General features: G+C 69.3%; 53 protein-coding genes and 3 pseudogenes (1 of these 56 only partly in view). 26 read left to right on the top strand and 30 right to left on the bottom strand.

Going from position 1 to position 56,571, the window contains the following annotated elements; genetic code table 11:
• The 3 genes from FCI23_RS34350 to FCI23_RS34335 form a co-directional block, all read left to right on the top strand.
• Positions 1 to 509, top strand: partial view of a terminase, large subunit gene (locus tag FCI23_RS34350; protein ID WP_136728076.1) — the 3' end only. Its footprint begins 685 nt before the window's first position; only the last 509 of its 1,194 coding nucleotides appear in the window; the start codon falls outside the window, past its left edge; the stop codon is at positions 507 to 509.
• A 226-nt stretch (positions 510 to 735) separates the two neighbouring features.
• Positions 736 to 1,551 carry an alpha/beta fold hydrolase gene (locus FCI23_RS34345; RefSeq protein ID WP_136728099.1) on the top strand — a complete coding sequence of 272 codons (816 nt, stop codon included), beginning with the start codon at positions 736 to 738 and terminating at the stop codon, positions 1,549 to 1,551.
• Between the two features lie 314 nt (positions 1,552 to 1,865).
• Positions 1,866 to 2,141, top strand: coding sequence for an integrase (locus FCI23_RS34335; protein ID WP_136728073.1), 276 nt, complete (start codon positions 1,866 to 1,868; stop codon positions 2,139 to 2,141).
• A 785-nt stretch (positions 2,142 to 2,926) separates the two neighbouring features.
• Here FCI23_RS34335 and FCI23_RS34325 read toward each other — a convergent pair.
• Complete coding sequence (locus tag FCI23_RS34325) at positions 2,927 to 5,239, bottom strand: FdhF/YdeP family oxidoreductase (protein ID WP_136728071.1); 2,313 nt, start codon at positions 5,237 to 5,239, stop codon at positions 2,927 to 2,929.
• 38 nt (positions 5,240 to 5,277) lie between these two features.
• Positions 5,278 to 5,796, bottom strand: coding sequence for an SRPBCC family protein (locus tag FCI23_RS34320; RefSeq protein WP_136728069.1), 519 nt, complete (start codon positions 5,794 to 5,796; stop codon positions 5,278 to 5,280).
• A gap of 688 nt (positions 5,797 to 6,484) precedes the next feature.
• Between FCI23_RS34320 and FCI23_RS34315 the strand changes: the two genes are divergently transcribed.
• The 10 genes and pseudogenes from FCI23_RS34315 (at position 6,485) to FCI23_RS34275 (ending at position 16,146) form a co-directional block, all read left to right on the top strand.
• Positions 6,485 to 7,213, top strand: coding sequence for a hypothetical protein (locus FCI23_RS34315; RefSeq protein ID WP_136728067.1), 729 nt, complete (start codon positions 6,485 to 6,487; stop codon positions 7,211 to 7,213).
• Between the two features lie 10 nt (positions 7,214 to 7,223).
• A complete protein-coding gene (locus FCI23_RS56945) occupies positions 7,224 to 7,442 on the top strand; it encodes a hypothetical protein (protein WP_169317062.1) in 219 nt (72 codons plus the stop codon).
• A 1,082-nt stretch (positions 7,443 to 8,524) separates the two neighbouring features.
• Positions 8,525 to 8,690: pseudogene (locus tag FCI23_RS60475) on the top strand (IS3-like element ISRhosp5 family transposase); the annotation flags it as partial.
• Between the two features lie 158 nt (positions 8,691 to 8,848).
• On the top strand, positions 8,849 to 12,046 hold the full coding sequence (locus FCI23_RS34305; RefSeq protein WP_136728098.1) for a discoidin domain-containing protein: 3,198 nt from the start codon (positions 8,849 to 8,851) through the stop codon (positions 12,044 to 12,046).
• A gap of 243 nt (positions 12,047 to 12,289) precedes the next feature.
• Positions 12,290 to 12,559 carry a hypothetical protein gene (locus tag FCI23_RS34300; protein ID WP_136728064.1) on the top strand — a complete coding sequence of 90 codons (270 nt, stop codon included), beginning with the start codon at positions 12,290 to 12,292 and terminating at the stop codon, positions 12,557 to 12,559.
• A gap of 139 nt (positions 12,560 to 12,698) precedes the next feature.
• Positions 12,699 to 13,280, top strand: a complete 582-nt coding sequence (locus FCI23_RS34295) for a class I SAM-dependent methyltransferase (RefSeq protein ID WP_136728062.1) — start codon at positions 12,699 to 12,701, stop codon at positions 13,278 to 13,280.
• 190 nt (positions 13,281 to 13,470) lie between these two features.
• Positions 13,471 to 13,818, top strand: coding sequence for a DUF1330 domain-containing protein (locus FCI23_RS34290; RefSeq protein WP_136728060.1), 348 nt, complete (start codon positions 13,471 to 13,473; stop codon positions 13,816 to 13,818).
• Between the two features lie 177 nt (positions 13,819 to 13,995).
• On the top strand, positions 13,996 to 14,910 hold the full coding sequence (locus tag FCI23_RS34285; protein ID WP_136728058.1) for a hypothetical protein: 915 nt from the start codon (positions 13,996 to 13,998) through the stop codon (positions 14,908 to 14,910).
• A 414-nt stretch (positions 14,911 to 15,324) separates the two neighbouring features.
• Positions 15,325 to 15,852, top strand: a complete 528-nt coding sequence (locus FCI23_RS34280) for a hypothetical protein (protein ID WP_136728056.1) — start codon at positions 15,325 to 15,327, stop codon at positions 15,850 to 15,852.
• Positions 15,853 to 15,876: 24 nt separating this feature from the next.
• Positions 15,877 to 16,146: a hypothetical protein gene (locus tag FCI23_RS34275; RefSeq protein ID WP_136728054.1), complete on the top strand. Its 270-nt coding sequence runs from the start codon at positions 15,877 to 15,879 to the stop codon at positions 16,144 to 16,146.
• Between the two features lie 105 nt (positions 16,147 to 16,251).
• Here FCI23_RS34275 and FCI23_RS34270 read toward each other — a convergent pair whose 3' ends face one another.
• Positions 16,252 to 16,572 (bottom strand): GatB/YqeY domain-containing protein, encoded by a 321-nt coding sequence (locus tag FCI23_RS34270; RefSeq protein ID WP_136728097.1) that lies wholly within the window; start codon positions 16,570 to 16,572, stop codon positions 16,252 to 16,254.
• A 168-nt stretch (positions 16,573 to 16,740) separates the two neighbouring features.
• Between FCI23_RS34270 and FCI23_RS34265 the strand changes: the two genes are divergently transcribed.
• On the top strand, positions 16,741 to 16,947 hold the full coding sequence (locus tag FCI23_RS34265; protein ID WP_136728053.1) for an Imm32 family immunity protein: 207 nt from the start codon (positions 16,741 to 16,743) through the stop codon (positions 16,945 to 16,947).
• A gap of 458 nt (positions 16,948 to 17,405) precedes the next feature.
• Here FCI23_RS34265 and FCI23_RS34260 read toward each other — a convergent pair whose 3' ends face one another.
• From FCI23_RS34260 to FCI23_RS34235, 6 genes and pseudogenes are all read right to left on the bottom strand, one after another.
• Positions 17,406 to 19,190, bottom strand: coding sequence for an AAA family ATPase (locus FCI23_RS34260; protein ID WP_136728052.1), 1,785 nt, complete (start codon positions 19,188 to 19,190; stop codon positions 17,406 to 17,408).
• Complete coding sequence (locus FCI23_RS34255; RefSeq protein WP_169317060.1) at positions 19,187 to 20,020, bottom strand: nucleic acid/nucleotide deaminase domain-containing protein; 834 nt, start codon at positions 20,018 to 20,020, stop codon at positions 19,187 to 19,189. The genes FCI23_RS34260 and FCI23_RS34255 overlap by 4 nt, the downstream gene beginning before the upstream one ends.
• Before the next feature lie 61 nt (positions 20,021 to 20,081).
• Positions 20,082 to 20,666, bottom strand: a complete 585-nt coding sequence (locus FCI23_RS34250) for an SUKH-4 family immunity protein (protein WP_136728049.1) — start codon at positions 20,664 to 20,666, stop codon at positions 20,082 to 20,084.
• A 37-nt stretch (positions 20,667 to 20,703) separates the two neighbouring features.
• Positions 20,704 to 21,588, bottom strand: a complete 885-nt coding sequence (locus tag FCI23_RS34245) for a nucleic acid/nucleotide deaminase domain-containing protein (RefSeq protein WP_136728048.1) — start codon at positions 21,586 to 21,588, stop codon at positions 20,704 to 20,706.
• Positions 21,585 to 22,316 (bottom strand): WXG100-like domain-containing protein, encoded by a 732-nt coding sequence (locus FCI23_RS34240; RefSeq protein ID WP_136728046.1) that lies wholly within the window; start codon positions 22,314 to 22,316, stop codon positions 21,585 to 21,587. The genes FCI23_RS34245 and FCI23_RS34240 overlap by 4 nt, the downstream gene beginning before the upstream one ends.
• Positions 22,317 to 22,722: 406 nt before the next feature.
• A pseudogene (locus FCI23_RS34235) lies at positions 22,723 to 23,289 on the bottom strand (IS5 family transposase); the annotation flags it as partial.
• A 157-nt stretch (positions 23,290 to 23,446) separates the two neighbouring features.
• Here FCI23_RS34235 and tgmB point away from each other — a divergent pair.
• Positions 23,447 to 24,418: an ATP-grasp ribosomal peptide maturase gene (gene tgmB, locus FCI23_RS34230; protein ID WP_246144332.1), complete on the top strand. Its 972-nt coding sequence runs from the start codon at positions 23,447 to 23,449 to the stop codon at positions 24,416 to 24,418.
• On the opposite strand, the gene FCI23_RS34225 is transcribed toward tgmB, so the two are convergent.
• The gene (locus FCI23_RS34225) at positions 24,394 to 25,881 is read right to left on the bottom strand and encodes a hypothetical protein (protein WP_246144331.1); all 1,488 of its coding nucleotides are present in this window, start codon (positions 25,879 to 25,881) and stop codon (positions 24,394 to 24,396) included. The genes tgmB and FCI23_RS34225 overlap by 25 nt on opposite strands.
• Positions 25,878 to 26,636: a TnsA-like heteromeric transposase endonuclease subunit gene (locus tag FCI23_RS34220; protein ID WP_246144330.1), complete on the bottom strand. Its 759-nt coding sequence runs from the start codon at positions 26,634 to 26,636 to the stop codon at positions 25,878 to 25,880. Before FCI23_RS34220 ends, FCI23_RS34225 begins: the two co-directional genes overlap by 4 nt.
• A 211-nt stretch (positions 26,637 to 26,847) precedes the next feature.
• Between FCI23_RS34220 and FCI23_RS34215 the strand changes: the two genes are divergently transcribed.
• Entirely contained in the window at positions 26,848 to 27,297 is a 450-nt protein-coding gene (locus FCI23_RS34215; RefSeq protein ID WP_136728044.1) for a hypothetical protein, read from the top strand.
• Between the two features lie 342 nt (positions 27,298 to 27,639).
• Here FCI23_RS34215 and FCI23_RS34210 read toward each other — a convergent pair whose 3' ends face one another.
• Positions 27,640 to 27,963 carry a putative quinol monooxygenase gene (locus FCI23_RS34210; RefSeq protein ID WP_136728042.1) on the bottom strand — a complete coding sequence of 108 codons (324 nt, stop codon included), beginning with the start codon at positions 27,961 to 27,963 and terminating at the stop codon, positions 27,640 to 27,642.
• A gap of 942 nt (positions 27,964 to 28,905) precedes the next feature.
• On the opposite strand from FCI23_RS34210, the gene FCI23_RS34205 reads away from it, so the two are divergent.
• Entirely contained in the window at positions 28,906 to 29,562 is a 657-nt protein-coding gene (locus tag FCI23_RS34205) for a hypothetical protein (RefSeq protein ID WP_136728040.1), read from the top strand.
• A gap of 227 nt (positions 29,563 to 29,789) precedes the next feature.
• Here the strand turns inward: FCI23_RS34205 and FCI23_RS34200 are convergent, their stop codons facing one another.
• Positions 29,790 to 30,188, bottom strand: a complete 399-nt coding sequence (locus FCI23_RS34200; protein ID WP_211265562.1) for a hypothetical protein — start codon at positions 30,186 to 30,188, stop codon at positions 29,790 to 29,792.
• A 208-nt stretch (positions 30,189 to 30,396) separates the two neighbouring features.
• Between FCI23_RS34200 and FCI23_RS34195 the strand changes: the two genes are divergently transcribed.
• The 3 genes from FCI23_RS34195 to FCI23_RS34185 all read left to right on the top strand — a co-directional run bounded on the left by FCI23_RS34195 (position 30,397) and on the right by FCI23_RS34185 (position 34,591).
• Complete coding sequence (locus tag FCI23_RS34195) at positions 30,397 to 33,390, top strand: hypothetical protein (protein WP_136728038.1); 2,994 nt, start codon at positions 30,397 to 30,399, stop codon at positions 33,388 to 33,390.
• The gene (locus tag FCI23_RS34190) at positions 33,387 to 33,596 is read left to right on the top strand and encodes a hypothetical protein (protein ID WP_136728036.1); all 210 of its coding nucleotides are present in this window, start codon (positions 33,387 to 33,389) and stop codon (positions 33,594 to 33,596) included. The genes FCI23_RS34195 and FCI23_RS34190 overlap by 4 nt, the downstream gene beginning before the upstream one ends.
• A 653-nt stretch (positions 33,597 to 34,249) precedes the next feature.
• Complete coding sequence (locus tag FCI23_RS34185) at positions 34,250 to 34,591, top strand: VOC family protein (RefSeq protein ID WP_136728035.1); 342 nt, start codon at positions 34,250 to 34,252, stop codon at positions 34,589 to 34,591.
• Positions 34,592 to 34,981: 390 nt separating this feature from the next.
• Here FCI23_RS34185 and FCI23_RS34180 read toward each other — a convergent pair whose 3' ends face one another.
• The 4 genes from FCI23_RS34180 to FCI23_RS63215 form a co-directional block, all read right to left on the bottom strand.
• A complete protein-coding gene (locus tag FCI23_RS34180) occupies positions 34,982 to 35,626 on the bottom strand; it encodes a dihydrofolate reductase family protein (RefSeq protein WP_136728033.1) in 645 nt (214 codons plus the stop codon).
• Between the two features lie 254 nt (positions 35,627 to 35,880).
• A complete protein-coding gene (locus FCI23_RS56940; RefSeq protein WP_169317059.1) occupies positions 35,881 to 36,021 on the bottom strand; it encodes a hypothetical protein in 141 nt (46 codons plus the stop codon).
• 123 nt (positions 36,022 to 36,144) lie between these two features.
• Complete coding sequence (locus FCI23_RS34175; RefSeq protein ID WP_136728032.1) at positions 36,145 to 37,170, bottom strand: transposase; 1,026 nt, start codon at positions 37,168 to 37,170, stop codon at positions 36,145 to 36,147.
• Between the two features lie 289 nt (positions 37,171 to 37,459).
• Positions 37,460 to 37,690 (bottom strand): hypothetical protein, encoded by a 231-nt coding sequence (locus tag FCI23_RS63215; RefSeq protein ID WP_322973925.1) that lies wholly within the window; start codon positions 37,688 to 37,690, stop codon positions 37,460 to 37,462.
• Positions 37,691 to 37,963: 273 nt separating this feature from the next.
• On the opposite strand from FCI23_RS63215, the gene FCI23_RS34165 reads away from it, so the two are divergent.
• The 3 genes from FCI23_RS34165 (at position 37,964) to FCI23_RS34155 (ending at position 42,425) form a co-directional block, all read left to right on the top strand.
• The gene (locus FCI23_RS34165; protein ID WP_211265561.1) at positions 37,964 to 39,751 is read left to right on the top strand and encodes an FAD-binding and (Fe-S)-binding domain-containing protein; all 1,788 of its coding nucleotides are present in this window, start codon (positions 37,964 to 37,966) and stop codon (positions 39,749 to 39,751) included.
• Positions 39,752 to 39,766: 15 nt separating this feature from the next.
• The gene (locus FCI23_RS34160; protein WP_136728030.1) at positions 39,767 to 41,560 is read left to right on the top strand and encodes an L-lactate permease; all 1,794 of its coding nucleotides are present in this window, start codon (positions 39,767 to 39,769) and stop codon (positions 41,558 to 41,560) included.
• Between the two features lie 271 nt (positions 41,561 to 41,831).
• Positions 41,832 to 42,425: a GNAT family N-acetyltransferase gene (locus FCI23_RS34155; RefSeq protein ID WP_136728028.1), complete on the top strand. Its 594-nt coding sequence runs from the start codon at positions 41,832 to 41,834 to the stop codon at positions 42,423 to 42,425.
• A gap of 160 nt (positions 42,426 to 42,585) precedes the next feature.
• Here the strand turns inward: FCI23_RS34155 and FCI23_RS34150 are convergent, their stop codons facing one another.
• The 4 genes and pseudogenes from FCI23_RS34150 to FCI23_RS64035 form a co-directional block, all read right to left on the bottom strand.
• Positions 42,586 to 43,380 (bottom strand): SDR family NAD(P)-dependent oxidoreductase, encoded by a 795-nt coding sequence (locus FCI23_RS34150; RefSeq protein WP_136728026.1) that lies wholly within the window; start codon positions 43,378 to 43,380, stop codon positions 42,586 to 42,588.
• 41 nt (positions 43,381 to 43,421) lie between these two features.
• Positions 43,422 to 44,477, bottom strand: coding sequence for a ketopantoate reductase family protein (locus tag FCI23_RS34145; RefSeq protein ID WP_136728024.1), 1,056 nt, complete (start codon positions 44,475 to 44,477; stop codon positions 43,422 to 43,424).
• Positions 44,474 to 45,784, bottom strand: a complete 1,311-nt coding sequence (locus FCI23_RS34140) for an amidohydrolase (protein WP_136728022.1) — start codon at positions 45,782 to 45,784, stop codon at positions 44,474 to 44,476. The genes FCI23_RS34145 and FCI23_RS34140 overlap by 4 nt, the downstream gene beginning before the upstream one ends.
• Before the next feature lie 53 nt (positions 45,785 to 45,837).
• Positions 45,838 to 45,999, bottom strand: a pseudogene (locus FCI23_RS64035) (membrane dipeptidase); the annotation flags it as partial.
• Here FCI23_RS64035 and FCI23_RS34130 point away from each other — a divergent pair.
• On the top strand, positions 45,944 to 47,026 hold the full coding sequence (locus tag FCI23_RS34130; RefSeq protein WP_136728021.1) for an Lrp/AsnC family transcriptional regulator: 1,083 nt from the start codon (positions 45,944 to 45,946) through the stop codon (positions 47,024 to 47,026). The pseudogene FCI23_RS64035 and the gene FCI23_RS34130 sit on opposite strands and share 56 nt — an antisense overlap.
• Positions 47,027 to 47,436: 410 nt before the next feature.
• Here FCI23_RS34130 and FCI23_RS34125 read toward each other — a convergent pair whose 3' ends face one another.
• The 4 genes from FCI23_RS34125 to FCI23_RS34115 form a co-directional block, all read right to left on the bottom strand.
• Positions 47,437 to 48,642, bottom strand: a complete 1,206-nt coding sequence (locus FCI23_RS34125; protein WP_169317057.1) for a serine/threonine-protein kinase — start codon at positions 48,640 to 48,642, stop codon at positions 47,437 to 47,439.
• Positions 48,643 to 49,086: 444 nt separating this feature from the next.
• Positions 49,087 to 49,323, bottom strand: a complete 237-nt coding sequence (locus FCI23_RS58480) for a hypothetical protein (protein WP_211265560.1) — start codon at positions 49,321 to 49,323, stop codon at positions 49,087 to 49,089.
• Positions 49,295 to 49,459: a hypothetical protein gene (locus FCI23_RS58475; protein WP_211265559.1), complete on the bottom strand. Its 165-nt coding sequence runs from the start codon at positions 49,457 to 49,459 to the stop codon at positions 49,295 to 49,297. Before FCI23_RS58475 ends, FCI23_RS58480 begins: the two co-directional genes overlap by 29 nt.
• Before the next feature lie 135 nt (positions 49,460 to 49,594).
• Positions 49,595 to 49,894 carry a hypothetical protein gene (locus FCI23_RS34115; RefSeq protein WP_136728019.1) on the bottom strand — a complete coding sequence of 100 codons (300 nt, stop codon included), beginning with the start codon at positions 49,892 to 49,894 and terminating at the stop codon, positions 49,595 to 49,597.
• 218 nt (positions 49,895 to 50,112) lie between these two features.
• Here FCI23_RS34115 and FCI23_RS34110 point away from each other — a divergent pair, with 218 nt between their 5' ends.
• Positions 50,113 to 50,535, top strand: a complete 423-nt coding sequence (locus FCI23_RS34110) for a hypothetical protein (RefSeq protein ID WP_136728017.1) — start codon at positions 50,113 to 50,115, stop codon at positions 50,533 to 50,535.
• Positions 50,525 to 50,878: a transcriptional regulator gene (locus FCI23_RS34105; protein ID WP_136728016.1), complete on the top strand. Its 354-nt coding sequence runs from the start codon at positions 50,525 to 50,527 to the stop codon at positions 50,876 to 50,878. The genes FCI23_RS34110 and FCI23_RS34105 overlap by 11 nt, the downstream gene beginning before the upstream one ends.
• Positions 50,879 to 51,720: 842 nt before the next feature.
• On the opposite strand, the gene FCI23_RS34100 is transcribed toward FCI23_RS34105, so the two are convergent.
• From FCI23_RS34100 to FCI23_RS34085, 5 genes are all read right to left on the bottom strand, one after another.
• The gene (locus FCI23_RS34100; RefSeq protein ID WP_136728014.1) at positions 51,721 to 52,662 is read right to left on the bottom strand and encodes a transposase; all 942 of its coding nucleotides are present in this window, start codon (positions 52,660 to 52,662) and stop codon (positions 51,721 to 51,723) included.
• Positions 52,663 to 52,816: 154 nt separating this feature from the next.
• Positions 52,817 to 53,500, bottom strand: a complete 684-nt coding sequence (locus FCI23_RS60470; protein WP_246144328.1) for a MarR family transcriptional regulator — start codon at positions 53,498 to 53,500, stop codon at positions 52,817 to 52,819.
• A gap of 7 nt (positions 53,501 to 53,507) precedes the next feature.
• The gene (locus tag FCI23_RS60465) at positions 53,508 to 54,359 is read right to left on the bottom strand and encodes a helix-turn-helix domain-containing protein (RefSeq protein WP_246144326.1); all 852 of its coding nucleotides are present in this window, start codon (positions 54,357 to 54,359) and stop codon (positions 53,508 to 53,510) included.
• 661 nt (positions 54,360 to 55,020) lie between these two features.
• Positions 55,021 to 55,215 (bottom strand): hypothetical protein, encoded by a 195-nt coding sequence (locus FCI23_RS34090; protein ID WP_136728013.1) that lies wholly within the window; start codon positions 55,213 to 55,215, stop codon positions 55,021 to 55,023.
• A gap of 167 nt (positions 55,216 to 55,382) precedes the next feature.
• On the bottom strand, positions 55,383 to 56,402 hold the full coding sequence (locus FCI23_RS34085; RefSeq protein WP_136728011.1) for an SDR family oxidoreductase: 1,020 nt from the start codon (positions 56,400 to 56,402) through the stop codon (positions 55,383 to 55,385).
• Between the last annotated feature and the right edge of the window lie 169 nt (positions 56,403 to 56,571).

The raw sequence follows: 56,571 nt of genomic DNA, 5'->3' as shown, positions 1-56,571 counted from the left end.
CAGTGGGCGACGAAACCGGCATCATCGGCGCTGCTCGCGGCTTCGACGGCCACCTGTACGTCCTCGAGGACCGTTCGGCTTCCATGGGCGCCAACGACTGGGGCCTCACGGCGTGCCGTCTCGCCCTCGCCCTCAAGGCCGACGCGATCGTGGTGGAGTCCAACTACGGCGGCGACATGGCCCGCCAGGTCCTCTCCCAAGCGTGGGAGCAGCTGCGCCGGGATGGCACGACCGCCGGACAGCTCATGCCCCGAGTCCTCGAAGTCACCGCCAAGGTCGGCAAACGCCTGCGGGCCGAACCCATCGCCCAGCTGTACGAGCAGGGCCTGATCCACCACGTCGGCACCCATGTGCGCCTCGAAGAGCAGATGGCCACCTGGGTCGTCGGCATGGACTCCCCCGACCGCATGGACGCCGCCGTCCACGGACTCACCGAACTCGCCGACCCCGAACAGCTCGCCGCGGTCGCCGGACACATCCACGACGACCGCCTCGGCGGCCGCCGATAACCCCCGGAAACGGCCCCATAAAGGCCAACGCCCCCAGCCGTATCCGGCTGCTGCCCACTGGACCGCCATCGACCTGCCTGACCCCGCCCCCGGCAGCCGCCAGCTGCTGGTCCGCCGCAACCGCACCACCGGCGAACTCGCCTACTACCGCGGCTACTCACCCCGGCCGGGATCTGACAATTACTCAACGGGAGCCACCGCTGATCACGACGTTAGGGTGTCCGGCATGAGCCACATAGCGTTGAACGATGCCACGATGCACTACGACGATCAGGGGCCGTCGGACGGGCTGCCGGTCGTCCTGGTTCATGGTCATCCGTTCAACCGCACTCTGTGGGGGCCGGTGGCCAAGGTGCTGGCGGCGGCCGGATACCGCGTGATCGCCCCGGATCTGCGCGGCTACGGCGACAGCAGCGTCACCCCCGGCAAGGTCTTCCTCTCTGACTTCGCGGACGATATCGCCGTCCTCCTCGACCACCTGGGCGTGGAGCGTGCGGTCTTCGGCGGGGTGTCCATGGGGGGCCAGATCACCATGGAGTTCCAGCGCCGCTACCCGCAGCGGGTGCGGGCGCTGGTGCTGTCCGACACGTCTGCGCCCGCCGAGACCGAGGAGGGCAAGGAGTTCCGCAACCGCCTGGCCGATCGGTTGCTGGCCGAGGGCATGGACGGGTACGCGGGCGAGGTGATCGACAAGATGCTCGCCGCGTACAACGTCACCGCCCTGCCGGACGTGGCGGCACACGTCCTGGGCATGATGCGCGCCACCGACCCGCGGGGCGCCGCTGCCGCCCTGCGGGGGCGGGCCGAACGCCCCGACTACCGCGATACCCTCGCCGCGGTCGAGACACCGGTGTTGATCGTGGTCGGCGTGGACGACGTCTACACCCCGGTCAGCAACGCCGAGGACATCCACCGCCTTATCCCGCACGCCACGCTGACCGTCATCGAACGGGCCGGCCACCTGCCGGGTGTCGAGCAGCCCGAGCAGTTCAACGCGGCGCTACTGGACTTCCTCAGCACGCAGGTAGCCAGCCGTGCGTGAATCGCACCCGCTCCTCACCTTCTTCATAGACGCTGCCGACAGCCGCTTCCCGCCGGTCGACGGCCTGGTGACGGTGCTGCCGCCCCTGGACCAGCCCAACCCTGGGGTGCTGTCATGTTCATTCGCCCTCCCAAGTGCGAGTGCAGGTGGAACCCTCGCCTACCCGGAGGGCCCCATCTGTAATCGAGCACCTGAGAGATCGGGCCACCGCGTAAGAGGAGCCCGATCAGCTCGTCCCGTGTGAAAACCCGGATTCGGGCCGGTGTCGCAGTTTCGCTGCGGGACGGGTGTGGGCCGGGGCAGGATCGAGCTCCATGTGGTGGCCATGGATCTACCTGCTGACGCGCAGGTCGCTCGCGTCGGCGTGCCTCAGGTTCCTGGGCAGAGCGGTGAAGGACGTCGAACTTCCGGTCCTGCGGCACCCACTCCCGGTGCTCCAACGCCAAGTCGGCCAGCCCAAGCTGGAACCGGCCGACCGAGTTCTCCTGGCGGCCCTGTCGCGTGTGCTGCACAGACAGAGCCGGAGTAGCTTCCTCGTCACCCCGGCGACATTGCTGCGCTGGCAGCGAGAGCTGCCCAAGGCCGCCTAGCTAGCCCGTGCCACCGATCTACCAGCCCGAACTCGCCGCCCGCGCCGTCCTGTACGCGGCCGACCACCCCCACCGCCGCGAGTACTGGGTCGCCGGCAGCACGATGGGGACCCTGATCGCCAACGCCATCGCCCCAGGCCTCCGGACCGCTACCCAGCCCGGACCGGCTTCTCCTCCCAGCAAGCGGACCGCCCCTTCCCCGAAGAGCATCCCGCCAACCTGTGGCAGCCCGCCGACGGGAAGGACGGACACGACTACACCGTCCACGGCAGCTTCGACGACCGCTCCACCCACCGCAGCCCGCAACTGTGGGCATCCCAGCCACGCGGATCGGCCGGGCCCCATCCGCAGGACCCCTCACACGCCCTCCACGGCGGCGGCACCTCGGCACCCGGCCCCGGAGAACAATCGATCCCGCAAACGCCCGGCGTCACCCCGCCCGTTCACGGCCCGACGCCCGCCGCAAGAATGTGGGAAACCAGGCCCCGCCCTTCCGGGCGCGAGCGGAGGCTCCGCCCCAAGTGGCTCACCGGAATCACTCAATCGGCTGCACACGGCCGGCCGTGCCCTCTGCTGCCCGAAAGCTGACCAGGGCGGGCAGCACCCACAGCCCGCGGTCGGTCCCGATGCCGCACGACCTGCTCCGCTGCGGCCTGCCCGCACTGGTCGCCCGCCGCTCCGCCCCGGACCCGGCCCCCGAACTGTCGCTCACCACCAACGGCATCGGCCTGGCCGCAGCGCGTGGCCATGACGACGGTCGTTGTGGCGGCGGGGTGCAGGGCCTGTCATGGCGTTGCGGCCTCAGAGCGAGCGCCCGTGCGCTCAAGTCGGACCACGATCCCCTTGGACGTGGGCTGGTTGCTGATGTCGGCCACGCTGTCCAGCGGCACCAGGACATTTGTCTCCGGGTAGTACGCGGCGGCGCAGCCAGATGCGCTCGGGTACGGGACTACCTGGAAGTCCTCGGCGCGGCGCTCCACGTCCTCGTCCCATACGCCCACCAGGTCAACGTGGTCGCCCTCGGCGAAGCCGAGTTCGGTCAGGTCCGCGGGGTTGACCAGGACGACGCGTCGGCTTCCATGGATGCCCCGGTAGCGGTCGTTCGTTGTGTAGGGGATGGTGTTCCACTGGTCATGGGAACGCAGAGTCTGCAGAAGCAAGTGCCCCGCGGGGGCGTGCAGCATCTCCCACTTGTTACAGGTGAACAGGGCTTTGCCGACAGGGGTGGGGAAGACTCCCTCGTTCACCGGGTTCGGCAGCTGGATACCACCTGGGCGGACGACCCGGCGGTTGAAGTCGTGGAATCCCGGTATGATGCGGGCTATCCGAGCCCGGATCGCGCCGTAGTCGGCCTCGAATTGCTCCCACGGGATGCCCGCTCTTCCGTCCAAAGTCCGGCGGGCCAGCCGGCTCAGGATGGCGACTTCACTGAGCAACAGCCTGGAGGCCGGTTCGAGACGGCCCCGGGAGGTGTGGACCTCGCTCATCGAGTCCTCCACGGTGACGAACTGCTCGCCCCCTGCCTGGATGTCCCGCTCGGTCCGCCCCAAAGTGGGCAGGATGAGTGCGGTGTCCCCGCAGACGGTGTGGGAGCGGTTGAGCTTGGTCGAGATGTGCGCCGTGAGCCGGCACTTTCGCATGGCCTCTTCGGTGAGGGTGCTGTCCGGGGCGGCGCGGACGAAGTTGCCCGCGACACCCAGAAAGACCTTGATACGGCCCTCTCGCATAGCCCTGATCGAGTTCACGGAGTCCAGTCCGTGCGCTCGGGGCGGGTCGAAACCGAATTCGCGTTGCAGGGCGTCCAGGAAGGACTCCGGCATCTGCTCCCAGATGCCCATCGTGCGGTCTCCCTGAACATTGCTGTGGCCGCGTACGGGGCAGGCTCCGGCTCCAGCCCTGCCGAGGTTTCCGCGCAGCAGCAGGAAATTCACGATTTCCCTGATCGTGGGAACTCCATGCTTGTGCTGCGTCAGTCCCATGGCCCAGCAGACGATGATCCGCTCGCTTCTGAGGACCTCGTCCCGGACCTTCTCGATCTTCTCGCGGGCCAGTCCGGTCCCGGCGATGATGTTTTCCCAGGGGATTCCACGGACGTGCTGGGCGAACTGCTCGAACCCGCTGGTGCTGGATCGGATGAACTCGTGGTCGAGCACCGTACCCGGCCGGGCCTCCTCGGCCTCCAGCAGCAACCGGTTCAGGCCCTGGAACAATGCGAGATCACCGCCGACACGAATCTGGAGGAATTGGTCAGCGATCTGGATCCCATTGCCGATCACGCCGCGCGGCTTTTGGGGGTTCTTGAACCGCCGCAGGCCGGCTTCGGGCAGTGGGTTTACCGCGATGATGCGGGCGCCGTTGAGCTTGGCCTCTTCCAGTGCGGAGAGCTGCCGCGGGTGGTTGGATCCGGGGTTCTGTCCCACTACGAAGATCAGGTCGGCATGGTGGATGTCCTCCAGGCTCACCGTGCCCTTGCCCGTCCCCAGCGTCTGGTGCAGCGCGAATCCGCTGGATTCGTGGCAAAGGTTGCTGCAGTCAGGCAGATTGTTGGTGCCGAACGCTCTGGCGAAGAGCTGGAGAACGAAGGCGGCCTCGTTGCCGACCCGGCCCGAAGTGTAGAACGTTGCTTCGTCGGCGGAGTCCAGGGACTTCAACTCCTCGGAGAGCAGCCCCAGGGCATCGTGCCAGCTGATCGGCTCGTAGTAGTCCGAACCGGGCCGTTTCACCATCGGCGCAGTGAGCCGGCCCTGCTGGTTCAGCCAGAGGTCGGACCGCTGCCCCAGCTCGGAGACCGAGTGGTGTCGGAAGAAGTCAGCGGTGATCCGCCGCGAGGTGGCCTCGTCATTGATGTGCTTGGCGCCATTCTCACAGTATTCATTGATGTGCCTGTGGCCCGGGGCGGGATCCGCCCAGGCGCAGCCCGGGCAGTCGATACCATCGACCTGGTTCATGGTCAGCAGGGTCAGACCCGTCCGGCGTGCCGAGGTCTGGCTCAGGGAATACGTGACAGCGTGCGTCACCGCTGGCACCCCCGTCGCCCAGTCCTTGGGCGGCGTCACGGACAGCCGGTCGTCCGGTTCTTCGCGCGGTGGCTTCTGCATCAGTCGTGCCTCTCGTCAAGCGGGATCCGGCAGATGGCTCAGCCATGGGGCCAGGTGGGGACCTGACTTCTCGGCGGTACTGGTTCGGCGGGGTGCACATGGCCGCCGCGGATTGATCCCCGCCAGGCCCCGACCTCTTCTCCGAGGCCCTCAATGAACTCTTTGAAGTGCGCGAGTTCGGCCCGTACCGTGCGGCGCGGGACGCTCAGGGCGTCGACGACCAGTTCCCCCACACCCTGCGGTTCATATCGCATCCGCACAGCGACCGCGGTGCGGCCGGAGTCCAGTGGCCGGAATGTCACCTCCCCCCGATGGCACGGCCGCCGATCCAGGCTGCGCCAGGCCACGCAGGCATCGGGGCGCTGCTCCACGATTTCCACTTCGAACTCGTAGCTCAGCGGACCCCACCCGATCACCCAGCGGGTCATAGCGGGTCTGATCTGGTCGACCCTCTTCACCGACGCCATGAACCGAGGGAAGCTCTTGAACTGCGTCCACTGGTTGTAGGCGGTGCGCAACGGGACCGCGACCTGAACCGTCTCCTCTATGGTCCTCATAGCTCCCTCGCCTGAAATGCTGACCCACTTCAAGTGTCAGCGCTTGCCAAGCCCGCCGCGAGTGGATCTCCGTTCCAGCCCAGGCGGCCGATGGCCCTGGAAGCGGGAGGTGAGCAGGCTCCGGGTACCGGGGGCGCCCAGAAGAACATAAGTGCGCCTGGGTCCTACATGCGGAGGTATAGGCGGGTGAAGGCGCGGACAAACAGCACGGGACATCTCTGCCGGAGCCGACTGCCGCTGTTTGCTCCTGCTACCCGCGCGGTCGACCGATATGCCGAATGGGCCAAATGGGCGTCGGGACGGGTGAAATGGGGTTCTGGATCCTTACCTTGTTGGCGGGTTGTCCCGGCGAGGTTCGGTCAGGCGGGCGGTCGGGGCGGGGCGGTGAAGCGGCCTGCGGGGGTGCGGTGCAGCCAGCCCCGGTCCGCCATTGTGTGATCGCTGACAAGCCTGGGCGTTCTGGTCGTAAGGCCGCTACCGTGAGCGGGCCCGGTGGCGATGACGATGGAGGTTGACGTTGGTGGGGCGCATGGCGGACGAGACGTTTCGTATCGAACAAAGCTCGTAGAGATCTGCAACAACATGAGGGTGGAGAGCGCAGTACCGCTGCGCGCGGGACGCTGCGGCGCGCGACCCGCCGTATCCTGGTCGCTGCGGGCGCGGGGCCTTGCATGTCTGGAGGGCACCCGTGAGGCTGCGCGAACTGGTCATCGACGCTTGGTCGTGGATCAACTACAAACCGGCCATGGCCGACCTGCACGGCCCCGCCCACCGTGCCTTCCCCGAGATCTGCTCCTCGTGGGTGCCCGAGCCGGACCGGCGGCGCCTGGCCGCGTACAAGATGCTGGCCGCGTACTATAACAACCAGGCCGGGCAGCTCGCCGCGATCACCGGCGATCACCACGGCCTGGAGCGTCGCGAGTTGGGCGATGCCTCCAAGCTCACCGACACCACCCTGGGCTATCTGCTGGGTGCGGAGCAGACCATCGTGGTGCCCGGCGCCGACCATGCCGGGAACGACAAGCCGTCCGCCGGCGCCGCACAGGCAGCCGACCTGCAGGAGCGGCTGCGGGCGTGGGCGGAGAAGGAGCTGTGGCCGCTGCGGATCCAGCAGGCCGAACGGTGCGCGGTGCGCTGCGGCGACGGCGTGTTCACCCAGGCCTGGGAACCGGCCAAGCAGCGGGTGCTGCTGCGCACCTTCGACCCGGGGTTCTACTTCAGTGGGACGACGGTGAGCAGGACAGCTCGAATACCCCGCCCGGGTGCACTTCGCGTGGGAGCTGCCCGCCGACCCGGTGCGCGGGTTGAAAGCCCGGCTGCGGCGCATCACGTACGAGCTGGGGCCGATCGGCGCGGCGACCGCGCCCGGGGTCACTCCGGACGGCCGCGCGATCCGCGAGCAGGTCGTCGGCGCTGACGGCGACCCGGTGCTGACCGTCGGCGACACCTGGGATGCGGTGACCGGCACGGTGCAGCGCACCTACCCGTGGGCGCCCGGCCGCCCGTTCCGGACCACCTGCTACCTGTCGGACGCCGAATGGCTGCTGGAAGACCTCGGCGCGGCCCACGACCTGTACTCGCTGCCCGCCGACAAGGCCGCCTACCGGGTCCGCTCCGACGGCCAGGTCCTGGACACCTGGACCTGATGTGCGACGTCATCCCCGTCGTGCACGTCCCGAACACCATCCCCGACGGCGGCGAGCACTGGGGCAAGTCGTCGCTGGGCACCGTGCTGCAGCTGCTGGACGAGCTCGCCGCCACCGACACCGACAGTGCGTCCGCGTCGGCGACGACCGGCACGCCGATCGTGTCCCTCGCCGGCGCCCGGCTGCCCATCGACCGCCAGACCGGGCAGCCGCTGCCGGTGCGCGTCGAGGCCGGGACGGTGTGGCAACTGTCCGACACCGGGCACATGGACGCCCTGGACACCTCGGCGCAGCTCGCTGAACTGCGGCAGCGCATCGACCACATGCTCACCCGGCTCGCCGCGAACACCCGCCTGACCACCGCCGGGCTCGGCAGCCTCGACCCCGCCTCCGTGCCATCCGGGTACGCGCTGCAGCTGGCGCTCGGCTCGCTGGACTCCCTGGTCGGCGAGATGCGCCTGGCCCGCGCCCACAAGTACCAGCTGCTGCTGCGCCTGGTGCAGCGACTGCACCAGGCCGGGCCCCGACGTCCACGGCGCGACTCCTGCGCCTGCGGAGGCGGGCGGCTCGGGAAGGCTCATGCCCGCCATGCTCCCAGACGCCCCGGGGCGTGGCCTGGCCGTATCCTGGTCGGCGCGGGCGCGGGGCTCGACGCCTGGAGGGGCTGTGCGTCTGCGCACGCTGGTTATCGACGCCTGGAGCTGGCTCAACTACAAGCCCGTCATGGCCGATCCGGACCGGCCCGCGAACATCCGGGCCTTCCCGGAACGCGCCAGATCGTGGGTGCCTGCCGCCGACTTGCGGCGTCTGGCCGCGTACAAGCTGCTCGCCGCGTGGCCGCCGCCGTCGCCGACGACCACCACGTCCTGGTACGAGGCGAGTTGGGCGACGCCTCTAACCTGGGCTACCTTCTGGGCTCGGGGCAGTTCATCGTGGTGCCTGGTGCGGACGCCGACGACGAGGATCCGCCGGCGGGACCAGCCGAGGCCGCCGAGTGCAGGAGCGGCTGCGCGAGTGGCCGACAAGGAGCTGCCGCTGCTCCGGCAGGCCGAGCGCAGCGCCGTCCGGTCACCGGCGCGAAGCCGCTCTACCTGGCGACGGTCATCGACCTGTGCTCACGCCGCCTGGCCGGCTGGGCGAGCGCCGACCACGTGTGCGCCGAACTTGTCATCGACGCCACGGCCCCGCCGAATGGGCCGCGGCAGTCTGCACGGGGCGGTCTTCCACAGCGATCACGGAGCCCAGTACTTTCGCCGATCCGTTCTGTCGTCCACTCTTCGCACGCGCTGGTGTACGTACGACAGTATGAGCGCGCTGACGCGGCTCTTGACGCATTCGGCTCCATAAACTCAGAATGGCCACGCCTAGACAACGTTGTCAGGGGCGGATCTCAGGAGGCGTTCCACGTGAACCACCACCCGGCCGAGCTGAGCAGGCGTCGATTCGTACAACTGGCGGGCGTCACTGCGGCGTTGACAGCAGCGCCGCTTTCGCTCTCGGTCACGCCGGCAGCAGCGGCCACCGGCAGCGTGAATCCGGCCGCCGCCCCAAACGAGGTGGCCGAGACGTACTACAAGGCCCTGCTCACCCACACCCGTTGGTCCGAGACCCAGTGGGACGCGGCCAAGGGCTACTACACCGTCACGGACTTCGGCTTCGCCGTTGTCCTCGGCAATGCGCTTCTGCTCACGCGGGGCACGTACGACGCCGAGCGGGCCGGGATCGACAAGGAGACCCTCCGCTCCCATACCCTCGCCACGATCAAGCACTTTGCGGCGTCGAACCGCCTCACCGGCGGCACGGAGTGGGGACGCACCCTCTTTTTTGACACCACCTTCCAGCTCTACTTCGTACTCGCCGCGCGCCTTCTTTGGGACCAGCTGGACGACGAGACGCGGACGCACATCGACACCATCGTGCGCGAACAGGCTGCGTACACCACGGGGCTCGGCACGGCCGACGACCCCAACTCCGGCGGCTGGACACCGCACGGCCTGACCGGCGGGTTCGTCGGCGACACCAAGCTGGAGGAGATGGGCGTCTACGCACAGTCGCTCGCACCCGGTCTCGCCTGGGCCCCTGACGACGCGCGGTACCCGTCGTGGAGCGACGCCTACGGCCGGTGGAGCCGTAACGAGACCGGGCTGCCCGTCGCCGACCGCGCCAACCCGGCCCTCGTCGACGGCGTGCCCATCAGCGACAACACCGCGCAGAATCTGTACGACACGTTCATCGTGGAGAACCACAACTCCTTCGGCCCGCACTACCAGGAAGAGCTGTGGCGCACGTCGGCCCGCAACGCCGCGCACTTCATCACCGCTGGCCGTCCGATGCCCGAGGTGCTGACCTCCCAGCCGAACGCCGGGCTGCTCTGGGACACCATGCTCACCGTGATGAGTGATGCCGGTGAGCCCCTGATGCCGATGGTCAACGACCGGGAGCATCTGTACGGACGTGACGTCATCCCGCTCGCCTTCCTCGCCCAGGTCCTCGGCGACCGGGCCGCCGCCCGCGCCGAAGCGGCCCTGGCCGAACGCCTCGACGCCTACCAGGCGTACCCGCCGGTGAACCGGCTCACGAAGTTCTCCGGTGAGCCCAAGTACGAGCCGGAGGCGCGCGCCGAGATCGCCATCAGCTATCTGCTGCACGAGTGGCGCGCCGCGCACGGCAAGGCCGTACGCCCCTTCACCGACGCGGAACTGTTCGCGTGGGCCAGCGGTGTGAAGGACTTCGGCACGGGCCCCGGCTTGGTGGCGCACCAGTCGAAGGCGGCCTGGGCGGCGGCCGTCAGCAAGCCGGGGTTTGTGAAGTTCGCCTGGCAACCGGCGCACGATGACTGGCTGTTCGTTCTCAGCGGCGCCACCCCTATGTTCCTACCTGCCACCACGGGCAAGGTGAACGCCCGCTCCGTCGACACGTACAGCGTGCTCAGAGACGGCTTCGACGGCAGCGCCTCGCTCTTCACCCTTGACACCGGTTTCGCCGGATTCACCACCCTCCCCTCCGGCGCCGTGGTCTACGCGACCAGTGGCACCGGGTCCGGTGAGGGCCATCTCGAAGTGCACAACTTCACTATGCCGGGCGTCGCGGGCCTGGACGGCGGCCGTACGTACACCACTGCTGAGGGCACGGTCACCGTCGCCGCCAAGGACAGCGGCAGCGCCACCCCGACGCCTCCCGCGACCGGGCGCACCGACGACATCACCTTCGCCAGAGGCTCGTTCCGGCGGCTGCGGATGCAAGGTGTCACCCCCGACCCGAAATACGGCTACTCGCTGTACGCCATCGAGATCCGCGACGGCGCCGACGGCGCCGACCTCGCGCTGGGCGCCACCGCCACCGCGTCGTCCGCTGACACGGGCAAGGGTGCGCCGCTGGCCGTCGACGGCAATCTCACCACTCGCTGGGCCGTCTCGGTCGCCGACCGTACCAAGGCAGGCAGCTGGATCGCCGTCGACTTGGGGGAGGCCCAAGAGTTCGACCGGGTCACCCTGCGCTGGGAGGCCGCCGCCGGACGTGCGTACGTCCTCCAGGGCTCGGACGACGGGGTGACCTGGACGGACCTCGCACGTTATCCGCAGGCCGACCTCACCAGCACCGGCGGCTGGCTCTCCGTCGACGGCAGGGCCGGGCTCGTCGTGCGGGGCGCCCGGAATCCGCTTGCCGTCTACGGGGACACGGTCGTCCTCTCGGACGGGCCCGCCGAGGCGATACTGGTCGAGGGGCTGGTGGGCGCTGACGTGTCCGTCCTGAAGGCCGCTGCCGCCGACAGGGCACCCCAGGCGCGGAACGCGGTCGTGGCCTCCAGCACCGCCGGAGGCCACCTCAGCCTGTTCAATCTGTCCGGCGCTGCGGTGACCACCACGGTCGGTGTCCCCCAGGACACGCGGCGTCTCCAGTTGTATGCGGGGACGCAGACGGTGACCGCCACCGGCACCGACTACGACGCCGAACTCGCGGCGGCCCGCGCCGTGGTGGCGCCGGCCCGCTTCACGCTGCGTGCGGACAGGGGCGGGCGCGTTCCGGCAGGACTGCGCGCCGAGGTCGTCGACGCGGCCACGTTGAAGCTGACAGGGCCGTCCTGCCGTCTCGTTGTCACAGCGCCGGGCAGCGACGACATACACGTCAGCGTCCGCCACGGCCGCACGGCGCAGGTGTCCGTGCCCGGCGTCCCGAGCCATTCGATACCCGACGCCGCTCTCGGGCGGATCACCTTCCCGACCGCACCGCTGCCCTCCGGCATGTCGGACCCGGCGGCAGCTGTCGACGGCGACCCGCACACCTCCTGGAGCCCAGGGGCAGGCGGCCGGATGGTGGTCGACCTCGGTGCGCAGCTACTGGTGGGCGAGGTCCGGGTGGCCTGGACGGGCGGACACGTCCCCTCGGCGACGGTCGAGTTCAGCGCCGACGGCCTCACGTACGAGGAGGCCGGAACGCTGCAGACCAGGGGCCGTGACGCCACGCTCAGTACGGAGATCACCGCCCGCTATGTGGCCCTTGACGTCCCGAGCCGGCGTCCCCGCGACGCTCGGGTCGTCTCGCTGTCCGTGCTCGGTTCGTCCTCAGTCGCCGCGCAGAGTGATGTCAGCCCGTCCGGCGGCTGAGGACGAACCGGCGACGGGAAACGGGTCGCCTGTTTGATCACGATGGTTCTTCAGGATTCCTGAAGAACCATCGTGATCTACATGTCGAAGCGTGGATCCGTGACTGCGAAACCACTGGTCGGATCACCTACTGCGGCGATCACCGACCGACGGAACCCACGTGATGTCGCACACGTCCCCCGGGTTGTATCCCCTGGCCGCGTACCCTGGTGGCCGGCGTGGGGCCGACTGCCTGGAGGGGCTGTGCGTCTGGGCACGTTGGTCATCGACGCCTGGAGCTGGCTCAACTACAAGCCCGTGATGGCCGACCCGGACCGGCCCGCGAACAGCCGGGCCTTCCCGGAACTCGCCGGATGGTGGGTGCCCGCCGCCGATATGCCGCGCCTGGCCGCGTACAAGCTGCTGGCGGCGTACGACAACAACCAGGCGGGGCGGCGTGTCCGTCGAAGCCCTCGCCAACGCCTGCAATTCGATGGTGGACTCGGGAGGTGTCGAGTAGTGTCCGGACTTTGATGACTGAATCCTGGGACACCATCGCCGACTGGTATGCAGAGCTATTGCTATCCGGCTCTGCCATGCACGACTTCGCACGCGACAGCCTCCTCGACCGCGTCCCCGAGCTTCTCGCAGGTCAGCGTGTCCTCGACCTCGGATGCGGAGAGGGGATATCGCCCGTGCTGTGGCTGCCCGCGGGGCCTCAGTGGTCGGAATCGACCCGTCGCCGCGGATGATCGAAAACGCGCGGGATGCCGAGAGGAGCCAGCCGAGCGGGGCGTTCTTCTCGGTCGACGACGGATGCACACTCGCCACGGTCGCCACCGGCTCGGTCGAGTGGGTGACTGCTGGGCTCTCGCTGAACAACGTGCCCGACCTCGATGCCGCACTCTCGGCTGTGCACAGGGTCCTTGTCCCCGGAGGCTTCCTGGTCTTCACCATCCCGCATCCCTGTTTCGAGGCACCACACGCCACCTGGAGGGAGACCGAGAACGGGACCGTCCGCAGGGTCGTCGGCGACTACCTCACCGAGGGCTTCTGGCGTTCGGCGAACTCAGAAGGCGCCCGTCGGGCGGGAAACCAGCACCGAAAGCTATCCACCTATCTCACCGCGCTGATGCGGCACGGCTTCAGCACCGAAGCCGTCGAAGAACCGACACCCGATGCCAGCGTCATTGCCGCGCAGCCGCAGCGTGCCGGGCTGCCCCCCTTCATGGTCTTCCAAGCGCGTAGCGCGTGATCGAAGCCGCCTGCTCGGCAAGCGGCTTCGTACCCCCGCCTCGCCGTGTCCGGGAGCAAGGGGAGCGACAACTGGTCACCGCACACTCCTCACTCAGCGTTTCGCCTTCGCTGCCAGAACCGGTTTTCGTGGACAAAGCCACGCATGCCACGATCGTCGACGTACGGACCTGACCGACCGAAAGGACACCATGCCTGCCTACGCCATAGCTCACCTGCGGGAGGCCGCCCCGCACCCGGAGATCGCTGAGTACATCGAGCGCATCACCGCCACCTTCGAGCCGTACGGCGGCCGCTTCCTCGTTCACGCCACGCAGCACGAGGTGAAGGAGGGCAGCTGGCCCGGGCACGTCGTGGTGATCGGCTTCCCCGGGATCGCCGAGGCGCGGGCATGGTGGGACTCACCCGCATACCAAGAGATCGCACCGCTGCGCTCGCGGCACATCGAGGGCGACATCATCCTGGTCGGAGGCGTCCCCGAGGGCTACGACCCGACTGCCACCGCAAAAGCGATGCGGGAGGCCCTCCCTGCCGAGTAGCCCTCGGGTTCGGGCCGGGGCAGCTAATCAGCCCTCCCGCGCAGCGGGGGAGGCTCAAAGTGCTGCATCCCTGGCGGCGTACCCTGGTGGGCGGCGTGGGGCCGACTGCCTGGAGGGGCTGTGGGTCTGCGCACGCTGGTCATCGACGCCTCGAGCTGGCTCAACTAGAAGCCCGTCATGGCCGATCCGGACCGGCCCGCGAACCTCCGGGCCTTCCCGGAACTCGCCGGATCGTGGGTGCCCGCCGCCGACATGCGGCGCCTGGCCGCCTACAAGCTCCTCGCGGCGTACGACAACAACCAGGCCGGGCAGTTCGCCGCCGTCACCGGCGACCACCACGGCTTGGAACGCCGCGAGTTGGGTGACCCTTCCAAGCTCATCGACACCACCCTGGGGTATCTGCTGGGTGCTGAGCAGACCATCGTGGTGCCCGGCGCTGACCATGCCGGGAATGACAAGCCGACCCCTGGCGCCGCCGAAGCAGCCGACCTGCAGGAGCGGTTGCGCGCGTGGGCGGACAAGGAGTTGTGGCCGCTGCGGATCCAGCAGGCCGAACGGTGCGCGGTGCGCTGCGGCGACGGCGTGTTCACCTTGGCGTGGGAACCGGCCAAGCAGCGGGTGCTGCTGCGCACCTACGACCCCGGGTTCTACTTCCCGGAGTGGGACGAGGGCGAGCAGGACAGTTCCGAGTACCCCTCGCGGGTGCACTTCGCGTGGGAGCTGCCCGCCGACCCGCTGCGCGGGTTGAAAGCCCGGCTGCGGCGCATCACCTACGAGCTGGGGCCGATCGGCGCAGCGACCGCGCCCGGGGTGACCGAGGACGGCCGCGCGATCCGTGAGCAGGTCGTCGGCGCCGAGGGCGACCCGGTGTTGACCGTCGGCGACACCCTGGATGCGGTGACCGGCAGCGTGCAGCGTACCTACCCGTGGGCGCCCGGCCACCCGTCGACCACGGCGTGCTACCTGTCGGATGCCGAATGGCTGCTGGAAGACGTCGGAGCCGCCCACGACCTGTACTCGCTGCCCCCGGACAGGGCCGCCTACCGGGTGCGCTCCGACGGAGGTCCTGGACCGCCTGGACCTGATGTGTGACTTCATCCCGGTCGTGCACGTCCCGAACTCGATCCCCGACGGCGGGGAGCACTGGGGTAAGTCGTCGCTGGGCACGGTGCTGCAGCTGCTGGACGAGCTCGCCGCCACCGACACCGACAGCGCCTCCGCGTCCGCGACGACGGGCACGCCCATCGTGGCCCTGGCCGGCGCGCGGCTGCCCATCGACCGCCAGACTGGGCAGCCGCTGCCGGTGCGTGTGGAGGCCGGGACGGTGTGGCAGCTGTCCGACAGCGGGCGCATGGACGACCTGGACACCTCGGCGCAGCTCGCCGAACTGCGGCAGCGCATCGACCACATGCTCACCCGGCTTGCCGCGAACACCCGCCTGACCACCGCCGGGCTCGGTAGCCTCGACCCCGCGTCGGTGCCGTCCGGGTACGCGCTGCAGCTGGCATGGGCCCGCTGGACTCCCTGGTCGGTGCGATGCGCCTGGCCCGTGCCCACAAGTACCAGCTGCTGCTGCGCATGGTGCAACGCCTGCACCAGGCCGGGCAGGTGTGGCCCGCCGGCGAGTCACTGCCCGCACGCCTGGTGTGGGGCGCACACACCCCCACCGACCGCACCACCGTCCTCGCCGACGTCGTCGCGGGCTACGGAGCGGGCGTGTTCTCCCTGGAGACTGGCGTGCGGATGCTGCAGGAAGCCGGGTACCCCATTGACGAGGTCGCCGAGGAGATCGAGCGCATCCAAAGCCGGGCGTTCGACCAGGCTGCCCGGCTGGCGGACGCCACCGGCGACAACGCTGCGGTGCGCGACTACCTGGGCCTGCCCGAGGCCGATCTGGTGCCGACGGTGCCGCTCATTCCCGCCCAGCCGGGCCAGCCTGCCTCGGACCAGGTGCCGACCAGCCCCGCGCAGGCCACGCCGCTGCCGCCCGTCGCCACCGGGCGGGCAGGTGCGGGCGGGGTCGGCCCGAGCTGACCTGGCGCGAGGGCGCTGCTGTCGATGAAGGACAGTGTGATCCAGCTGCGGGCCGCCGCGGGCTGCATCTCCATCCTCTCCGGATGGGCGCCGTCCTGGCTGTGGCACGTCGACCGGCCCCGGCTGTTCGGCGTGTCGGCGCTATGCCTCGGCGTCTTCTGCGTCACCCAACTGCCGGCGCTGCGCAGCGGGGTGACCCGGCTCGGCTCCGCCGCCATCGACGTCCGCGTCGCGCTGCTGCTCGTCTCGGCGGCGGCACTACTGCTGGGTCTCAGGAGGGCCCGCGGTCAGTAGCGGTCCTGCACGGCACTCAGGGTGCCTCCCCGGCAGGGGAGGCGCCCTCCCGCCTCTCCCGACTCTGCTCCTGCGTCGCTTCGGATGCCGATGCGGCGCCGTGTCCTATGCGGTGCCGGGACCGTCGAGCAAGCGAAGCAGCACGGCGGCCTCCGCGCGGAGCTGCGCGGCTCGGTCAGCGTGCGCGGGCGCAGTCAACTGCGCTGCAACCTCCAGTCGCTCGGCGGCCTCGGCGCGCACGACATCCACCACACTGCGCTCGCTCAGCTCACGCCGCGCTGCTTCGGTGGTGCCGACACCTACCGGCGACTGCTCAATGGCCACGCCGCGGAGCTCAGCTTCGTCGACGGGCACCGCCTCAGCGTTGTCAAGCGCAGCAAGCGTTGTGCGCAGGGCACTCACCGCGGCCTTGTCACGGGCGCGCATTGCTTCCGGCAGTGCTTGACGCATACGAAGACGTAGAGACATGCCGGTGACCTTATGGCGGCGCCCCCGAACCCACAACGCGATATACGTGCAGCACCAGACGGGATGGGAGCTGGGGTGAGTGGTGGGTTGAGGTGGGAGTGCGAAGGCCCGCTGTAGCGTAACCGCATGAATGAACCCCGGATCAAGGTGTCCGGCTCAGCCACCGAAATCACTGTCGCGGCCAACGCCGACGGGCTGCGGGACCTGGCCGAGCGACTCGTCGGTCTCGCCGATCCCGAACTCCGGGACGGCTACCACGAGCATCTTGAGAGCGGCATCAACCTCGAAGACGGCTCGATCAGTCTGATCCTGGAACGCGATGACAAGCTGTAGGACTTGCTCCGGCCCGGCGACAGGCCGCGTGCCCGATGCTGCCCGATTCGAAGGCACGCCACGGGAAACAACGGTGCTGGATCAGCCGACCGGCAGCGGCCTTCGCGGACAGGGCCAAGGCGTTCATCTACCACCTCGACCCTGCGACGGGCAGGCTCGTCCCCCTGAACTCACGCGCCGATGACGTGATGCCGCCCGGCACGGAGCCGGGCAGGTACGACCTGGAGCCCTGGTAGCCGAGTCGGCGCAACTGTCATCGGCACCGCTTAAGTCCGGCCTATTCGCGGCCCACTGGGTCCCTCGGTTGCACCCTAGGATCGGATGGGCCAGCACCCGGCGACGGGCTAAGTAGCCGTCCGGGTGCCGGCCGACCGCGGCTGACGAGCCGGTGGAGCACCTGGACGACACGTACGGCAGTTAATACTTGCTCGGTGCGGTGGCGGGCCGTGGCCCCCGGTTCAGTCCCAGAGCCGCACGGTGTCGAGTGCCAGCGCGTACGCGCCTTCGGTCCCGCCGACGACGAGGTGGCAGTCGGGGGTGAGGGCGAGGGCCGAGCACGGGGTGATGAGGGGAACGGCGCGGACGTGGCCGGTGGGGAGATGCCACAGATGGAGCACAGCGTCGTTCCAGGCAACGGCCAGGACTGGCCCGTGCGCGGTCGGGGCGGCGGCCAAGGCGGTGACGAGGGCGGGCCGCTGTTCGACGGGGACGGGCATGGGGTCCGCGGAGGTTTCCCACAGGCGCACGGTGCCGTCCATAGCGGCGCTCATCACCAGCGTGTGCGTTTTATCGGGGAGAGCCAGGCAGGTCACGGCGGTGACCGAAGCCGCGTGCAGAGCGCGGGAGAGCGGAGCGGCCGGGAGGTCTTCCAGGGGCCAGACGTGGGCGTTCCCCTGTTCGTCGCCGACGACCACAAGCGACCCGCAGGGGCTCTGGCCGATGGCGGAGGGCCGTAGGCCGGGGCGGCTGAGGGCGGCCTGCCCGTGATAGACCGCGATGCGGCCGAGGAGGGCGGCCGGGTCCTCGCCGGTGGGGAGGAGGGCGCCGGTGCCGGTCAGCAGGAGCATCGACCAGTCCCGGCGTACGGCCATGCCATTCGGGCGGGCCGTGCTCGGCGAGGGGACGGCGGCCGTGCTCTGGCCGGTGGCCGCGTCGAGCAGGGCGAGGTCACCCAACGGGTCGGCGGCGACGAGCGCGCCCGGTTCGCCGGGCGCCGCGGCCAAGGCGGTGACGGCAGTGTCCGGCCGGGCCCAAGCGGCCGAGTACACGTGATTGCGGGCGAGGGGCAGCAGGTAGCGAGCGAGGGTGGGGCTGGATCCCAGCGCGGCGGTGTGGAGCAGGGCGGCGCGCTCGGCGGTGGACTGCTCGGGGTCCGCCAACTCCGGGTCGGCGAGGTGGGGGGCCGCCAGCCGCCAGGCCTGCCGCAGGCCCGGCGGAGCCGGTATGCGGTCGTCGGCCAGACAGGCGGCGACGGAGACGGGTGACCCGTGCAGCAGGAACCCGGGATCGGTCAGAAGCTCGCGGACGGCGGGCTCGGGCTCGGGGGCGCGCAGTGCCTGGTCGAGGGCGTGTTCGCGGACGTCGCCGGTGGCCTCGTCCCAGCGGATGCGGCCGTCGGGGGTTCGGGTGAGACCGGCGGTGAGGACGTCGTACGCCGCGGGGCCGGGGCCGGGCGCGAACGCAGGGTCGCCGAGGTCGACGGTCTCGGCGGCCCCGGCGCCCGCCCAGCCGTCGAGGAGGCCGGAGTCGCCGACTTCGATGAGGGCGCGGGTCTGCGGCAGTTCCAGGAGCGGGACGACCAGGTCCTCGACGAGGTTCCGCGGGCGGGCCAGCGGGCGGTCGGCGGGGCCGCGTCCGCTGCGGTGGAGGTCCGCGACAAGCAGCAGCAGCGGCCGTTGGTCGGCGGCGAGGCGGTCCACCAGCCGGGCCGGCGCCAGCGGTCCGTAGCCCAGCTGCCGGGCCAGGTCCCAGGCGAACGCGTCCGTGAAGAGGCCCTCCGCGAGAACCGCGGCGTGGACGGTGGTGTGGGGGTGGGCGGGCGCTCCGGCCAGGAACCAGGCCAACAGTCCGCTCTTGCCGCTGCCGCGCGCACCGCGGATCAGGCAGACTCGCGGACGGCCCGGGTTCGGGTCGGCAGCCCAGTCGAGCAGGGCCGGGCCATACGTCCCGGCGGGCCCGGCCGGCGGCGGCCAGGCGGCGATGTCGGGACCGCCGGGAGCGTCGGGAGGGCTGACGGTGCTCATGCCCCGGCCGCCGGGTCGTCGGTGGCCTCGCGCAGCCGCCGGATGCCCTCGGCGCGGGAGTCGGCGGTCTCGCCGTAGGGGAAGGAGTGCGTCATCTCGGCGTGCGGGAAGAGCTGTGCCAGCCACAGGGAGCAGTAGTGGCCGGGCATGAAGCAGGCTTGCAGGTCAGTGTGGACGCGCAGGACCTGCCCGGGCTCGACCCCGGCCGCGTTCAGCGTGGTCCACAGCCGTTCCTCGGGGTGCTGGGCGATCGCGCCGGCCTGGGTGACGATCCGCTTCCCGTCTTCGGGGTCGAGGTGTTCGAAGGCCGCGAAGTTCTCGACGCTCGCGGTGTCGCGGATGTCGTCCAGCACCAGGGGCCACCAGTTCTCCCGCTCCGCGAACGCCCGCGGATCGAGGGCCCGCAGCCGTTCCGTCAGCCGGTCGAAAGCGGCGGTGGCGGTACTCGGCCGGTCGGTACCGAGGATGACGCGCAGGGCCTCGCGCAGCTCCCCAAGGCCCGAGGCGAAGGCCTCGGGGGAGGAGTTGACGAAGCGGTCGTTCTCGTCGTAGTCGAGCAGCACCGCCCGTACCGTGCCCTCGGCGTCGGCGCACAGCTCGAAGCCGTTGTCGCCGCCGAGGCGTGCCCAGTCGGCGCACTCCTCGCGGGCGACCCGGTGCCCGGTCGCGGCGGCGTACTCGCCGAGGGGCACCGGGTCACGGTCGGAGGTGGTGAAGTACGGGCCGACACCGGCCGGTACCCGCAGTCCGGTGAGGCGGTGCGCGGGTGCGCCGGCGGGCTCGTCGGGGCCGACCGGTCCGAAGATCCGCAGAGTTCCGTCGTCAGTCACCGGGGCGGTGCTCCTCGCGCGGGCGCTCACGGTCTGCCGGACGGCCCGCCTGTAGTGGTCGTCAGTAGTCGTATTCGGGGTCGACGATGGACGTCAGCACGTAGAACCAGCACGATTCGGGATTCTCCAGCGCGGCGGGGTCGACTGACCTCATCGCCGCCTCGACCCGTTGCTGCGCGCCCTGCGGGTCGAACGGGTCGTCGCCATCCCATTCCACATCGAAATGCGGCCGCTCAGCCTGGAGAATGCAAAGGAAATGGATGAATTGCCGCAGGCTGCTGTTGAACAGGTAGATCTCCGCGTCCTGGGGGAGGCAGTGGATCTTTCCGCTGTCCGGGTCCAGCACGATGGTGTCATAGTGAAATGTGGCGAGAGGGATCCACCTGTCCGCTCCGGCTGGGACGTCGTCGTAACGGTCCCCGAGTTCCCAGTCGAACTCCTCCCCGACTGTGCTGAGCCGTTCTCCGGTCTCGGCGGCCAGACCGAACCACGGGTTCGGGAACACGGGGAAACCCAGCGTATGCAGCACTTCCTTGGCGTCGGAATCCGTCACGGGGCCCAGCCGGTCCTCCGGAACGGTGATCAGTTCTACCGGGTCGAACACGGCCTCAAGTGCTTCGCGGGTGAGGCCGGAGGGGCTGGTCATACGCTGTTCCTGTCGGTGGTCGGGACTGGCCGGAAGTCTATCTACTGGCCTTCAGCCCGTCGAGATAGTCCTCCATCGCCTTGTTGCCGACGGCTCTCGATTCAGGGGTGTTCCCGTATTCCACCGTGTGCGACACCTGTACGTGGGGAAGTCTCTCCGCCATCCAGGAGGAACAGTTCGGAGGACTACTGCACGGCGCTCGTTCCGTGTACAGATGCTGTATTCGCTCTCCGTCTCCCTGTCTCAGGAACGGGGTTCCGATCATCCGTTCCGAATGGGTGGTTTCGGTGAGGCCCGCTCCGTTGGGGCGGTGGCTGCGGCCGACGAGTATGAAGTCGTCCTTGCCGTTGGCGCCTTTCACGTGGGCGGCGGCGTAATTGTTGCTGCTGAACACGTCGCCGCGCTTGGTGCCGTAGCTCTTGTCCGCGTGGCGGGCGAGCTGGGTGGCCCGGGCGAGGCCATTGCTGCTGCTGCCGAAGGGGACCTCGGTGGACGGCGTATTCGGCCGCGGCTTGGTCATTCCCTCCGACTTGTCCTTCAGGAGGGCGGCCCGTTCGCCCCGCTTGGGCGCGCCGACGGACGCGTCGTCGAGACCGAGCCGCGCCTTGTCCTCGTCGGTGAGCTTTTCCTTGAGGTATTTGTCGTCCGGCTTCTTGGCGTCCGAGTCGTGGCGCAGCCGGGTGATGTTCCCCTTGTCGTCGACGTGGTATATCGGCGTCTCGTCGGTCCTGGGGCGCTTGGCGAGTCGCTCCAGTTCAGCCGCGTGCTTCGCGTCGTTCTCGCGGTGGTTGGAGGCGACACGCTTCAGCCGTTTGCCCGTGTCGTGGTAGAGGTCCTTCACGGCCTTGCCCGCGTCCTCGCCCAGGGTCTTGGCTAGTCTGCCGGCGCCGTCCTCCAGCGCCCGGACGATCCCGTTGGTCACGCGAAGCTCACCGCCGATGCCTTGGCCTGGAACTCCGCGGCGTGGGAGCCGATCTTCTCAGCGTGGCTGTGCATCAGCTCGGCGCGCGCCTCCAGTTCCTCCGGGTGGATCGAGAAGCCGGTCCCGGCTCCGCCCCCGCCGCCGTCCGGCACACCGAGGGCCGACTCGGCGGCCTGGAACATCAGGCCGCTCACCGCCCGGCCGACGATCCCGACGAGCGGGTTGATCGCGGCCTCGATCACCTCGCCGATGATGTGCTGCTCCAGTTGCTGTTCGAGGAAGTTGACGCACTTCTTGGCCGCCTCGACGATCAGTGCCTCGGCGGCTTCGGCCAGTCCGAGGGTGGCGACGGCGGCAGCCTGGTCGGCGACGAACGAGACGGCCAGGGCGACCAGTTCGGCGATCGCCGCGCCTTTCATGCCGACGATGACGTCCGCCGCGACATCCAGCGCGGTGGCCACCGTGTGGCAGGCCGTGACCAGTTCGGTCATGTGGCTGGAGGACATCTGCCCCCACTTGGCCAGCAGCGCGTCGTATGAGGCCCCCTGGTAGACGTCCGCCATCCTTTTGATGGTGGCGGTGGAGTCCTGGTGGGTCTCGTCCACCTTCGAGGCGAAGTCGCGGACGTGGCTGGCGAACTCCCGGACCGTGTCTTCATTCACGTTCGGCCAGTTGATGCCGATGAACTGAAGCAACGAGACAACTTCGTCAGGTAGTTCGATCGCCATGTTCCTGCCCCCGTCAATCTGGCTCTGCGTCAGAGTCGCACCATGTCGGTCGACGGACGAGTAGAGGAGAGGCAAAACTTCGGTAAGGAAAGTTTTCTGCATCGCGGGACGAGACCCGGCGCCCGGGCCGAGCAGCAGCGGCCAAATAGCTCGGAAGCGACCGAAAGTGGGGTACAGCGGCGGAGTACAGCAATCCCCGCGACCGCTGCCGACCGTCACCAGCCCCCGACGGCCCGCGGACCAGCCCGGCGACCTCAGCGACCGTCCCGCCGTGGCACGTGGCCTCTTCGTCCAGACCGGGGAGGGGTGTGGAGTCAGTCACCGTGTTGGCCCCCAGAGCGGCACGACGATGGGGAAGGGCACACCCTTCCCTGAGGTCAGATCTAGGTCCTGTCTGGAGTCCGGATCATGAATGTGGTGCCATGCTGCGAAGCCAGAGCATCGCACCACACAGATGCAGTCCAGCCTCGTAGCTCTCCGGGGTCTTGTCGAAGCGGAACGCGATGCCGCGCCAGTTCCGCAGTCGGTTGATGCACCGTTCCACGGTGTTGCGGTCCTTGTACAGCGTCGCGTCGTGCGAGACCGGCCGGCCACCGGCGCTACCGCGCTTCTTGCGGTTCGCGGCCTGGTCGGCCTTCTCCGGGATCACCACTTTGATTCCACGTCGCCGCAGGTAGCGACGGTTGCGCCGAGACGAGTACGCCTTGTCCGCAGCCACCGCGTCCGGCCGGGTCCGCGGGCGTCCGACCGGTCCGCGCACCTTGACCCGCTCCAGGACCGGGACGAACTGCGGGCTGTCGCCGGCCTGACCCGGCGTGAGAACGAACGCCAGCGGGCGGCAGCGCCGATCTGCCGCCAGATGGATCTTGCTGGTCAGCCCGCCTCGGGAACGCCCCAGTTCAGCGGCCTTCAAGCGGGCTCGGTGTCGCCGACGGACCCGACGCCGCTCGACACGCGAGTCGCACTCGGCCTGTCCGTCCTGCGGCTGTTGTCCTTTCGCGGCGCCCCCTTTTCAAACTCGACGGCAGCCTCACCCCGGAGGGCCGCCCCTGGCACGAGACGGCCATGGCCGCCTCCTGCACCAACACCAACTGGGACTCGTCCAACGACGACACCTCGGACCCGTACTGATGGGCGCCGCACCCGTAGTGCTCGTCGCGGCCGAGCGCCGTGACCCCACGGCGGACATGGTGGTCTCCGCGCTCACCGAGCGCCGGGCGTCCGTGTTCCGGTTCGACGTGGCCGACTTCCCGCAGCGCATCCACCTGGACGCGCAGGTACGGGACGGCCGCTGGACCGGCGTGATCGGCGACGCACTGCGGACGGTGCGGCTGGAGCAGGTCCGGGGCGTCTACTGGAGACGCCCCGGCCCTGCCGGGATCGCCGACACCGTCCCCGAGCCGTTCCACTCATGGGCCGCCGCACAGGCCGACCAGGCCCTCCTGCAGGTGCTGGTGGCGCTGCCCGCGCACTGGATCAACAACCCCAACCGGGACCGCCCGGCCGCCCACAAGCCGCGCCAGCTCGCCCTCGCCCACCGTTTCGGGCTGCAGGTGCCGCGCACCTTGGTCACCAACGACCCTGTGGCGGCGAGCAGGTTCGCCGCCGAGCTCGGCGGGCCCGTGATCTGCAAGCCCATCACCGGCGGCGAACTGCCGCTGGGCCCCGAGCAGCGCAACCACATGATCCCCGCGCACCTCATCGACCCGGCCACGTTGGACGAGTCGGTGTCGCTGACCGCGCACCTGTTCCAGCAGTGGATCGACAAGGCCCACGATGTGCGCCTGACCGTCGTCGACGGGAGCATGTTCGGCGCGGCCGTCCACGCCTCCACCGAGGGCACTCGCGTGGACTGGCGTATCGACTACGAGGCCCTGTCGTACACGCCCATCGAGGTGCCTGCCGACGTTGCCGCCGGTGTCCGCGCGATGCTGGACCACGACGGGCTCACGTTCGGCGCTCTGGACTTCTCTGTGGACCGGTCGGGGGCGTGGTGGCTGCTTGAGAACAATCCGGCCGGGCAGTGGATGTGGATTGAGAAGGACACTGGCCTGCCGATCGCCGACGCGCACGCCGACTACCTGCTGGAAGGACTCGCATGACCGTACAGGTGGAGAACGGCGGGCAGGCGCTGCGCCTGGCGCTGGCCGCCAAGCTCGCCGACGACGGGGCGCTGCACGACAAGCGGTGGCGCCAGGCGGTCGAGGAGGTGCCCCGGCACCTGTTGGAGCTCCAGCATCGACCACAGCGGCTCGTCCTCGACGTCCCGGCCTCGGTGCTCGGCGGTGCGGCCGAGGTAACCGGGCAGGAACTGGCAGAACAGCGTGGCCACCGATTCAAGTGTGCGTTCGATATGCGGTTTCTCTGCAGGTGATCGCGGGTGACAGGGCTGGAAATTGATCTCCAGGGTGCGGCAGGCCGAGCGGAAGTTGTCCGAAATGAACGCCTTGCCGCGATCGCAGACGATGGTCTCCGGAATGATCACTGGGCGGGCCGCCGCATGCTCCAGACGCTCGTCCAGAGACAGCAGCCGACGGTGCGGAAGCACCGAACGCGACATCGCCAGCGCCTGGGCCCATCCCGGCCGCATCGGCTCAGGGGTCAGCGCGCGGGCCAAAAGCAGTGAGGCGTCCACCGACTTGGTGGTCGGGCGCAACACCGCGGCCGCGATGGTGCGCGTTGCGACATCGACCAGGCCGCAGAGCTCGACCCGGCCCGCGACGCCCCCGTCCAGCCGAACAAGGGCGTCCAGCGGGGTGGAGTCGATCTGCATCAGCTCGCCGGGGGCCCCGACCTGCTCGTAGCGGAACGGGCCCTCGGGCTGGTCGGCGAGCGAGCGCCGGGTGCGGGCCGATCCAGTCACGTGGACCCCGTGCGAGAGCTTCTCGAAGATCCGATAGAACGTAGCCCGCGACGGCATCTCCACCGGGACGCCATCCGTGCCGGCGGCCAGGATCTGCTCGGTCCGCCAGCGCGCGTGCTCGATCGTGCGGGTGGAGGCCAGGACGCTCTCGCTAATCGCCTGGCGGATCGCCGCCACCACCCGCGGGTCGGCCCGGCCCAGCAGCGAGGCGTGCGGTGCCAGCCGGCCGTCGACCACCGCGGCGATCCCACCGGCCTCGTAGCGCTGGCGCTTGCGCTTCACGGTCCGTGCGGTCACCTCCTCGCCCAGCGCGACCAACTCGGCTGCCTTGGCCCGCTCGCGCTCCGCCAGCGAGTGAAGGGCCGGGTTGTACTCAGATCGGAGCCGTGCCCCGGCGGGGGCGTCCGGCGGCAGCCCGGTCAGCAGTTCGACCAGATGCCGCTGCCACCACAGGGCGCGCTCCGCCACCGGCCCCGGAAGGTGGTCCAGCAGCGCGGCCGAGCCCAACGCGTTCCGATCGCCGGCCCCGAGCACCGCGAAATCCTGCGCCGACTGCAGGTGGACCTGGTCCACGAGCATGCCAACGCCGTGCACGTCGACCAACCGGACCCGCATCCCGGTCAGACCGACCACCGAATAGATGTGCTCCTGGAACCTGACCCTGTCCCCGAGCCGCAGCCGCCCGGGCCGAGCGGACGTCACGACCGGCCCCGGATGGACAGGCCGACCACGGTGTCGGCACCCAGTGGAGACGCACTCAGGTCCGCTGCCAGTTCGTGGCGCCAGAGCAAGTGGTAGAGCACCGGCAGCACCGCCAGCCGGTCCCCGACCAACTCCGCGCCGGCGAAAAGGGGCAGCGGCTCGGCGAAGACCTCCCGCAGTCGCTCCGCCACCGGCTCGCTTTGGCAACGGAGGTGGCGGTAACGAGCCAGCCAGCGCAGGTTCACCCGGTAGGGCTGGTCCAGATCGCCGACCTGGCGGAACTGCCAACCCACCGCCTCGCAGACCTTTGCGGTGAACGCGAACACCTCCGCGGTGGCCTCGTCGACCAGATCCTCCGGGCGCACATCGACGACGACGCCAGTGCCATCCACCAACCGCGCGAAGTAGTCCGGCGTGTGCTCCCGATCCCGGTCCCCGTCCGACCAGGCAAGGCGGAAGGGCTGGGACGCCAGGGCGACGACCACCGGATCGAAGTCCAGCGCCATCGCCGCGTCCCGCTCCACCCACGACTCGTAGCCCACCGGGGACCGGGACGTCGCCGCCCAGTACTCGCCTGTGAAGTTCTTCTGCCCCTTGAACCCGACGAACGACCGAACCGGGGAAGCCTGCTCGAACGGCTCCCCCCACCAGCGCCCCAACGGTCCGTAACGCGCGACACCGTCGGCGCTGACGAACCCGACCTCAACCCCAGAGACCCAGTCGCCGACAGAGGAGAGCATCGCGGTTTGATCCACCCGAGCCTCCCACCTGCAACGAATTCCCCAGCACTGCGAGCGTGGAGTACCCCGTGAAGTCCCGCGGCCAAGAAACCGAGGACATCCCCCGAATGAGTGACGACCTGTCTCAAACAATCTGGTCGACGCAGATCAGGGCACTGACCCGACCTCCGAGGACGTCGATCCAGCGAAATGGTCAAGCCCCTGCCGGATGCCCGAAGATTCCTGGATGGACTTGGATGACATGCTGGTGGGGCACTGGAGCAGCCTCCCGTTCTCCTACGGAGTGATGGAAGCCTCTGAACTGGGGCTTCTCAGCGATGGACGAGGCTGGAGCGCGTGGTTCAACTTCGGTGCGCTGTGCGTCACCCGCTTGCGATGGCAGTGCCCGGAGCCGGGATTGCTGGAACTGCATGCGGAGTGGACGGTCGAAGGGGAACCGGGCCAGCAGGTCGGGCTCCTGTCGTTCTCCTCTGCGCAAACGCCCGAGGCGGTGTCCGAGATGACTCTTCATCACTACATCATTGGCCCGGCCGTTCCAATGCCGGGCGCTGAGCCTCTTGCGGCGATCACGTTCAAAGAGCCGGTGGAGTTTTGCAACACTTACGCACGAGGTCCCCGAGAGATCAGAGCCGAGCAGGATCCGACCCATCGCATGCTCCCCTACCCAGAGGCATAGAAGCCTGGGTACGACGATCCGCTCGCCCCCGCCCGGTCCCGCCGATGTCCCGTCTCACTGATCACATCATGAAGACTCGCTGCGAACTGGGCACTGACAGGTCTGACTGAGATTCGTCTCGTGGGTGACGTGTCGGGAGGCGGACCGCTGCCTGCGTGGCGTCGGCAGTGTCATCGATCATGGTTGAAGCCAGGGGGCTGAGCTGGGTGTCGCCAGCTTGGGCGAGACGCTGAAGGGGCGATTCTCGCTTGACGTGGCATTTTCGGGGACTGGGCGTCAGCTTGAGTGGACCGGAGGGTCCGCTTCCTTGCGCTGTCTCGCGGCGGCGGCTCTTGTTCCTCGTCACGCAGTCGTTCGGCCGTGAACGTAGACGGCATGGCCGTAGGAGCCTTCGGGTCGCTTGGCCAGGAGCGGAGGAAGGCGCTGTGTCACCGTTGCGACCGCTTCGGAACGGGTGGTGGCGTCGTGTGCTTCCTTATCGGTCCACAACTGCGTCAGCCAAATCGTGTCCGGGTCCTCAGGTGCCGTGTTGATGCTGTAGGTCAGCAACCCGCCGTCATCGCCGCCAGCTCGGAATCCTTCATGGAGCAAGGCGATTAGCTCGTCGCGCCGTCCAGGCAGTGCGGTCATTCGTCCGTAGACGCTGAACATATTCGCGCTGGACATGCATTCACCCTTTCGCTGGATCTGTCCGCGCCCAGCCTACTCGTGCCCTCCATCACCATACTGGCCGTCCTGTTCCGCATCGACAGTGCAGGCGGCGCCGAGATCAAGCCCCATCCACCTGCTCGAAGCCCGCTACCTCCAGCAGGGCCTCATCGGAAAGCACACGCGTCCTGTCCATGGAACGACCATCACGGGTCCGGTGAGACCAGCCAGATCAGATGAGACTCAATCCACCCTGAAAGGTGAAAACCGGGCATGGCCAGCCACACGCGCCGCGAAATCGGCCAACTACCACCTGAGACGAGTGAGACGCCACCAGGTCTGGTGAGACCGGACAGCCGAGCTCGACATGGACCACTTCACCTGAGACGAAGAGCGAATCGGACCAGATCATCTGAGACGGGGACCAGATCAACGGAGACGGGACACCCGTCTCCCGTCGCCCCCGGGCGGGAGGCGGGGCTGTCCGGTGCCACTGATCCTTGACCGATTGCCACTGAAGTTGGACCACTGCGCGGTTCGTGCCATCGAACCTGGGTGCAGATCTTTTGAGGGTTTGGCCCACCTGCGATTTCGTACGGATCGAGTCCATGCGCCGCCCCTGAGCCGTCGCGGCCGACCTTCCCGCCTGTGCCCCGTGGCACCCCGTTCGGCCGCATCGGCGCAGTACGGCCGGGCTGCTGAATCAAGAAACCCGCAGGTCACGCTCGTGCAAGACACCCTCAAAAGATCTGCACCCAACGGCATTCGCAGGTGTTGGCAATGCTCCGGTGTCGATTGTCCTGACGTGTTTGGCGTTGCGCCACGGGGTTGTAACAGGCGCTGACGTGGGCTGTTGTCCATGCCAAAGTCGTTGCTGCCGCCGGTGGTTGCTTCCGTCCGGGGGCGGGATCGGACTCATCGCCACCAGGTCGAGACCGTCGAAAGCGAAAGAGGGACACCATGCGTACCAGGACTGCTCGTTGGGGCTTGTCGACTGCCGTGCTCATCGCCGCGGGGCTGGCACTGACCGCGTGCGGGCCCAACGACGCGACCTTCGCCGCCGGATCCTCCACCAGTTCGTCCGTCCCCACGAGTTCCGCACAGCCCAGCGCCCAACCCATTGCCAAGAGCAGCCAAGGCTCCGCCAACGCCACGCCGTCGGGCACTCCCACGAAGCCTGGGGTGAGCTGCACCAACCAGATCAACTACGCGGGAGACCCGAGATCCAACGCCGAAATCAACTCCATCGGCGAGCAGACCGGCCACTGCCCGCCGGTGTCCACCTCCGCGGGGAGCGGCGTCGCCAACGCGGGTGACCACAGCACGATCGTCGGCACGCTGGGGTACCTCGCGCCCGGCAAGCTGATCGTCAAGCCCCAGAGCGGCGGCACCGACCAGGCATTCTTGGTCTCCAACGCCACTCAGATCCTCGGCGCGGCCGCGATCTGCTCCGACACCGACGGCCGCGTGACCATCGGCAACGACGGCTACGGCACCTCGAAGTGCACCGTGGACCAGCTGGAGACGGCTGCCAAGACCGACAGCGTGACCGTCCGCGTCACCATGAACCCCCAGTCCGGCGGTGCCGAGACGGTCGAGGAGAAGTACCACCCGTAAGCCCCCGCACCCCGCACCATGCGCGCCCCGTGAGCCTCTCCCCAACCTACCGGGAGCGGGGACGCCCGGCCGTACCGCGCCGATGCGGCCGAACGGGGTGCCACGGGGCACAGGCGGGAAGGTCGGCCGCGACGGCTCAGTAGCGGCGCATGGACTCGATCCGTACGAAATCGCAGGTGGGCCAGACCCTCAAAAGATCTGCACCCATCGAACCTTGACCACCCTAGTCAGGCCGATTCCGCACCCGTCGATGGCCCCGCGCCGCCGGACGGCTCCGGGGCATCACGGCACTGGGGGCTGAACTCGGCGGCGATGTTGTTCCACATGAAGCCGTCTCGCCAGCCTGGCTTTGCCCCGGCCCAACCGAGCAGCGCCCCGAGGACCTTCTCCTGGGAGATTGTCTGCGTCTGATAGTGCAGCTCAGCGACGCCGTCCCGGTATTCGAGCTGGAAGGTGTTGTTGTCGCGGAGCAGGACCTGGATGTACCAGCTGCCAGGTTGTTCCTCATCCACCCGCTCCAGGACCATGTGGGCGTTCCCCCGTCGAAGGTTGGCCAGCATCGTCCCGATAGCAGGCTTGGACGGGCGTTTCACCACATGGCCACGCTCGTTGGTCGCGATCAGCATGGCCAGATCATCCGGCAAGGGTCTGACACCGCCCAGCAAGGCTCTGACCAGGTGGTCAAGGTTCCATGGCACGAACCGCGCAGTGGTCCATCTTCAGTGGGGGCGCGGGTGACCGGATGGTCGCTCACGCCGGCGCAAGGGGACCAGCAGGAGCGCATGACGGTGAGCCTGGCGCGCGCCGACTCCTTCACCTACGGAGGCTGAACCCTTGGCTGACACCCTTACTCTTCTGGCGGGCAGGATCGCCGCCCTGGAGCGTCAGGTCCGGGACCTGTCGCGCTCCAGCCGCCTGGCGAACTCCTCGATCGAGAACGGCGCCATCGCCGTCTACGACGACGCCGGCGCGTTGCGCGGCAGCATCGGCGTGCAGCAGGACGGCACGGTGGCGCTGGCGGCCGTCAACGGCCCCACCCCGCCGGTGCCGTCCGCGCACACGGTCACCTCCGTCCTCGGCGGTGTCGGCGTGTCCTGGAACGGGACGTTCGCGGACGGCAGCCAGGCCCCGGCCGACTTCGCCTCGGTCAGGGTCTACTTCTCCGCGTCGGCGGACTTCCCCGGCGGCGGCTCGCTGTTCTCCGCGCTCCACTCCGCCTCTGGCAGCAGCGTGACCGTGCCCACAGGCGGGCCGGTGTGGGTGCGGCTGGTGTGCGTGTCCACCTCCGGTGCGGCATCCGGGCCGTCGGCCGTGGCGGGCCCGGCCGGGCCGCTGCAGGTGGTCGCGCAGGCCGTGCTGGACGGCATCGTCACCGACCTGGCTCTCGCCAACGGCGCGGTCACCGCCGCGAAGATCCAGGCGGGGGCGGTGGGCAGCGTCGCGCTGGCCGCCGGCGGCGTCCTGGAGGAGCACCTGCACGACGCGGCCGTGTCCACGGGCAAGATCGCTAGCGGTGCGGTCACGCTCAACACCCTCGGTGGTGCGCTTGCCGACAGCGCCAGCCAGCGCCTTGTGGACGCGATGGGCGACCCGGCGGCCTGGCAGGTGACGGCCACCGGCCCGGGCGGCGGCTGGAGCCACCTGACGGGCGTCACGGACGCACCCTCGGGGCCGACGGTCGGCCAGGCCACCGGTTTGGTGCGGCTGCGCGGTACCACGCTGATTGCCTACGACCCGGCCGTGCTGTACCGGGTGAGTGTCCGGGTCCGTGCCACCGCACAGCCCGCCGCCGGCGCCGACAACGTGTTCATCGGTGTTCTGGGCATCGGCGCGGATGGCGTCACGCTGGTCAACCGCGACGGCGCCAACTTGCCGACAGGGCAGTATTACTGTGCCGCAGTCCTGGAGGCGCAGCCCGTCGCGAACGGGTGGACGGTCTACACCGGCTACCTCAAGGGCCGGGCCGCGCCCGGCGTGAGCGGCAGCGCGGGCCCCAACACCGACCCCCGCGCCGCGGGCCTGGTGCACGACCAGGTGCGGTTCATCACGCCGTACCTGTGGCTGAACTACACGCAGCAGTCCGCGACCGGCGTGATGCAGGTCGACGTGGTCACGGTGGAAGTCCTCAAGACCGGGCTGGTGGACAGCACGAACTTCGTGGCCGAGTCCGTCACCACGGCGGCCCTGGCCACGGACTCGGTGACCGCCGGCAAGATCGCCACGGACGCGGTGACCGCTGGCAAGATCGCGGCGAACGCGGTCACGGCGGCCGCCATCGCGGCCGGGGCCATCACCGCCGACAAGTTGACCGTCGGCGGCGGCTCCAACATCCTCAGCGATCCTTCCTTCGAGGGCGCGTACACCGCGGCGCTCGTCGCGTCCACCACCTCCTGGTCGGTGGACTCGACCAAGGGCAACGGGTCGGGCAAGTCGCTCAAGGTGTCCGCCGCCGCAGGGTCGGCCACCACCAGGTCGCTGGTCATCACCACCATCCCGTGCCTGGCCGGCGACCAGCTGTATGTCGCGATCGACTACCAGGCCTCCACGGACTACACGAGCACCGCGATCGTGAAGTGGTACGCGCGGTGGGAGGACGCGGCCGGGACGGTCGTCGGCTACGGCGTCGTGCAGGCCTCCCCGCCTGTCCTCGGTGCGACTTGGCAGCGCGTCACGGGCACGGTCATCGCGCCGGCGAACACGACTCAGGCCGTCATCCTCGCCGAGTCCTTCCAGGCCGCTGCGGGCTTCGTCTGGTTCGACAACGCCGCGGTTCGCCCCGTCGTGGGTAGTACGCAGATCGCGGACGGCGCGATCACCACACCGAAGATGACCGCCGGCACGATCAACGGCGACAGGATCACCGCTGGCACCCTCGACGCCGCGAAGATCACCGCCCAGTCGATCACCGCGGCGCAGATCAAAGCCCTGGGCATCACGGCCGACGTGATCGCCGCGAACGCGATCACGGCCGCGAAGCTTGATGTCGGCGCGGTCACGGCGACGGCGCTCGCTGCGGACGCGATCACCGGCAAGACGATCACCGGCGGCGCGATCACCGGTGCCACCGTCACCGGTGGCGTTGTCCGCACCGCGGCGTCCGGCCGCCGCCTGGTGATGGACCCAGCCGGCGGCCCCGGAACTTCCGGCGCCCTGCTCATCTACAGCGGCCACGCAAGCGAGGTCACCCCCGGGCAGATCAGCTCCGACGTCGTCGACCTAGGCGGCGGCAACCTCCAGCCCCAGACCATCGTCGAAGCCCCGTACATCTCCCGTGGTACCGCCACGCTCCGGCTGAACTCGCCTATCCAGGGTGTCGACGGCGGCCGGGTCCGGATCGAGGCCACCGACAACCTGGACGGCACCGCGTACACCTTCTGGGAGGCCGCGAAGGACACCAACGGCACCTCGCGGGTCGTGTCGTACGCCTCCAACGGGTCCGGCGGTGGCGGCGGCTTCACCAACGTGGAAGTGCGCGGCTCCGGACTCCACATTGACGTCAACGCGAAGAACCTGGACTTCACCGAGCTCGGCGGCCTGGTCGTCGACACCGGCGCGTCCGTGGCCGGCGTGCTGACGGCCGGATCCATCGTGACCGGCCGCGTCACCATCACGCCCAGCGCCGCCAATACCCCCACCAGTGTCGTTGTCACCGGCCTGAACGTGCAGGGAGCCACCATCCGGGGCTTCGCCACCGCGAGTACGACCGCCCCCGGCACCGCTGTGACCGGCGTCGGTGTCACCTCCATCTCCTCCACCGGCCTGACGGTGTGGGTGACCAGGACCAATACGACCGCTACAGGAGTCGACTGGATGCTGATCGCATCATGAGCGTCACCACGTTCGCACCGGCCACGTATTACGCCGCGGTGGTGCAGCGCCTAACCGAGACCTGCCCGAACTACCTCCAGCCCATCGACGTGCCCCAGCTGTACTCCAACGGGGGCACGCCAGGCGGCGTCCAGTGCGGCCTGTGCCAGCACAGCATGGACATCATGTCGGCCACCGTGTTGGACCCGCAGCCTGAGGTCTGCTGACTGGCTTCGTAGGTGACAACCGACTCCAGTTGTAGGTCTTTTCTGACTGTCCTCGGACATTGAACTTGGCCGGGTGGGGTGGCCTTGACCTGGGCGGGCCTTTTTGGATGGCACGAGGTTTGGTGGGGCGGTCGGCCTGGCGCACACCGCAGGTCGGGCGGTCTGGTGTTTTGTGCCAGGGAATCCGGCCATTGGGATGGCGTTGTGTTCAGTCGCTGTCCGGGGACCGCAGTCCGCGTGCGTAGAGGTAGTAGCGGAGTGTGGCGTAGGTGATCTCGGCGTCGTGGTCACGGCTCCCCGACCGCACTCCCCGCAACGACCCCACTCACAGCTGGGGGCAGCGAGCCTGACGCCGTGTATCGGTGCCGGAGCGCACCGACGGCGGGGACCCCTACGTCAGCCGCTTGTCCAGCGGGGAGCGGACATGCCAAGATCACCGCTGATGAGACTCAGCGATTTTGGGTCTGACCGCGCTTCCGTGACGACTACGGCGCGGGCTGTATCCGGTTCCCTGTCGGCAGTTCCCTGCATTCCCTGCAAGCTTCAGGGAACCGCAGCCGGTGCCTGGTTCTCTCCCTATACGCCGCAGGTCAGACCCCGTGCGAATGTTCATGGGATCCCTGCTCAGACGCCAGCGTGCATAGCATGACCTCATGACTATGGATCTGTTCGCGGGGATCCCCGTCCGCGACTACACCGCGGCGACGGCCTGGTACGAGCGACTCCTCGGCGCTCCGCCGTCGTTCCTGCCCAACGACACCGAGGCGGTATGGGAGCTCGCCGACCACCGGTACGTGTTCATCGAGGTGCGGCCCGAGCATGCCGGGCACGCCATGCACACCCTCTTCGTCGGCGACTTCGACGCCCGCATCTCCCAGATCGCCGAGCGGGGTCTGGAGCCGGCCGAGCACGAGACCTACGCCAACGGCGTCCGCAAGGCCACCTTCCGCGACCCGGACGGCAACGAGATCGGATTCGGCGGCGCGGCGGCCTGACCGAGGCGGATGACTCCCGCCTGCGGAGCCGCGACTTGCTAGCGCGCTCCTCATTCAGCCGTAGCCGTCACGGTCAGACCCCAATCCAAAGAGCGCCATCACCGCTGACTGCAAGCACTGGCAGAGCTGGAGTTGAGGCCAATTGGATGCGGGCGAGTTCGCTAGGATCTATGCCCGGATCGGCTTCCGAACCGTCGGCGAGAAGCTCAATATCTCCCTGCGGTAGGCCAGCGGAGGCGGACGCGAGGACACCGCGACCCGCCGCACGGCTTCGTTACCCGGCGTCCGCGGCCGCCGCCGCCATCTGTTCGGCGCGGGCGCGGGTGGCGGCCAGCCTCAGGGCAGCCCCGGGAGGCAAAACAGTGGGCCGGGGCCAGCCCTGAGGACCGGTCACTTTCGCCAGAACAGGTGGTGCGTCACCCCGCTCGGGCTGGGAACGACCTCCAGGTGGAACCGGTCGAGCAGCTCATCGGGGGACTCCCAGAGTCGTACTCCGGACCCGAGCTTCACCGGCGAGACCGCCACGTGCAGGGTGTCGACGAGGTCGGCGTCGAGGAACTGCCGGATGGTGGTAGCCCCGCCGCCGAGTCGGACGTCTTTGCCCTGCGCCGCCTCCCGGGCCTGTTCGAGGACCGTGGCAGGGTCGCCGTCGACGAAGTGGAACGTGGTGTCGGAGAGCGTGAAAGAAGGACGCTTGTGGTGGGTCAGGACGAATACTGGGGTGCGGAACGGGGGCTTGTCACCCCACCAGCCGCGCCACTCGTGGTTGTGCCAGGGCCCGCGCTGGGGACCGAACTTGTTGCGGCCCATGATTTCGGCGCCGATGTTGCGGGCGTAGTCCCGCGTGAGGTAGTCGTCGAGACCCCGGCTGCCCCCGGGGTCGGTGCGCATGGGCCAGCTCGCCGTGGCGCCGGCCCAGGCGAATAGCCTTTCGGGCTCGACATGACCGAATGGCCTCTCGAGGGTCTGGTCCTCACCGGCACCGATTCCGTCACTCGAGACGTTGAAGTTCTGGACTCTCAGTAGCTGAGCCACGTGTTCCTCCTGTGATGGCGATAACGGTGCTGAGACTCTCCGGGCCGGGCAAACTCATCGCTGCGTCCGTGACCGGTCAGAAATTGGGCTACCTAGTGTCCTGAACTGTGAGGTTTGTGCGGTTTGGGCAGGCTCCTGTGGCGATGGGGCGTCTGCCCTGGGGAGCCTTCCACCATCTGCTCGATCATCGAGGAGGCTTGAAGGAGCTGTCACGACGGCGCGGCCCATGCAGTGACGTCATTTCTCGTGAACATTCAGGCCACCGTTGACCGCCAACTGACGCCCGAACCGATGGACAAACGCTGCCGCTTGAAGTGAACGAAGCCAGCCAGGCCGAGCCAGGCTCGCCGCCCGGCCCGGTCCACGGCCGGCGCCGTCTCGGTCGTCGTGCTCATGGGGCAACCTCCTCTGGGTGGATCGTCACCGTGAGGTCGGAGCCGATCGACGGATCTTGGTTCTGGATCACTTTCCGTGCCAGGGCGACGGAGCGTCACCGGAACCGCGATCATGAGCGGTCGTCACGTGGGGAGGAGGATACGTTTGCGGATCAGGTCGAAGTCGGCGCGGCCGAACATTTGCCGCTTGAGCATCTTGATTCTGTTATTGTGGCCTTCGACCGCGCCGGAGCTGTATCGCATGCTCAAGCCTGCGATGACAGCGTCGAGGTCCTGGTCCAGCCCGGTGGTGAAGGTGTGCAGAGCTGGGACGTCGTCGGCGCGGACGTCTGCGATCCACTGGTCGAGTTGTCGTCCGTTGCGGTTGTTCATCAGCTCGGCGAAGGACCGGACGTGGTGGGCGGTCTGGTCGAGTTCGGGGCATCGGGCGAGGATCGCCTTGAGCTGCTGTGCCCTCTCCTCGCTGAGGTTGTCGGGGTGGCGGGTGAGCCAGCTGGTCACGTCGCGCACCGACGGAGGTCTGCGTGGCGGATCTGCCTGGGGAAAGGCTTCGCGTAGTTGGTGGACGTAGCGTTTGACCACGGTCGTGCCGCCCTGGTAGCCGCGTTCGCGTAGTTCCTGGAACAGCTGGGCGGCGTTGGTGCAGCCTTCCTGCCACCGCTGGTGGAGGTAGGGCTTGTGGGGATCGAGAATGCTGGTGCGGCCCGTCCACCGTCCTATCAGCAGTTCGTCGGCGGTCGCCGCGTGGGCGAGGCGGCGCACGGTGTTGCGGGCCAGTCCGAGTTCGCGGGCGATCGGCCGCAGCCCCACGCCTTGGCTGATCAGGGCATGGACGGCCGCGTGCTGTTCGCGGACCCGGTCGGAGAGCCGGCCGGACTGGCGTGGCCCAGCCGGCGAAGCCGGCATGGGCTTCGCCGTCTCGGGGAGAGGGAGGGTGCGGGCTTGGTCCGCGTCCTGCGGTTCGCGCAGCAGGGCCCGGTGGCGGACGACCGCTTTCTCCACGGCTTCAACCAGGTTGTGCCAGATGTGCCAGCGGTCCGCGCAATGCACCGCCTCCGGCGCTCCGATGCGTCCGGCTTCGGCGAAGGCCGGCGACCGATCCCGGCAGATGACCTCGACGCCAGGATGCTCGGCGAGCCATCCGGCCACCGTTGCCGTCGTCCGGTCGGCAGCACATCGATCGGGCGACGGGTTTCGATGTCCACTAGGATCGTGGCGTAGACATGTCCCTTGAGCAGGGCGAACTCATCAATGCCGAGCACTCTTGGCGTGCTCACTTCGGGATCCGGGAGAGCCCGTATCAGCCGCAGCAGTGTGGACCGGCTGGTGTTTATCGCGAGCGCGCGGGTCAGGCGGGCACCGGCTCGGCCGGCCAGCATCAGCGCCACGGTCTGCAACACCGCCCGCAGACCGAGCGTCCGCCGACCGTGCCGGTAGGTCAGCCCGTCCACCTGCTCCACGAACGTCGCCCGAGGACACCCGCTGTCCAGGCAGCGGAAGGCTTCTTCGCGATGTCGGCGACTCCCACGGCCTGGATCCCCAGGCGCCGGACCACCGTTTCCACGCGGTCCTGCTGGACGTCGACCACTCCCCGCGCCATGTACTGCACCCGCGCCACGCGGCGCTCTACGAGGCTGCGGGGCTGCGCGCTTTCGCCGAACTCCTGCACCCCGGCAACGTCTTCGCCCAGTGGTCGAACGATCCGCCGGACGAGCAGTTCGTCGCCGTGCTCACGGAGGTCTTCGCGGAATCGGACGCCCACATCGTCGACTTCGACAATCCGCTCCAGGGCGGGAAGGCGACCAACACGGTGTACGTGGCGCTGCACTGACCCTTGACACGGGCATGCTCACGGCACATCGTTCCATCATTCGGTATTCAATTATCGAGTCGTGGAATCGATCCAGTCGCCCGTACATGGCCCGTACTTGGGAGCAACCGCGTGAGAATCCGCAGCACGTCCCGTAGTACGTCCCGCAGCAGAGCCCCCGCCACCACGGCAGCTGCAGCGGGGGAACCGGCGACCAGGGCCGCCGGGGTCGCGGAGCTGCTGCGGTCCCGGATCGGGGCCGACAAGGTGCTCACCGATCCCACCCAGCTGCGGACGTACGATCCAGTCGCCCGTACATGGCCCGTACTTGGGAGCAACCGCGTGAGAATCCGCAGCACGTCCCGTAGTACGTCCCGCAGCAGAGCCCCCGCCACCACGGCAGCTGCAGCGGGGGAACCGGCGACCAGGGCCGCCGGGGTCGCGGAGCTGCTGCGGTCCCGGATCGGGGCCGACAAGGTGCTCACCGATCCCACCCAGCTGCGGACGTACGAGTGCGACGGGCTGGCCGCCTTCCGAGTACGGCCCGCGGTGGTCGTGCTCGCCGCGGACCGGGACGACGTAGTCGAGACGGTACGGCTGTGCGCCGGGGCCGGGGTGCCGTTCGTGGCCCGCGGGTCGGGGACCGGGCTGTCCGCGCCGTACGGCCAGGCATACGCCCCCGACCCCTCCTCCCAGCAGGTCTGCTCCATCGGCGGCAACGTCGCCGAGAACGCGGGCGGCGCCCACTGCCTGAAGTACGGCTTCACCGTCAACCACGTGACGGGCGCCGAAGTCGTCCTGCCGGACGGCGAGATCGTCCACCTCGGCGGCACCGCGCCGGAACACTTCGGGGTCGAATGGCCTTGCGCCCAACGGCTGTTGCGCGCCATCGTCTACGGCCTGTTCCCATACCCCCGCCGCCTGCGCGCCCTGCGCGGCCCGCTGCACGCCTACCAGGCAAGCGGCATGGGCCGGCTGCTGGCCCGCAGCGGACTGCTCCGCCGCCTCCCGCGGCTGCTCCAGGCGATGGAATCGCTCACCCCGAAGCTCGGCCCCGTCGAGCGCCTGCCGGAACGCACCCTCCCCCTGCCTTCGGCGGGGGGACCCCCAGCCGCCGGCACCCGCCGTCGTACCTTCGGTCTGCTCACCGGTTGCGCGGAGGGCACCTTCTTCCCCGACGTGAACGCCGCCACCGTACGGGTGTTGGCCGCCGAGGGCTGCGAGGTCGTCGTGCCGCGCCGGGAGAGCTGCTGCGGCGCGCTGTCCGCACACGGCGGCCGGGAACCGGAAGCGCTGCGCTTCGCCAAGAGCGTCATCGAGACCTTCGAGGCCGCCGAGGTCGACACGATCGTCGTCAACGCCGCAGGCTGCGGCTCCAACCTCAAGGAGCACGGCCACCAGTTGCGCGACGAGCCCGGCTGGAAGGCCCGCGCCGAGGCGCTGGCCGCGAAGGTCAGGGACATCACCGAACTGCTCGACGAACTCGGCCCCGTGGCGCCGCGCCACCCGCTCCCCATGGCCGTCGCCTACCAGGACGCCTGCCACCTCGCGCACGCCCAGGGCGTACGGGACCAGCCGCGCTGGCTGCTGCGCGGCATCCCCGGCGTCGAGTTACGCGAACCCGGCGAGCGCAAGACCGCGGCCGTGCTGGCCACCGGCGCCGAGGTCATGGTGACCGCGAATCCCGGGTACTGGATGCAGGTCACGACCGCCCTCGCCGATACGGGCCGGCGGATGCCCGTCGCGCACACCGTGCAGGTACTGGACGCGTCGATCCGCGGCGTCGCCGTCCCCGTGCTGCTCGCGTGGGCGCTCGACGGCCCGGGCACCGTCGCCTCCGCGACAACCAAGACCACCATGGAGCCGCACCCCCGTGGCGCGGACCTCCGTGGCGTGGACCCCTCCTCTCCGATGTCGTAGAAAAAGGGTGCATCCATGTTGCTCGCCACCTATCAGCAGGACTACAACCCGGTAGGAAACTCCCTGGGGTTGTCGTCCCTCATCGCCTTCCTCCCGCTGCTCTTCCTGTTCGTGCTGCTCGGCGTGCTGCGCATGACGGCATGGCTCGCCTCGCTGATCTCGCTCGGCGTCTGCCTGGTGCTGGCCGTCACCGTGTACTCGATGCCGGTCGGAGACGCCCTGAACAGCGGGCTGTTGGGCGCCGCGTTCGGGTTCTTCCCGATCATGTGGATCGTCATCAACGCGATCTGGGTCTACAACCTCACTGTGGAGACCGGCCATTTCGACGTACTGCGCAGGTCCTTCGCGTCCATCAGCGACGACCAGCGGGTGCAGGCGATCATCATCGCGTTCTGTTTCGGCGCCCTGATGGAGGCGCTAGCCGGTTTCGGCACGCCTGTCGCCATGAGTTCGGTCATGTTGATCGCGCTGGGCTTCCGGCCGCTGAAGGCCGCCACCGTCGCCCTGGTCGCCAACACCGCGCCCGTCGCCTTCGGCGCGATCGCCGTGCCCATCACCACGCTGGCCGGTGTGACCAGCCTGCCGGTGGACGACCTCGGCGCGATGGTCGGACGGCAGACCCCGATCCTGGCGCTGTTCGTGCCGCTGGCTCTGGTGTTCATCGTGGACGGTCGGCGCGGGCTCCGGCAGACCTGGCAGCCGGCCGTGCTGTGCGGCCTGGTCTTCGCGGTCTTCCAGTACCTGTCCTCGAACTTCTGGTCCGTGCAGCTGGCCGACATCATCGCCGCCCTCGCCTCCGCGCTCGCGGTGCTCGCCCTCACCCGGGTGTGGCACGCCGCGGAGCCGTACACCGAGAGCGAGGACGAGGACGACCTCGGGGCCGGAACCGGCGGCGCTATCGGCGCCGGCCGGGACGGCGGCGAGCCCGGCTCCCCGGCCGTCGGGGGAGTTTCCGAGGGCGCGGGCAACACCGACTCTCTGGTCCTGCCCCGAGTCGCGTCCGACCCCGAACCAGCGCCGCGCGACTCGCCGTTGGACGTCTTCAAGGCGTACGCGCCCTACCTGGCGATCATCGTGGTGTTCGTGCTGGCCACCCGGGTACCGGCGATCACCGGCAAGCCCCCGACCAAGGTGGGCACGACCGGCACCGGCATCGAGTCCGTCACGCACATCGTCAACTGGCCCGGCCTGCACATCCTCAAGGCGTCCGGAGACCCGGTCGCCACCACCTTCAAACTCAACTACCTTTCTGCGGCGGGCAGTCTGCTTCTGATCTCCGGCCTGGTCAGCATGGTGCTGCTCGGCGTCGGCATGCGGCGCGCCCTGGCCGCCTACGGACGCACCCTGGACCAGTTGAAGTTCGCGATCCTCACCGTGATGCTGGTGCTCGCGCTCGGCTACCTCATGAACGAGTCCGGCGCGACCACCACCCTGGGCCTGTGGGTCGCGGGCGCGGGCGGCGTCTTCGCCCTGTTCTCCCCGCTGCTGGGCTGGCTCGGCGTCGCGGTCACCGGCTCTGACACCTCCTCCAACTCGCTGTTCGGCGCCCTCCAGATCACCGCGGCCCACCAGGCGGGCCTGTCGCCCACGCTGATGGCCGCCGCGAACTCCTCGGGCGGTGTGCTCGGCAAGATGATCTCCCCGCAGAACCTCGCCATCGCCGCGGCCGCCGTCGGCTTCGAGGGCCGCGAGGGCATCCTCTTCCGCCGGGTGTTCGGCTGGAGCCTGGCCTTCGTGGTCTTCATGTGCGTGCTCGTCTATTTGCAGAGCACGCCGGTCCTGAGCTGGATGGTGGTCGGCCCGCACTGACCGGGTGCCCGAGCGTGACCCCGCGGAAGGGGTTGAGGTGCCCCGAAGTTTCCGGACAGTTAATGGGGATCTAACTGGCCGCCAGCGGCTACAGCTGTTGACGGAATAGGGAGTTGCGGCGGACATCAGCGGACGACACCCAACCGGTTCGACACCTGTCGACAGGCGGCTGCCACCTGCCGCCTGGCAACCACGCCCTGTCAGGATGGCGGTTATGCACTAGTGCAATATTGGATTGAGATTGGTGCAATAAAGGGTTACCTTGCGTTCCATGCCTGCCAAGACACCGCTACCCACGACGCTCGCCGGCCGCCATGTACGTCTGGACCCGCTGACCATGAGCCATCTCGGCGAGCTCTTTGTGGCGGGCGGTCAGGATGAGGAGGTCTGGCGGTGGCAGGGCGGGCCGGCACCGCAGACCCAGGACGAGCTAGGTACCAAACTCGGCGTGCTGCTGGAAGCCGCCGAGCGGGGGGAATACGTTCCGTTCGCGGTCATCCACCGAGCGAGCGGCCGGGCCATCGGCTGGACTGCGTACATGGACATCGACGTGGCCAATGAACGGCTGGAGATCGGCTGGACCTGGTACGGGCGCGCGCACTGGCGCACCGCGGTCAACACCGAGTCGAAGCTGCTCTTGCTCACCCACGCCTTCGAAGAACTGGGCATGGGACGCGTGCAGTTGAAGACGGACCATCTCAATCACCGCTCCCAGGCGGCTATCGCCCGCCTCGGCGCGCGCCGCGAGGGTGCGCTGCGCCGCCACTTCCGGCGCCCGGATGGCACCTGGCGGGACACCGCGTACTTCTCCGTCCTCGCCCAAGAGTGGCCTGAAACCAAGGCGCTCCTCAGCGCCCGGCTCTGAGATCGACATCGCCAGATGCCCCTTGCACGTCACACTCACCTGCTACGGACAGTCACCCATCAACTGGCCGTACGTGCACGAACGTGCGCAGCGGGTGCCGGGGACGGCATCGCCGCCGGTGCGATCGGCTGGACCACGGTGACCCTGCAGCCGGGCCGCCTCAGCCACCGTGCTGGACCTCGGTGGTGCCGTCCCAGTGCACCGGCAACTGGCTATTGCCGGCCGAGGAGCCGCCGTCCACCCGCAGCACCGCACCGGTGATCCAGCTCGCCTGGTCGGACGCCAGGAACAGCACCGCTGACGCTACGTCAGGCGGTTGGCCGATGCGGCCCAGCGGGTTGGTGGAGACGGCCGCCGCGTAATGTTCGGTGATCGGGTTGACCTCCTGGCTGCTACCCGCTACGAAACCCGGGGAGACCGCGTTGACCCGGACGCCGACGGAACCCAGCTCGACGGCGCAGGAACGGGTGGCCATCTCCAGCGCGGCTTTGGATGTCGAGTAGTGCGCCGCTCCGGGCCGGGCCCTGACGGCCGCGCCCGACGCGAGGTTCACCACCACCGCCGGACGTTCCGCGAGTACCGCACGCCGCGCCAGCGCGACCGTGGCGAGCACCGGCGCCCGGGTGTTGACGGCCAACACCCGGTCCCAGATCTGCGATGTCATCTCCAGCAGCGGGGTGGCCGGCCAGATGCCCGCGGCGTTGACCAGCACGTCGATCGGGCCGAAGGTGTCCCAGGCGGTGTCGACCAGCTCGCCGGCCGCCGGCGTCGACAGGTCTGCGACCAGCGGCTGGGTCCGCACGGCGTACTCGGTGCTGATCTCCGCGAGCGCTTCGCGCAGCGGCTGCTCGCGGGCGTCCACCCCGGTGACGTGGTCACCGGCGGCGCCGAAAGCCCGCGCGATGGCCTGCCCCAGCCCTCCCGCCGCTCCGGTGACCAGAACGTGACGTGACATGGTGCCTCTCCTCGTACAAGTGATGTTTTGATGCGGGGGATTCATCGGCCCGAAACGGCCCGCTCCACCTCAGTCACGTTGCTCTCGTCCATCCGCCGTTCACCGCGCTCCAGTTCGCCGATCAGACGAACGACGGTGCGGATGCCGGGGCAGTTGATGCCGTGGTCGTCGGCCAGCCGCAGCACTGGCGCGAGCATCGCCGGAACCTCGGTGGGACGCTTGCGGACCGCCAGGTCACGCCAGATGCCCGTCTTGTTCTTCGGCTGGGTGCGCAGCCAGCCGCAGAAGTCCGCCAGCACCTGCCGTGTGTACGGCAGGTGGGCGTCGACGGCGAAGGCGCCAGCCTCCCAGTGGTCGAAGGACTCCGGGTGGACACCGATGGCGGCGCCGACGGCATATACCTCGCGGGCCAGGGCCACGGTCATGTCCGGGTGCGCCTCGATGGTCTCGTGGATCGGCACGTCGACCAGGGCGCTGGTAGCGCCCACCACGCTGTAGGACTGCTTGGACCACAGATGGCCGGCCACGTTGGGGTGGGCCACCGCGGGTCCCCAGGCCCGCAGGTCGGTCACCAGACGCTCGACCCGGGGGCTGACGCGGCCGTCCAGTTCACCGACGACCAGGGCACCGGCTCCGCCGTCCGCGATCAGCCCGGGCGCGACCAGGTCGGCGAAGAGGTTGACGAAGGCGGTGACGGTGCGGCGTTCGCCCACCTCGGCGGCGATCTGTTCCTCGCACAGTCCGTTCTGCAGGCTGACCACGAAGCCGTCCTCGGCCAGCCGGGGCGCGATCCACCGTACGGCTGGATCGGTGGCCTGCGCCTTGACGGCCAGGACGACCGCGCCCAGCCCCCCACCGGTCGCTGGAAGTGCGTCAGCTCCATCGGGGGTGATCGCACGGACCGGCTGCCGCTCGACGCGTCCGTCCGGCCGTCGGATGCCGAGCCCCTGGTCACTGATGGCGCCCACGTGCTCGGTGTCCTGGTCGACCACCAGCACCGGGTGACCGGCCTTGGCCAGGTGGAAGGCGATGGTGCCACCGATGGCGCCACCGCCCACCACGGTATAGGCGCGCCGCTGTGCCGCTGTGCCGCTCATCGCGTCTCTCCTGTCGCTGCTTTGCCGGGGGTGAGCCCGCCGGTACCGAGTCCGCCGGAACGGACGAGTCTTTCCAGCCACCGCACCACGACCGGAAGCACGGCCTCGTCGAGGTCGAAGGCAGGCGAGTGGTGCGGTCCCGGGCTGTCGGAACCGGCGATCGCGTACCCGGCCACACCGCCGGACCGCTGTACGGCCTCCATCAGCAGGGAGGCGTCGTCGCTGGCCCCCAACGGGTGCGCCGGCCGGACCTCGGCCATCCCGGCGGCTGCCTCGGCCAGCGCCTGGGAGACCAGCGGGTCGGTGACAGCCGCGCCGGCGTGGCCGGTACGGACCACCTCCGTACGTACCTCGTACATGCCGGCAGCGCTGTCCACCACCACCCTCGCCCGCCGATCCAGCTCCTCGTGCACCTCGGTGTTGTCGGCCCGGGTCTCGTACACCAGTTCAGCCTGCTCGGGCACGATGTTCGCGGCGGTCCCGGCCACCAACCGGCCGACGTTGATCCGGGTGGTGGCACCGGCGAACCGCGGCAGTGCGTGCAGGTTGAGCGCGGCGGTCGCCGCCGCCAGCAGCGCGTTGCGTCCGGAGTCCGGGGCCTTGGCGGCGTGCGCCGCCTGCCCGGTGAACCGGGCCACGTACTTGGCGGTCGCCTGCAAATCGGTGGTGGACACCGCGAGCACGCCGCTGGGCAGGCCGAAGCTCAGGTGCACCGCCACCAGGGCGTCCACCCCCGTCGTCACGCCCGCCGCCACCATCGGCTCCGCCCCCCGCACCCCCTCCTCGGCGGGCTGGAACAGCAGCCGCACGGTGCCGGGGAAGGAGCGGTCGGCGAGGGCGGCGGCCAGCGCCAGGCCGATGGCGACATGTCCGTCGTGACCGCAGGCGTGCATGACCCCCGGGTGGGTGGAGGCGAAGCCGGCCCGGCCCGGTAGATGTCCAGGCGCTGTGCTCTCGGTGATCGGCAGCGCGTCCATGTCGAACCGGAAGGCCACCGTCGGACCCGGCCGGTCACCGGCCAGTTCGGCGACGACAGCGGTACGGCCGCCGGAGAACCGCTGTAGCAGTCGCTGCGGTACGCCCTCTGCGGCTGCCCGCGCGACGGCCTGCTCCAGCACCGCTGGCTCCGGCAGGCCGGGGATGCCGGTGGCGTCGAACACCTCGGCTCTGCCGCGCAGTGGCCAGCCCAGCGCCTCAAGCGTCTGGCACACCACGCTGGCGGTACGGATCTCGGTGAAGCCGAGTTCCGGGTGGGCGTGCAGGTCCCTGCGGACGGCGACCACATCGCCGGGGTCGGCCGGCCGCACGAGTTCATCAGCGCCACCGCTCCGCGTCCGAGCTTGCTCAGCCCGGGGTCGTCCGGCTCGGCGAGGCCGCCTGCGAGGGGGTTTCCGGTGTTGTAGGCCAGCCCGGCGGAGCGGAAACCGGCTGCGTACAGTTGCTCGATACCGGATAGATCGGTGCCGATGCTGCCCAGATCCTCGAGGGCGAGCATCAGGGCCTGCCGCGGAGCCGTCTTCACCTCTTGCCAGCTCGTCACCGCCGACAGGTCGGCCGATGTCTCCAACTGGGCACGCATCCCCCCGGCCCAGGCGAGCAGGCGGTCCTGGTCTGGCTCGGCCAGCGCGACCGTCTCCCGGCGGGCCGCGCGTATCCTGTCCACCGGTGAGGTACACGTCTCCGCCAGTTTGGATGTGCTCGCCACAGGCCGGGGCGTGCCGGTCTTCGTCCGGGTGCGCTGCCTGCCCGGGAAGGCCACCGAGGTGGCCAACGCCCTCACCGGCTGGCCGAATGTGCGCTTTGTCTCGCTTGTCTCGGGTGCGGCCGACTGCCTGGTAGAGATCGTGGTCACCGACCGCGCGGACCTGTTGACGCTGACCATGGTCCAGTTGCCACAGGTCGACGGCATGGTCGGCAGCAGCTCGGAGGTGGTGCTGCGCCGCTTCGCGACCGGCGTCGGCTGGAATCCGCAGCTGTTGGACCCCCCGGCTGTGGCGGCACTGCGGTCCGGCCGGATGGACCGCTGGGACCAGGCCCAGCCCTCGTCCCCGGCACCCGAGCTCAGCGCGGTGGACGAACGGCTCGCCTTGGCACTGACCGAGAACAGCCGGATTCGCTGGGGCGAACTGGCCGAGCGGGTAGGGGTGATGCAGAGCACCGCCCGTCGCCGGGCCACCAACCTGTTCCGCAGCGGGGCCCTGCGCCTGCGTACTGTCGTGGAGCCGGAGGCACTCGGGCTGCCGGTGACCACTTTCCTGTGGCTGCGGGTCGATCCGGGGCGGCTGAATGTCGTCGCCCAGCAACTAGCCGGCCACCCGGCCGTCCTGTTGCTCGCGTCCACCGCCGGCGAACACAACATGTGCGCCGAGGTGGCCGTGGCCCGTTACGAGGACCTGCACGCCTTCCTGACCCGGACCATGGGGGCGCTCGACGGCATCCGGGATGTGGACGTCACGCTGGGGCTGCACACCCTCAAGCGGGCCTCCATCGTGCGGCCCTGGTTTCCGGGCGCGGTCGGCGCGACCACCGATGTGCGTGGCCACGGCTGACCGGAGCCCGTCGCCTCATTGTCCCGGTGCCGGGCAGGCCGGGAACGGCGAATGCCTCCGCCGTCGGGTCCTCCAGCACAACGAGCTGGTCGGGGCCGCCGAGGAGCACCTGAGTGTTGCCCTCCGTCACCACGGCCGCTCGCCCTCGACGCGCACCACAAGCGGCGGGCGCCCAGGCCCGCATGAAGGTCACCCTCGGGTGTCCCTTCGGGGCCGGGAACCCTGGCCTGGCAGGATTCCGTCCTCATCCGAGCCGTTCACCTCCCTCTTCTCCGAGCCGCGCTCTCGCTGCACGCTCGCGCGCTTCGGCCGCCTGGCATACAACCCCCCGCTCCGGTGCATCGCACCTGGTGCCTGCGGAACACCGGCAGGCGTGAACCACAGGGTCGATCGATGCAGCTCATGAGTCGTCAGCCCGTGCGGTGCTTCTTCCCGTCCTCCCCGTGTCCCTTGCCCTGGGCGTGGGCCGGGACGGTGGCCGGGATCCCGGACGGGGAAGCTGCCGGGGCCGGTGACGCGGGGCTGGTGGAGGAGGTCCTCGCCGTCTGGGAGGGCCCCGCATCGGGGTGCTGCGGCCCGCTGTCGCCGGAGGACCAGGCCGCGCTGAGCAGCGCGGCGGCCACGAAGGCTGTGACCCCGGCGGTCACGGTGGTCAGCATCTTGTGCCGCCGCAGGTGAGCCCGTATGCGGACGCTCATCTGCGCCCGGGAGGCGACGCGCTGCCGCCCCCGTGGAGCACCGCGCCGGAGGTTTGCGGCAGACGGCTGGACGCTGGTTGGCGGCAGGGTGTACGTCTGCTGCGCGCCGCCGCGCCAGGCCGCGCCGGCGAACCAGTCGGCCACCTCCTGCGCGCTGGGACGATCCTCCGGCCGCTTGGCCAGCATCCGGAGCAGGTACTGCTCGAACGCGCCGGGCAGCTGCGGGCACCGTAGGGAAGCGGAGGGGGGCGGGGCCTCGACGTGCAGGTGCAGCACGGCTGCGGCGGTGTCCGCCTGGAAGGGGGGTTCGCCTGCCAGCAACTGGTAGAGGACGCAGCCGAGGGAGTAGACGTCCGAGCCGGGCCCGGCCGGCTTGCCGAGCGCGCGCTCGGGAGCGAGGTAGAGGCTGGTGCCCACGATCTGGCCGGCGCTGGTGAGCGCGGCCGAGGCATCGTCGACGAACCGGGCGATGCCGAAGTCGCCTATCTTCACCGCCCCGAGGGCATCCTGCATCAAGTTGCCGGGTTTGATGTCGCGGTGGACCACTCCCTGACCGTGGGCCGCGGCCAGGCCGGCGGCTGCCTGGGCGGCGATGCCAGCGACGCGCTGGGGGCTGAACCCGGCGCCCGCTGCCAAGTCCTGGGCCAGGCTGCTGCCCTCGACCAGCTCCATCACCAGGAAGAAGCGGCCGTCCCAGGAACCGAAGTCGAACACGGTCACCACGTGCGGGTCGTTCAGACGCGCTGCCGTCTGGGCCTCCAGCCGGAAGCGCGCGGTCGCCTCCTCGTCGGATCCACCACCCAGCAGCAGTTTCACCGCCACCGGCCGGCCCAGCACCTCGTCCGAGGCACCCCAGACCTCCCCCATCCCGCCACGGCCGATCACCGCGTCCAACCGGTACCGCCCCGCCACCAGCACTCGCGTACCATCCTCGATTCGAATCAGCCAGCTCGACGGGCCGCAGGCCCAACTTCCCCGGACCCGGCCATTAGGCACACGGAGAGTAACGCGGTCAGCGTACAGACCGCCGGGCGCACCGGTGGCCGGGCAGTAGGTTGCGAGCGGGAAGCCCCGGTCGTCCGCCACAGGGGAGGCGGACGACCGGGGCCGTCATGTGCCCCACCAGGATGCGGCCCCGCCCCGACCGGCGTTTCCCCCCACGGGAACGCCAGACCGGGACAGGAACTCGCCCACGGTTCGGGTCCGGGGCGAAGGACGGCCGCTGCCTGAGCAACGCGTCCATCTATTCAGCGCTGTCGGGCCCGGAAGTGTCACACCTGGCAGCGGCGATTTCTGAAAAATCGCATCGCTCGATCCGTCAACACGACCGCGAGGGCATGGTCAGTGGTTCCTCGAAAAGATCTACCAGACCAGGACAGTGCCGGTGCGGGCGTTGGCCGCGGCCAGGACGAACATCACGACGGTAGTCACCACGGTCCAGACGATGCCTAGCGGGGACTGGTGCGGGTGAAAGCCGGTGACCAGCGCCCAGGTGGACTGCACCAGCAGATAGAGCGCCCGCAGCGCGAGGCCGACGCCGCTCAGCCGCATCGCGCGGCACTGGCGGTTCTCACCGGTGCCGGACAGCTCCCAGGTCACCACGGTGGACGCCGATCTCGATGAGGGATTCCAGGCCGAACCCGGCCAGGGCCACCGACCGGGCAGAGATCGCGGCTGCCGCGAGGACTGCGATGCCGACCACACTCCAGCCCAAGGTGGCTTCGTAGGTGACCACACATTCCATGCGCGGGCGCAGCGTCCGCAGCCGCGGAGACCGGGGAGACTTCGTCACACCCCGTCACGACCGCCCCCGAACCGGACACGGCCAGCCAGCAACTCCACCCGACTCAGCCATTTGCGAAGTACGGAGCTAGCGGTTCGGGCTGAGCTGCGGGACCAGTCCGTACAAGACGCTGGGGCGGATCTCCGGCTGGTCGACCTGGCCGCAGCTGTGCGGGCAGGGCACCCATTTCCAGGGCGGGGCGTGGGGGGCGCGGATGGACTCGCGGGCGCGGTCGGGGTCGTCGGCTGTGCAGCGGTGCTGGACGCGGCCGCGCAGTCCGCAGCCGGTGCACAGGCCGAAGGCGTCGCGGTAGGGGCCGCACCGTTCGGCCTTGATGGTGATGGCGCTCGTTGAAAACGGGCACTCCTTGCTCGGGGACAACCCCACAGTTGCTCGCTGGATCTCCCCGTCAACGTCAACTGCGGGCAGCGGTTCCCCGTGGGCTGAACATGTGACTTTCCGACTAGGAAAGTGTGTGCCATGCTGGCAACCTCATCGTTCTGCTGCAGAGAAGGTCGTGCGGTCTCGTGTCTCTTGGTGATCAAAGCGGCGGTTCACAGCGCGCGGTGGTGTCCCCGGCGCAGGCGGCGGACACGCTGGCTCACGTGAAGTCGGTTCGGGCGGGGGTGCGGGGGCGGCGGGCTCCGGGTTGGTTCCCGATGATGGCGGGTCTGCTCATCGGCCTGGACGTGGCGGCGCTTGCCGCCACGCAGGAGGTACCGCTGGCTGCACTGCCGGGAGCGATGCTCACCTGGTGCATCGCATGGTTGGCCCGCCGGATGAGCGTCCAGGTCACAGGGGTGAAGGACACACTGTCCAAACGCCTTCGCAACATACGGCTCGTGGGTGAGGCGATGGGGCTCGGCGCGTTGAGCTTTGCCACCTGGGCAGTGTGCCGGCTCGTCAGCAGCGGTGACGCCACGTGCATCGTGGTCCCCGCCGTCGTTGGCTCCGCAGCGGCCTGGGGCCTCTTCGCGCGGCGCAACCGGTCACTGCCTCCCGGCGCTGGGGGAGCCCATGCCCGCTGATCGGGGCCTGGCCCAGGCGGGCTTCAACGAACTCCTGCACCATCCGAGCCGGCTGGCTGTGTTGGCATTCCTCTCCGGCTGTATCGAAGCGGACTTCGCGCTCGTACGCGACCGATGCGAACTGTCCGACTCGGCACTGAGCAAGATCGCCAGGACGCTCGAAGAAGCTGGCTACATCGACGTCCGCAAGGGTCGCCTCGGCCGCAGGGCCCGAACCTGGCTTGCGCTGACTCCTGTGGGCGGCGACGCGCTCGCTGCCCACCTCGACGCGCTCCAGGCAGTCGCAACGGCGGCCCGCTCCGCCGCCGAGCATGAGGCTGACGCGAGCCGCCACGCCGGCTGACCCAGCCGATCCACGCTCGTCGCCGAGAGCCGTTCGACTCGTTCACGCGGCACGTGAAGAGCTCGTTACCGCCCTCCGCACCGAGGCCGATGTCCTGCTGCCCCGCCAGTCGTCGCCGCCGACGAGCGGACTTTTGAACGACGGACCAAGTGGCGCAACGAGTATGCCTGGCCGTTTTTTCAAAGAGCCTTATCAATGGCGGCGATCACGGGCGGGAGTACGGGGTGCGGGTAGGGGCGGCCGCTGCCGGTGGTGGGGGCGCCGGTGGTGGGGTCGAACTGGTAGGCGCGCTCTCCGGGGCGTATGGGCAGGGGCCACCAGGGCTGGCCGGGGGTGGTGGTGAAGACGTGCCGGACGTTGGTGAGGCTTGATGGCGGTCAGTTGCGATTCCCCGCTGTTGACCGCGGTTATCCGCGTCAGGTGGTGCGGGGTGGTGCGGCGGGGGTTGCAGCTGTCTGTAAGCCGGACAGCCCGGACACCCTAGGCTGACGATCGGGCGGAATGGGGGCCATGCGCTGGTGGTCGAGCGTGGCTTTGCTCGCTCTTCAATGGATCTCCCCAAGTGAGTTCTGGGCACAGGCCGGACCCCGGCCTGAACCCGGATCCACCGGCTTGATTCCGGTGTGATCGTTTCGGGGTTGTGCAGGCCGTGTCGAGGGTGCGTTGCGGATTCGGGCGTGGGGTGGCCGCTGGTCTGTCCAGCTCTTCCACTTGTCCACAGGTCTCGGGCCCTTTCGGGCAGGTCGGTCAGGGAGCGTCAGAGGGCTGGTGGTGCATGCACCGTGCTGAAGAGCTGGGTGAAGTCCTTGAGAGACTCTGTCGGGGATCTTGAGATTTCTTGATCATTGCCCTTGGCGCCACCAGCGAGGGCGGGGTAAGTCGTTCTCGTCGAGGTACTGCTGGAACGCCGTCGGTGAGCGGGGGCGGTAGGTGGAGTCTGCCGGTTCCTGGGTGCTGAGGCGTTCGATGTTGACGGCGATCGCGGTCAGGACGCGCTGGACGTGGGCCTTGGACACGCCGTGGTAGCGGCAGCGGCGCATCCGGTGGCCGTTGACCAGCTCGTTCATGGTGCCCTCGATGCCGGAGCGTGAGGCGTAGAGCCGCTGCCACTGCGGGTCCTGCTGGTCGCAGCGGTTCCGGGCCTGGAGTTCGTGGAGGTGTTGGGGGAGGAAGTTCACGGTCCGTGCCGCCCCGGAGGTGCACGAGGGCTTTTCGGGGCACGGCCCGCACTGCCGCTTGTCGAACCGGACCACCGTGAAAGGGGCCATCGCCGGAAGCTCGTTCCAGTTGCCGCTGACCTGGCCGTTGGGGCAGGTGACCTCGCGGCGCTCGAAGTCGATGACGAAGTTCTCCCGGGCGAACCCGTCGCCGGTCTTGCGCTGCCGGGAGTTGTTGGTCCTGAGCGGGCCGACCATGGTGACGCGGTGGGTGCGGGCGGCGGCGTCATGGAGTGCAACGGAGGTGTAGCCGGTGTCGACGAGGTGCTCGGTGGGCAGCAGGCGGCGGCGCCCCAGCCGGGTGTGGATGCCGGGCAGGGCCACGCTGTCGCCGGTGGGGACGGTGGTGGCCACGTCCGTGATGACGTTGATGCTGCCTTCGTCGCAGGTCTCGGTGGCATGAGCGAGATAGCCGACCCAGGTCCGGTGCCCGCGGCGCGTGTAGCGGGCCTCGAGGTCGTAGGGCGACTCCAGGCGCCGGCCGGTTGGCGGCAGACCGTCCTTCTCGGCCCGCGGACGCAGCCGGTCCCGGGCACGTAGGGCGGCGGTGCGGTCGCTGCTGGCCACGTTCTCGCCGCGTGCAGCCGGTTGATGATGGTGCCGTGCGACAGCCCCGTGGCGGCTGCGAGTTGGTCGACCGTGGCCCCTGCTTCGTAGCGGGCACGCAGGGTCTGCGCCTGTTGGAGCAGGAGGGCGGCGCGCGGGGTGGGGGAGGGTTGGTTCATGCGGCGGATTCCCATTCGGTGACGGCTTGGGCGTGGGCGGCGACCAGTTCGTCGTGGGTGCGCTGGTCGGCTGAGGTGATAAGGATCAGGCGGCCGTCAGTGGCGACCTTCCATTCCTCGACGGTGCGGCCGGTGGCGGGGTCGATGACTCCTCCGCCGGGGCCTCGCCACTCCAACGGGACTTCATCGGCGCGGGTTGCGGGCACCAGGACGGGCTGGCCGCCGTGCATGATGACCAGGGCCTCGTTGCGATGCTCAGCCCGCCGCTCCAAAGCAGCCCGGTAGGCCGCGCGTTCGGCGGCGTGGACCGCTGTGCGGTGCGCTGCGACGCCCGCAGTGCCATAGCGCTGGGCGATGTCGTCCCAGCCCCGCGCGGGCGGCACCGCAGGCGCGGTACCGGCTTCGAGGTGGCCGTTGCCGATGCCTTCCAGCGCGCGGGGTGCCAGGTCCCAGGCTTCGCCGTCGTGCTGGACCAGGCCGTGGGCCGCGAGGCGGCGCAGGGCCCGGTAGACGGTCGCGCGGGATACGGATGAGGTGGCGATCAGTTCGGTGACGGTCTGGCCGGGGCGGGCGTGCAGGGCCGCGATGACCATGAGGGCGGAGCTGCCGAGGCCGTGGTGGGCGAAAGCATCGAGGGCCATGAGGTGGCTGATGACGGTGGAATCGATGTCGGCCGTCACTGGCGTCTCAGGGTGGGACCACTCCCCAAGGGCCCGGTCGGGGGGGGAACTGGGTGGTCCGGGTACGAGACAGCAACAGCTCAGAGCGGTGCGCGGCGCCGTCGGCGAGGTACCAGGTGGAGCCTTCCGTGCCCCGACCGACCCGCAGCCGGCGCAGCCACCCGCCGGGTTTGAGGATGGTCTCGTAGGCGTTGCGGAGGGTCTGCCGGGAGATCCCGGCTTCCTCGGCGGTCTGGCGTTCGCTGGCGTTGTGCTGGCGGCCGCCCGCGGCCTCGGCGAAGGTCAGGTGCGCCCGGAGGACCCGTAGGGCGGTGCGGCCGCGTTCACCGAACCAGGGCGAGGTCTCGATCCGGTCGCGCAGGGCGGCCAGGTCTGAGTGGGCGTGGTGGCGGGACTCCACGGCCACGGTTCCGCTGACCGTTGCGCAGGCGCTGGCCCACACGCGGTGCAGGTAGTCCAGGGCTCGGGCGTGCCCGGAGCGCAGCGCGATGTGCTGCGGGTGCCGACCGCCTTCGTGGTCCGGGTGCATCAGGAGCTGCGTGAGCTGGTCGAGGGTTCCGCCGACGCGGGCGAGGTGGCAGGCGATCGCTGCGGTGACGCGGTGCCCGTGTTCGGCGGCGCCGTGCCGGTCCTCGCGTGGGATCAGGGTGCGCCGGTCGGGGGTGAGGGTGCTGTAGGCGCCGGTGGCGTAGCGGCCGGTGAGGTCGCCGAGCAGAATCAGGTCGGCCGCTGCCTGGGGGAGGTGCTGCAGTCCCAGCCTGCCGAGCGGAGCGTGGGCGGCTGTGCCTGCCTGGGGTTGCTTCGCTGTGGGTTGAGATGGCTCGTGGCGCGGCGGTGCTGGGTGGGTGCCGTGTGGCATCGTGGGGTTTGTCCCGTAAGGACGTGGACGCCACCGGGCCCGCTAAAACCAGCGGTGGTGTCCGGACCGACCTCCATCGGTCCCGGCGAAGCCTCCAGGATTGCCGTCCTGGGGGCTCTCGTATGCCTGGCTCCGGGTGGAGGCAGACGTCCCCATCACGTCTCGACCAAAGTCAAATCGGAGCGCCGCCAGAGAAACCAGCCCCAGATCCGCACCGTCCGACTCGGGTCGTTCGGGGGCCACATCAGAGGGGATTGCCTCTGACTGCCTCTGAGCGACCCGGGTCGAATCGGGGTCGAATCAGAGCGACATCCTCTGATTGCCTCCGATCGCCTCTGCAACCCGTCCTAGCAGGTCACAGCCGGTTCGCTCCCGCAGAAGCGCAGGTCAGAAAGGTGCGTCAGATGTACCACTGGTTTCTGGAGAATTTCGTCATGGGCTGGCTCCCGGTCCCTGGTGGGCAGCGTGTGTGTCCGACATCGTCCGGACGGGGGGCATAGTGCCGCAACGTGACTTCCGCGTGATGGAAGCGCTTCTGTATATTGCCTGCTCAGGGCGGTGGTTCGTGCACGTGTCCGGCACTCGGAGGAGGGCAGGGTGGCGGTTTCGTTCAGCCTCCCTGTGGCGGTTTGAGTCTCATTCATGCACGCTTTTTACGTAGCTATGGATTTAGACCGTGCCGCTGTCCGACAGGTGGGTGCGGGGCGTTCCTGTGGGCGGCGATGCCGCCTGCTGCGGCGAAGGCCATGGAGATGCCGGCGTCGGTGAGTGCGGCTCGGCGGTACCGGCGACTGGTTGCGGCCAGGGCGAGCATGCTGGCCGCGTGCAGTAGGTCGACTTCGACGCCGACGGTCATGACAGCCGCGGTAGGTTCGGCAGCGCACACTGCGGCCTGGGCGAGGTGGCGGCCACCGAGAATCCGTACGACTCGGCGCCCGGGTGCATTCCTCAGCTGTGTGAACGCTCGGGCAGGAGGCGAGAGTTGGAGCAGTCCGTAGCCGGCCCGGACAGTGGCCAGCTTGTTCATCGGCGTGCCCGCAGGGCGACCGCTGCGGCGGTGAGGATCCCGGCTGCGGCTGCGGCGGCGAGGGCGCCGTGGTGCTGGGAGGCCCACAGTTGCGGGCTGCGGTGGGTAGAGCGGGTGTCGAAGCTGCCGTGGGCGGTGTAGTCGTGCCCGTCCTTTCCGTCGGCGGGATGCCACAGGTTGGTCGGGTGGTCCTCGGGTGAGGGGCGGTCGTCCTGTTGGGAGGCGAAGCCGGTCTTGGCCAGGTAGCGGTCGAGCAGTCCTGGGGCGAGGGCGTTGGCGATGAGGGTGCCCATGGTGCTGCCGCCGACCCAGTACTCGCGGCGGTGGGGGTGGTCGGCCGCGTACAGGACGGCGCGGGCGGCGACTTCGGGCTGGTAGATGGGCGGGACGGGTTGCGCGGGCTTGGGCAGTTTGTTCAGGACCCAGTCGAACTGGGGGGTGTTGACGGCGGGCATCTGGACCATGGTGGTGTGGATGTTGCTCTTGTTGTGGAGCAGTTCGCAGCGCAGTGCTTCGTGGAAGCCCTGGATGGCGTGCTTGGAGCCGCAGTAGGCGGTCTGCAGGGGGATGCCGCGGTAGGCCAGGGCGGAGCCGACCTGCACGATGGTTCCGCTGTCGCGGGGTTGCATGCGTTTGAGGGCGGCCATGGTGCCGTAGACGTAGCCGAGGTAGTTGACCTCGGTGACCCGCTTGTACTCCTCTGCGGTGATGTCGGTGAACTGGGCGAACACGGAGGTGAAGGCGACGTTGACCCACACGTCGATCGGTCCGAATTCCTGCTCGGTACGCGCGGCGGCGGCATCGACCTGATCGGGGTCAGCCATGTCGGTGGGGACCTGCAGGGCTTGTCCGCCTGCCTCTTCGACGTCGTGGGCCGCGCCGGCCAGTCCCGTCTCGCCGCGGGCGAGCAAGGCGACCTTTGCTCCGCGGGCGGCGAAGGCCTGCGCGGCCGCGCGTCCGATGCCGCCGCTGGCTCCGGTGATGACGACGACCTGTCCGGGACGGTGTGCGCTCATGGGGCCCTCCGGTTCGATTGACGATCAGGGGTGGTGGAGGGGCTGGGTTCCGGAACCTGTCAACGTGATCAAGGCAGGTAGATCGTTCTATCCCTGTGTCGGGATTGTTTGCTCGTCCGGTCGGGGTTGGTCGGGCTTGTTGATCCAGGCGGCCTCGGGGAGCTTGGGT

Source organism: Actinacidiphila oryziradicis (genome assembly GCF_005047355.1).
Classification (GTDB): domain Bacteria; phylum Actinomycetota; class Actinomycetes; order Streptomycetales; family Streptomycetaceae; genus Actinacidiphila; species Actinacidiphila oryziradicis.
The sequence above is the reverse complement of the archived record's forward strand: the minus strand, read 5'-3'. Positions and strand labels throughout refer to the sequence as shown.

Bases quoted from the DNA above. Each gene is read 5' to 3' on its own strand.
- FCI23_RS34250 (WP_136728049.1), bottom strand. From the start codon at position 20,666: ATGACCAGCCCCTCCGGCCTCACCCGCGAAGCACTTGAGGCCGTGTTC.
- FCI23_RS34240 (WP_136728046.1), bottom strand. From the start codon at position 22,316: ATGGCGATCGAACTACCTGACGAAGTTGTCTCGTTGCTTCAGTTCATC.
- FCI23_RS34320 (WP_136728069.1), bottom strand. From the start codon at position 5,796: ATGAGGACCATAGAGGAGACGGTTCAGGTCGCGGTCCCGTTGCGCACC.
- FCI23_RS34260 (WP_136728052.1), bottom strand. From the start codon at position 19,190: ATGAGCACCGTCAGCCCTCCCGACGCTCCCGGCGGTCCCGACATCGCC.
- FCI23_RS34215 (WP_136728044.1), top strand. From the start codon at position 26,848: ATGGACTTGGATGACATGCTGGTGGGGCACTGGAGCAGCCTCCCGTTC.
- tgmB (WP_246144332.1), top strand. From the start codon at position 23,447: ATGGGCGCCGCACCCGTAGTGCTCGTCGCGGCCGAGCGCCGTGACCCC.
- FCI23_RS34185 (WP_136728035.1), top strand. From the start codon at position 34,250: ATGACTATGGATCTGTTCGCGGGGATCCCCGTCCGCGACTACACCGCG.
- FCI23_RS34200 (WP_211265562.1), bottom strand. From the start codon at position 30,188: ATGCTGATCGCGACCAACGAGCGTGGCCATGTGGTGAAACGCCCGTCC.
- FCI23_RS34270 (WP_136728097.1), bottom strand. From the start codon at position 16,572: ATGCGCGCCCGTGACAAGGCCGCGGTGAGTGCCCTGCGCACAACGCTT.
- FCI23_RS34290 (WP_136728060.1), top strand. From the start codon at position 13,471: ATGCCTGCCTACGCCATAGCTCACCTGCGGGAGGCCGCCCCGCACCCG.
- FCI23_RS34345 (WP_136728099.1), top strand. From the start codon at position 736: ATGAGCCACATAGCGTTGAACGATGCCACGATGCACTACGACGATCAG.
- FCI23_RS34105 (WP_136728016.1), top strand. From the start codon at position 50,525: ATGCCCGCTGATCGGGGCCTGGCCCAGGCGGGCTTCAACGAACTCCTG.
- FCI23_RS34210 (WP_136728042.1), bottom strand. From the start codon at position 27,963: ATGTCCAGCGCGAATATGTTCAGCGTCTACGGACGAATGACCGCACTG.
- FCI23_RS34090 (WP_136728013.1), bottom strand. From the start codon at position 55,215: ATGACCGTCGGCGTCGAAGTCGACCTACTGCACGCGGCCAGCATGCTC.
- FCI23_RS34335 (WP_136728073.1), top strand. From the start codon at position 1,866: ATGTGGTGGCCATGGATCTACCTGCTGACGCGCAGGTCGCTCGCGTCG.
- FCI23_RS34160 (WP_136728030.1), top strand. From the start codon at position 39,767: ATGTTGCTCGCCACCTATCAGCAGGACTACAACCCGGTAGGAAACTCC.
- FCI23_RS34285 (WP_136728058.1), top strand. From the start codon at position 13,996: ATGGCCGATCCGGACCGGCCCGCGAACCTCCGGGCCTTCCCGGAACTC.
- FCI23_RS34295 (WP_136728062.1), top strand. From the start codon at position 12,699: ATGCGGAGAGGGGATATCGCCCGTGCTGTGGCTGCCCGCGGGGCCTCA.
- FCI23_RS34280 (WP_136728056.1), top strand. From the start codon at position 15,325: ATGGGCCCGCTGGACTCCCTGGTCGGTGCGATGCGCCTGGCCCGTGCC.
- FCI23_RS34145 (WP_136728024.1), bottom strand. From the start codon at position 44,477: ATGAGCGGCACAGCGGCACAGCGGCGCGCCTATACCGTGGTGGGCGGT.
- FCI23_RS34275 (WP_136728054.1), top strand. From the start codon at position 15,877: ATGAAGGACAGTGTGATCCAGCTGCGGGCCGCCGCGGGCTGCATCTCC.
- FCI23_RS56940 (WP_169317059.1), bottom strand. From the start codon at position 36,021: ATGAGCACGACGACCGAGACGGCGCCGGCCGTGGACCGGGCCGGGCGG.
- FCI23_RS34085 (WP_136728011.1), bottom strand. From the start codon at position 56,402: ATGAGCGCACACCGTCCCGGACAGGTCGTCGTCATCACCGGAGCCAGC.
- FCI23_RS34265 (WP_136728053.1), top strand. From the start codon at position 16,741: ATGAATGAACCCCGGATCAAGGTGTCCGGCTCAGCCACCGAAATCACT.
- FCI23_RS34150 (WP_136728026.1), bottom strand. From the start codon at position 43,380: ATGTCACGTCACGTTCTGGTCACCGGAGCGGCGGGAGGGCTGGGGCAG.
- FCI23_RS34205 (WP_136728040.1), top strand. From the start codon at position 28,906: ATGCGTACCAGGACTGCTCGTTGGGGCTTGTCGACTGCCGTGCTCATC.
- FCI23_RS34155 (WP_136728028.1), top strand. From the start codon at position 41,832: ATGCCTGCCAAGACACCGCTACCCACGACGCTCGCCGGCCGCCATGTA.
- FCI23_RS60465 (WP_246144326.1), bottom strand. From the start codon at position 54,359: ATGCCACACGGCACCCACCCAGCACCGCCGCGCCACGAGCCATCTCAA.
- FCI23_RS34325 (WP_136728071.1), bottom strand. From the start codon at position 5,239: ATGCAGAAGCCACCGCGCGAAGAACCGGACGACCGGCTGTCCGTGACG.
- FCI23_RS34130 (WP_136728021.1), top strand. From the start codon at position 45,944: ATGCTGCCCAGATCCTCGAGGGCGAGCATCAGGGCCTGCCGCGGAGCC.
- FCI23_RS34190 (WP_136728036.1), top strand. From the start codon at position 33,387: ATGAGCGTCACCACGTTCGCACCGGCCACGTATTACGCCGCGGTGGTG.